Here is a 57,671-nt window from a genome sequence, read left to right as displayed (position 1 = left end):
AATTCCCATTAATTTGATTGTTACGAATTTAGCTATTCGCCTGCGGGTGGCTTGGCGCAGACCAGATCATAGGCGTAGCGTTCTTTCAGCGTCCCGAAGTGCTCGAATACGTCCTGGGTAACGCCATAGGCTTCCTCGGTGATTTCTACATGCGGTGTCCAACAGCCAAGTTGCTGATAGGTCGCGATGCAATCGGCGAGTACGCTTTCGTCAATTTTCGGAAAATATTCTTTTTCAGCCTTAGCGATTTCAGCCGCCGGGGTCTCATTGATCCAAGCCCGCGTTTTTTTGTATCCGCGCATAAAAGCCTTAGCCATGTCCGTATCCAACCATTCCCGCATTGTGCAGAGACTGGAAAATCCACACGGCCCAATTTGTGTGCCGACTTGAGCAACAACGTGGCCGACGCCATCCGCCTCTAATTGCTGCGGGAACGGTCCTTGTTGAACGACGTATTGTCCTTGGCCGTCGCGGAACGCTTTATCAATATCAGCCGCACCGCCTGGATTAATTGGATTGATCTTATCAAAGTCGATCCCGGCCTTATGGCATGCGTACATGAACATGGCCTTGGGTTGCCCCCCGCCAAACAGAACCACATCAGCCCCTTCCAACTTATCCCAGGAAAAGTCAGGGTCGGCTTCACGTCCCGTTACAAAGAAACCATCCATCTCATTGATCTGCGCAAAGTGGACGGTCTTCGGTGTTTCCCCTTTGGCGAGGGTCGTGAATCCTTGGCTGAGCGCCGACTGCACAACATGCGCCGAGCCATCCAACAAAGCCTCAATCGCCGACTTCCCCGGCGGTGCCACAGACCAATCAACCTCCAACCCCTCATCCGCCAAGAACCCGCCGGCAAAGGTGGAGATCAACGGCGTATAGAAGGCAGAGAATAATGTGAATTGGATGTTTATTTTGGTCATGGTGATTCCTCTATTTCCAAATTGGTTTGCCATTGCCTGGCAGGCCGTATTGTTCCCATTTTTTTGTCACCTCTTCAACAACATCGTCCGTCATCCGAATCTTTCGACCCCATTCGCGTTTGGTTTCGGGGTATAGCTTTGCTGTTGCGTCCAAGCCCATTTTGCTGCCGAGGCTGGGTTCGGGGGAGGCGAAGTCGAGGTAGTCGATGGGGGTGTTTTCGATGAGGGTGACATCGCGAGCGGGATCCATGTTGGTTGAGATCGCCCAGATGACGTCGTTCCAGTCACGGGCGTTAAGATCATCATCAATGACAATCACGAACTTGGTATACATGAACTGGCGCAAGTACGACCAGACGCCCAGCATGATCCGCTTGGCATGGCCAGGATAGGCCTTCTTCATGGACACCACCGCAATCCGGTACGAGCAGCCTTCCGGTGGTAACCAGAAGTCGGTGATTTCTGGGAATTGTTGTTTGAACAACGGCACGAACACATCGTTCAATGCCTCACCCAAAATCGAAGGCTCATCCGGCGGACGTCCGGTATAGGTCGAGAGATAAATCGGGTCTTTGCGCATGGTGATGGCGCTGACCGTAAACACGGGGAAAGATTCCACTGAATTATAGTAGCCTGTGTGATCGCCATACGGGCCTTCATCGGCCATGTCTTCGAGAGAAACATGTCCCTCTATCACAATTTCAGCCGTGGCTGGGACTTGCAACGGTACAGTCTTGCAATCGACCAGTTCAACCTTTTGGCCGCGCAACAGTCCGGCAAATTGATATTCGGACAACGTATCGGGCACTGGTGTAACGGCTGCTAGGATCGTCCCCGGATCAGCCCCCAAGACCGCCGCCACCGGCATTGGATCATCGCGTTTTTCTTTCCAGCGGGCGAATTGCTGTGCGCCGCCGCGGTGCTTAAGCCAGCGCATCAGGGTGGTCTTCGGGCCTGTGACCTGCATGCGGTAAATGCCGAGATTAGGGGTGTCGCGCTTATCGCCGCCTTTGGTGTTTGCATCAGGCCCCTGGCTCACTACCAATGGCCAGGTGATCAGCGGCGCCGGTTCCCCCGGCCAACAAGTCTGGATGGGTAATTTTCCGAGATCAATATCGTCGCCGGTCCAAACCACTTCTTGGCAGGGTGCCGACCCGGTGGTTTTTGGTTTCATCGCCATAACTGTTTTAAGCAATGGCAACATTTCCAGAGCCTCGCGCCAGCCGCCAGGTGGTTCTGGTTGACGCAGAAACGCCAGTGTCTCGCCAACTTCGCGGAGTTCGTCAGGCTTTCGGTTCATCCCCCAAGCGACCCGTTCGACAGTGCCGAATAAGTTCACCAGTACAGGGATATCAGAGGCACGACCGTCTTCCCGCAGGACATTTTCAAACAGCACGGCAGGCCCACCATCAACCATCAATCGCGTCTGGATTTCAGTCATTTCCAGAACCGTGGAGACAGGCTCACTCACCCGGACCAATTGTCCGTCTTTTTCCAACTTATCCAAAAAGTCACGTAGACTGGCGTATGCCATCGCTAATGTTCCCCTACTCTTGCCCCTATTGACATCCGATGAAGAGGCTAAGGTCAAGAATCTTCACACCTTTTTTAGATTTTTTATTTACCGTGACGGCCATCACCGACGGGCGCATTTAATATTAGTAAAGTTGTATTTGGTTTTAATCGGCGATACGCTTTTTCGATCACACCTGGGGATGGGCGGGATATTTTAAGATGCCGGAAAATTCTGTACAAACGGACCCCATTGGGGCCGACAGCTTTGCCCGATTGATTGAAATCGGCATTGCGCTTTCAGCGGAGCATAATCATGACCGCCTGATGGAAAACATTCTTATGGAGGCCAAGGATCTGTGTAACGCGGATGGCGGGACACTGTATCTACGGAACGAAGATAACGGCCTGAAGTTCGAAATCATGCGAACGGACTCACTAAACATCGCCATGGGTGGCACCACCGGAAAAGATATTCCTTTCCCGCCGCTCCAAATGTACGACACAAAAACCGGCGCTCCCAATGAAAAAAACATTGCCAGTTATGCTGCCGTCACTGGCGAGACCGTCAACATCAAAGACGCCTATAAAACCCGCCGATTCGACTTCACCGGCACCAAAAAATTCGATCAAGGCACCGGCTATCGTTCTAAGTCATTCCTGACAGTCCCGCTGAAAAATCATGACGGCGAAGTCATTGGTGTCATTCAACTCCTCAATGCTCAAGACCCAAAGACCGGCGAAGTCATCGCCTTCAGTGATAGTATTCAACCCTTGATCCGAGCTTTGGTTTCGCAGGCCGCCGTGGCGCTCGACAACCAATTGCTCCTGGAAGCACAGAAAAAGCTTCTGGACAGCTTTATCGAGTTGATCGCGTCTGCGATTGACGCCAAGTCGCCTTATACCGGCGGGCACTGCCAACGCGTCCCTGAACTGACCAAGATGCTGGCTGCCGCAGCCTGCGACTCTGATGCCGACCCGTTCAAAGAATTCGATATGGACGAGGATGAAACCTACGAATTGCACATCGCGGCGTGGCTACATGATTGCGGCAAGGTGACAACGCCGGAATATGTTGTCGACAAGGCGACCAAGCTTGAAACCATCTTCGACCGTATCCACGAAATCCGCATGCGCTTCGAGGTGTTAAAACGCGACGCAGAAATCGATTATTTGAAGGCGCGATTAGAGGGTAAAGAAGACGAAGCGACGCTAAAAAAATCCTACGAAGAAAAGCTTGCTCAAATTGACGATGACTTTGACTTCATCGCGACATCCAACGTCGGCGGCGAATTCATGGCACCTGAACTGGTCGACCGAGTCAAACAGATCGCCGATATAGAGTGGACGCGAACCTTGGATGATCGAAAAGGCGTCGGCTACGAAGAATTAAAGCGCATGGAACGTGCGCCTGCAAAGGCACTGCCAGTAACAGAAAGACTGCTTGCCGATAAAGAAGAACATATTTTCGACCGTGATCCTTCGACAGTCATGGGGCCTGACAATCCTTACGGCTTCAAGCTGGAAACGCCTGAGCACCTGTTCAACAAAGGTGAGATTTATAACCTGACCATTGGTCGCGGCACCCTAACCAACGAAGACCGCTTTAAGATTAACGAACACATGGTACAAACCATTGTCATGCTGGAGCATCTGCCGTTCCCGAAGAACCTCGCACGGGTGCCGGAATACGCTGGAGGCCACCACGAAACTTTGATCGGTACTGGATATCCGAAAAAACTGAGCAAGGAAGATATGACAATCCCAGCCCGCGCGATGGCTATTGCCGACATTTTCGAAGCACTAACAGCCGCCGACCGGCCCTATAAGATGCCCAAAAAGCTCAGCGATAGCATCAAGATTATGTCGTTCATGAAAAAGGATCAGCACATCGACGAAGACTTGTTCAAACTGTTCCTGACGTCAGGCGTCTACAAGGATTATGCAAAAATGTACCTGCTGCCTGAACAGTTGGACGAAGTCGATATCGAGCAATATCTTAGCTAATTATGGTCAGCCCTATTGATCACGCGCAGGCCTATCCGTTTTTTATTCCGCATTATTCGTACGTCTTAACCGGTGACGATTATACCGCCTTGGCGGGCGACGTATCCGTTGCCACTTTGACGGAAGGACTGACGCCTGTGATCGCATCGGGCTCTAATCGCTCGCCAGAACAGTTGGCTCGGAAGTATAAGAATGGGCCAACTGATCCGGTGGTTGTAACGCGCGCCGAACTCCACGAATTTGATTCCGTGTATTCAGCCCATTTTGCGGGTTATGGTTCCATCGCTGCAACCCTGCAACATGCCCCCGGTGCCGTGAGCGAACTCTCCATTACATGGTTGAACCCTGCTCAGTTGGGCCGCATGCATGAGACTGAATCGCTCGGCGTTAATTACGACTACGGATGTTTAACCGATATCCGTCTTGAAGTTGAAAACGGTCCCACCCTATCGGAGGCATACGTTTACAACAGTCTCCAGGGTTGCATGAGTTTAGATGGCGATGCTGTCGCACTGTCTGAGATAAAAACTAAAAACCGAAATGGACCGTCTTTTTCTCAACCGGAAGCCCAAATCCATGCCAGAGACCACCTGGAACCGGGCATGCCACTTGAAGAATTTATTCAGGGATGCATTGACGATCCCACCCTACGGCACCGCCGGACAGAAGCGCTGGAAGCAAGCGCGATCCCATTTTCCTATTCTGGGTTTAAGAGGGAACTATAACGTTTACACCACAACCCGACCGGCCAACACGCCGCCAACGACCAACCAGCCAACCCAGCGGTTAGATTTAAATTTATCCAGGCAATCCTTGGAATTGTTAATATCCACTTGGGATGCCTGCCAAGCCAAATGACCCGCGACGAGGGCTAATGCAACATAGAACGGCCAGGTCAGTCCCGCCGAATACCCTGCACCAAATAGGAAGAACGTCGTCAGTCCGTAGAAAAGGAACAACCAGGGCCTCGTGCCACTACCAAGTCGAAGAGCAGACGACTTAAGACCAATCATTGAATCGTCTTCTTTGTCCTGATGCGCATAAATCGTGTCGTAGCCCAAGGTCCAGAACAAGCACGCCGTATAGAGGAACAATGCCGGACGACCGACATCGCCCCAAACAACTGCCCATCCGATCAGCGCCCCCCAATTGAAGGTCAGCCCCAGCACAATCTGCGGCCAATAGGTAATCCGTTTCATAAACGGATAAATCCCGACCAACAGCAACGACGAAGCCCCAAGGACCACCGTGAACCAATTGAACTGCAGCAATACAGCAAGCCCGACAGCCAGCTGCAGCCCCAAGAATACCAAGGCTTGGAATACAGTAATATCGCCATTGGGAATAGGGCGGAGGGAAGTTCGGGCGACTTGGCCATCAAAATTGCGATCAACGATGTCGTTGATGGTACACCCTGCACCACGCATTACAAATGCTCCGATGACAAATAAGGTTGCGTACAAGGGATTGGGCCACCCTTCAGAAGCAAGGGCCAGCCCCCACCAACACGGGAACAGCAGCAACCAAGTGCCGATTGGTCGATCAACTCGAGCCAGCCGCAAATAAGGCCGGGCTGGCGCAGGCGCTAGCCGGTCGATCCAACTCTCGGTCGGAATATCACTTGCTGAACTCTTGACCGTATCCATCATGGCTATATGTAATACGACTCCAAGGTACCATCACCTGTCAACGCCTAAGGTAACTAATGATGACAATATCCAAAGGGAAGGCTCGATTATACGTAGAAAATGAATTGAGCCCAAACGTTCAGTTCGTTCTCGACAAAGATCAGGCCCATTATTTAAATCGAGTCATGCGATGTAATGCAGGTGATCCTATTGATGTCTTCAATGGCCAAGACGGCGAATGGCAGTGCCACATCAGCCAAATTAGCAAGGCCAATGCCGAATTAACCGTTAACATCCAGACCCGGAGGCAAATTTCAACCAACGGCCCCTGGCTGGCGTTTGCGCCAGTCAAAAAAACGCGCACCGATTTCATAGTTGAAAAAGCGACCGAGCTTGGCGTTTCTGCCCTGATCCCGATTTTTACGGTCAACACCGCGACCAGTCGGGTTAACGCCGAACGCTTACAAGCCATTGCGATAGAAGCCGCCGAACAATGTCGTCGCTTGGATGTACCAAAGGTTCATTCCGCCCAAACGTTACAATCGTTTCTGGACGGTCCCCTCTTGAACCGAACCCTTTTCGTGCTAAATGAAACTGGGAATGGAAGACCTCTTCCGACCATAATTAAAAGTGAGAAGAAAACACCAGATGCCTGTTTCGTGGTCGGCCCGGAAGGGGGATTCCAGACCACCGAACTTGACGCCTTGGGCAAATTACCATTTGTTACGATGGTCGGTGTCGGCCCCCGCATATTACGTGCTGAAACTGCCGCATTGGCAGCGCTTAGCTGTTGGCAAGCGTTGACCGGAGCCTGGGGAAGGGACTAACCCCGCCCCAAGTTATTACAATATAAGAGCTAATTGGAATTTTAGATGACTTCTTTGAGCCCTCAGAATGGCGAGCGTATCGGTGATAAGAAACCGCTTATTGAGTATATCGAACAGGGCTGCAAACCCCGTGAGAACTGGCGAATCGGTACCGAACATGAGAAATTCGCCTATCATTTGGATACCTTAGAACCGCTGGAATACGAAGGCGACGTCGGCGTCCGCGCGCTGTTGGATGGTCTCACGCAATTCGGTTGGGAGCCGGTCTTGGAAAATGGCAATCCGATTGCCATGAAAAAAGATGATAAAAGTTCTATCTCGCTAGAACCAGCGGGTCAGATCGAGCTTTCTGGCGCGCCGGTGGAAACCGTGCATCAGACCTGCTCCGAAGTGCATGAACATTTAAAGCAGGTCAAGCAACTGGCAGCAGGAATGGGCATCGGATTTTTAGGACTGGGCTACCACCCTAAATTAACCGCATCAGACATGCCGTGGATGCCAAAGGGCCGCTATAAAATCATGCGCGACCATATGCCCCGGCGTGGCACCCTTGGCCTGGAGATGATGCAGGCTACCTGCACGGTTCAAGTGAACCTTGATTTTAATTCCGAAGAAAACATGGTCAAAATGTTTCGCGTGGCGGTGGCCCTACAACCTATCGCAACAGCACTTTGGGCAAATTCACCCTTCAAACAAGGCAGCCCGTCCGGTTTCTTAAGCTACCGCAGCAACATTTGGACCGACACGGACCCAGACCGTTGCGGCATGTTGCCGTTTGTCTTTGAAGATGGATTCGGTTTCGAGCGATACGTAGATTACATCTTGGATGTACCGATGTATTTCGTCTATCGCGATGGGAAATACATTGATGTCGCGGGTCATTCCTTCAAAGACTTCATGGCTGGCAAGTTGGAGGCTCTTCCTGGCGAACGACCGACGATTAAAGATTTCGAAGACCACCTGAGCACCGCCTTCCCCGAAGTAAGATTAAAGCAATTCATTGAAATGCGCGGTGCCGATGGCGGGTCCTGGGACCGATTATGTGCGTTACCGGCATTCTGGGTCGGGCTCCTATACGATCAGAATTCTCTGGATGCAGCCTGGGACTTGGTTAAGGACTGGACCGTTGAGGAAATGGAAACTTTACGAACCGACGTCCCAAAACTCGCCTTGGCCGCCACGTTGCGAAACCGAACGGCGCAGGAGATTGCTGAAGCCGTGTTGGAACTCTCCCATCAAGGTCTAAGCCAACGGAACAACCTGGACAAAGTCGGCATGAACGAAACTCATTTCTTGAAACCACTTTTCCGAATTGCCGAATCAGGCCTGACACCAGCGGAAGAATTGCTGGCGGCTTATGAAGGGCGTTGGCATGGCAACGTTGAAGAAGTTTTTCGGGAATACGCCTACTAGGTCATGTCCTCACAAAAGTTCCGTTGTGCGGGGCTTTGCTGTCATCTATCATTTCACAAATATCATTATACCGTGAGGAGAGCCGTAATGGACTGGAAGAAAAAACTGGGATTTATCGTACCCTCGTGGAACACAGTGATGGAATACGAGTGCCAGCGACTTGCACCGGAAGGCGTCTCTACTCATTTCACCCGGATAAAACACACCGACGATGAGGAGGAAACCCTTCTTCACATGCTCACCGAGGTGCCAGATCTGGCTGACCTTCTTGGCCACGCGAGCCTAGATGCCATCTGCTTCGGATGCACGGGTGGCAGCTTCGTGCGCCCCGGCATGGATCAGGAGATCATTGAGGTAATCAAAGAACGGACCGGCATCCCCGCCACGACAACATCGACTGCTCTTGTCGAGGCCATGCGCGCGATGGATATCTCCCGCGTTGCCATTGCCTCACCGTATCCGAAATGGCTCAACGAGCGGCTGGTCGCCTATCTCGAAGATAAGGGAATAAAAACCGTTACCGAAAAAGGGCTCGACACGGAGTGCCCGGCGTTCCTGGGGCCCGAGAATTCGATGAAGCTTGCTCGCGAGGTGGATTCGCCCGAGGCAGACGGCATCTTCATCAGCTGCACAAATTTTCGCGCCTTAGAGGGCGTAGAGGAACTTGAGGACGAACTTGGCAAGCCTGTGCTAACAAGCAACACGACGGCGATGTGGCACACCCTGCTCACATCGGGGTACGATGTGCCCACCTCGGGTGGCGGGCGGCTCTTAGCGGGCGGCTCTTAAGCGAGCCTCTCGCCCTGCGCTTGGGTCGGCAGCAACAACGCCCCGATTACGATCATCACCGCAGAACCAGCTGTTACGGCCATTACCATCCCAAATCCACCACCCGCACCGAGAATATATCTCGCGCATAAAAGCGCCAGAGCCCCAATTATCAAATTCAGCAAAAATTTAAAGGACAGCGTCTTCGCCCGCCATTCGTCAGGTACATAGCGCGACAAGACCGCATCCGTAATCGGGACTTGTCCGAAGATGAAGGCCAATGCCAACAGTGTTGCGAAGAACAGCGCATAATCAGTTTGCAGCGCCATCAGCCCAATGAACACCGGTTGCCCCAAAGCTACCGTCATAAGTATCGGACGGACTTGATGCCGGTCGACAATCCGCCCGGTGACAAGCTGAGCGAAGGACGCAACGGCGAAAACCAGAGCCGCCAGCATTCCCGTCGTTGCGACATCGACAGTAATCTCGCTCAAGCTTACCTCGAACATGCGCGGGATGACGAAGGTTATGGTTCCAAAGATGAAGCCACCTGCGGCTGTTATCAGCGTTAGCGCACAAAGCGCCCGCTTCCAACCGGGTGCAAATCCGATCATTTCTTTTTCCCGAGCGATTGCTTCTAACTGCTCAATCTGGCTCCTTTTGACGAATTGAGCGTATCCCACACCAATCATGATCGATATGACGCCGGGCACGATAAACGCCATGCGCCAGTCAAAATCTGCAAGGATGAACCCCGTAATCAAGGGTGCCGCCGCGACACCCATGTGACCCCAAACCCCGTTAATCCCCAGCCGCCAGCCAACGTTGCCGCCGCCGTGGATAACCATGGTAACGCCGACCGGGTGATAGATTGCCGCAAAGATTCCGAGAACGGCCAACCCGAAGCCCATTTGCAGAGGTGTCTCGGCAAAACTCGTCGCGATAGAGGCGAGGCCAATACCAACAAAAAAGACGACGATCATGCCATTGCGGTCCCATTTGTCAGCCAGGTATGCGGCGACCGGGGCGCACGCGCCGTACAGCAACAGCGACGGGATGCCATACGGGATCATTTCGGCATAGGCACCGTCTTCCGCCAGCCCGAACGCCAGACCCGCGCTAAACGCGGCCTTCGCGAAGATCAGCACGAACATATGATCAACAAAGTGGCCGACGTTCAAAAACCGGTGGCGAAGTCTTTGAGGCTGCAAGATAATTTACTTTCGGAATTTGCGATCAGAAATTGATCACTAGGCCTGATAATTAACACCTTCTATTAAGCGCATGCAATCCCGCACATATTCCGCCACAACGTAAAACTATTTCTGTAACATGTGTTAATATTTTTGTCACATGGCGTTCATTTCAATGAAACAGGGCTCAATTAATATTGTCATCAATGACGTAAATTGAGAGCGGGAGTTTTACGATGGCGCGTCAAATTTTTATCAACTCTGGAAATTCCATCGATGTTGATAGAGCTTCAAACGACAATCAGGAATTCAACCTGACTGCAGAAATTGGGTTATACTCCGATAACATGAAGACCATGGCGTCTAAGTTCTCAGATCTCGCAGATACTGCGCAAAATTGTAAGGTGAAAATCCAACAATGCCGCGAAGACGGATTGGAGATGCTACAACACTCTAAGGACCTGGGAACTCGTTGTCGAAGCGCCTGGGAAAGTGAGTCTATCGCCAAAATGGTCGAACAAAGAGACGCCATTATAAGACAAAGGTTAGAAAGAAAATAGAAATAGGCGCAATCGTTAGCCCCCCCTACCCTATGTTACCCCCCCTATCCTATGTTACATCCTCGGCCGCCGTCGACCGGAAGTGCCGCGCCAGTGATGAATTTGGCTTCGTCGGACGCTAGAAAGAGTGCGGCATAGGCAACATCCCAGGCGGTTCCCATTTTACCCAACAGCGGAATTTTCGCATCCCGTTCGGCAGCGACGTCTTCCCGTGATCGACCCCAAGCCTCAGCCCGACGATCAACCGCCATGGGCGTGTCCATCAATCCTGGTAGGATCACATTGGCGCGCACCCCATATTCTGCATTCTGGATGGCAAGCTGTTCTGTCAACGCAATCATTGCCGATTTGGTCGCCTTGTAACCGACCCAGGGGTAATTCTCCCACGCTGCCATTGAAGAGATGCTGACAATCGCTCCCGACCCCTGCTCGCGCATCCCCGGCAAGGTGTGCTTGCAGGCGTAGACCATGCCGCGCAGATTGACGCTAACGATTTTATCAAAGGACTCGGTTGTGATCTCAGTCATCGGTGCATCACCAGCCTCAACACTCATTCCTACATTATAATGCAGGATATCGATCCGTCCCCACCGCGCGACGCAGTCCTGAACCGCGGCCTCGACAGCGGCCTCATCCGTCACGTCGGCTTCGACCGCCGCTGCTTCACCACCTTCGTCTTTGATCATGGCAACGGTTTCTTCTGCCGAGGCGAGATAACGATCAACGGCCAGAATACGAGCCCCTTCTCTTGCGAATAATACGGACGTTGCGCGTCCATTGCCAATTGCCGGCGATGACCCAGGGGCCTGCCCTGCGCCAATGATCATTGCTGTTTTGTCTTTTAGTCGCATCTCTTAATTTCTCCGAAATTAATACAAATCAAAATCCACCCCCGCCACCGCCACCGCCGCCGCCACCTGAAAATCCACCGCCCCCGCTACCGCTGCTGCTGGGAGCCGTAGCAGATGAGCCGAGGGCGTCAGAAAATGAATTGCTAAGATTATCACCAAGGCCCGAAAGTCCATGGCTGTTCCATGATGACCCTGAGTACCAGCCGGGTTGGTAGCCGCGTCCAGGATCATTACCAGCGCCCGAAAGCAGGCCGGCAAATCGCGTACTCCATTCGTGGCCGACATCAAGCGCCAGAGCGTAAGGCAAATAAGCCTCAAAAAGCTCCGGTGTTTCCTTCGGCGGGTGCAGAGCCTCCAGACGATGTTTCTCCGCCACCGAGAGATAAAGTTTAAAACCGTTGATCTGGTCCATCACTCGCCGACCCTTGAGAGTGGGTGCGCGAAGTAGGTTGTGGAAAAACGGAACAAACGCCGCAATCAAGACCATCAGACACGCCGTCGGCAGCGATACCGCGTCTGCTAAAAAGATGAGCCCCGCAACTTCGCCAATCAGGAAAGGGGCAGCAAATAAAGTGTTAACGATCGCGGTGATAACACCCTTGCCGCCGTTGGTAACAGCCTTCCATGTATTAATTGACCTGACGATGAGCCCATAGCAACCCGCTGTCCACCCTGAAACCCATAGCGCCATAAATAGGACCAATTCGTGGTCAGATGACAGACCGGCAATAAACAATACGGTGATTACAGAAAGCACGATGCCTGGCAATAAATAGAGGCGGTTGGTATTGAAGTGGATGGTTTCCAATTCCCGCTTTAATTTTTTCTCCAGAGCCCCCCGAGCTCCACCAATTTTCCCGTGGTTTTCATTGTCCAGCTCTACGGATTGCGCGCCAGAAAACAGTACCCTCGACAATGCCTTTTCACCCGGCGATAAATTAGCCGTGTCGCTTGAAGTTCGAGTTACATAGAAGGTTCCATTATCATCCTCGATCTTGAGTGCCCCTTTTACCGCCATGCTGACAACCGCAGCCGCAAAGACCGTGTTGTCGAATCGCATATTCGAAAGGTAGCGCGACGCCGCCGGTGAAAAACCCTTTGGGGCTTCAAACAACGGAACAATTGGCCCACCGACCAGATCACGACCAACCCGGTTCCAGGCAAATAGGTAATAGGCAAGGACCAAAAGAAGGCCTACCAGTGCAGCGATAATGCTCAGATTTTCTTCGAGCACCTGCGTCGCCTTTTGGGCACCCTTAGGTTCAACGACAAAACCCTTGGGCCACGCAACGGCAATGGTCAGACCTTCACCCCGATTAAGCCGGTTCGTGGTTGAAAAACGGAGACTGCCGTCTAGATCGGTCGTTGCAGAATACGCCTGACCTTTCGAACCCCGCCGACCAGTGTAAGCAGCACTTTGCACAACCTTGGCCCCAGCAGGCAAGTGCACCACGGCCTCTGCCTGACGGATTGGAAATGCCCACCTGTCGCCCGTCACATTCCAATAAATTTCGTCGAAGTCTTTAAAATAACCAATCTGGCGATCCGTTTTGTAGGTCAGTTGGAAAGTATGAACGCCCGGCTTTATGAATTTATCTTTGTTGCCCATGTAAACCCTGGGACCATCGGAACGCTTCTCGACCCAGAAATCAATTGTCTGGCCTTCCCGGGTGACGCCCAGCACTTTGAATCCAGCGCGAACTGTATTGCCCTGACGGTTGGTATACGCTGTCGGAAAGTCACGGTAGATGCCGCGCTTAATTTCCTGGCCTGCGCTCTGCACGGTGATGGTTTCTATGACCGTGACGGTTGAATCCCCATGCACGGATATTTGACTCTCGAAGTTGAGAATTTCTTCTTGCGCGGCGACAGCCCCGCTGGCGCATAGAACCAACGCCGCCCCAAAAAATAATAATTGCACAAAAAATATTTGGCGGAAGGTGCGCATGGCTAATCGAACGATACCGTCGGAACAGCACGAGCCGCTGGATCTTCTAATTCAAAGAATTCAGCCTTTTGAAACTGGAAATGATTGGCGACTAAGTTGGACGGAAATGAATCAATCTGGATATTAAGGTCGCGTACGGCCCCGTTGTAATAACGCCGGGACAGTTGGATTTGTTCTTCCGTCTCCTCCAGAGACCCTTGCAATTCAATAAAATTCTGGTTCGCCTTTAGGTCGGGATAATCCTCGGCAACAGCAAATAATTTTCCGAGCGCCACCCCTAATAGACCCTCAACTTGACTTCTATCCCCTGGTGCACCCGCATTCAGCGACCGGGTACGAAGCTCGGTCACGCTTTCCAGCACTTCCTTTTCGTGGCCGACGTAGCCCTTTACGGTCTCGATAAGGTTGGGAATTAAATTTGCCCGGCGTTTCAATTGGACGTCAATGCCGCTCCAACCTTCTTCGACCATGGTCTTTTTCCGGACCAAGCGATTATAGATCATAATCGCCCAGAGCAGTATCACCCCGACGATGCTCAGAATAATAACGAACGCTTCCATAGTAGGCATTCCTCCTCACTGGCAGAGTTCTGAAGGTAAGTCTGCCAAATCCCTGTTCCTGGCACAACCGCCTAACCTACCTTGCAGCAGGCCTATACCGGCGCTTATATTAGGGCCTTCAAACCGGCGAAAGTCCCTCTATGAATTCTCCGACGACCGACGCTGAAAAGCCTCCGCGCCAATCCTTCGCAGCCCTACGCCACCCTGGCGCCCGCATGTATTTAGTCGGCAGTGCGCTGGCGATGATGGCCGATAACATCGAACACGTGATTACGTATTGGGTGATCTTTCAAAAGTTTCAATCCCCCGCCTTAGCGGGCTTCGCTGTTATTTCACACTGGCTGCCATTTCTTTTATTTTCATTTCTCTCTGGTGCGTTAGCTGATCGATATGACCCCCGGCGCATTGTTCAATTCGGTATGGGCTTGTTCATGATCGCGTCGCTGTGTTGGGGGTATTTGATCTACACCGATACCCTGGAGATGTGGCATGCGGGTGTGTTGTTGATCGTTCACGGATTTGCCGGTGTGTTTTGGGGACCCGCGTCGCAAATGCTGATCCATGACATTGTCGGCGGGGCGCAACTGCAAAGTGGTGTTCGATTGCTGGCAACGTCGCGCAAGCTCGGTATCTTATTGGGACCAGCGATTGGCGGCGGCATGATGTTGTTGTTTGGGCCTGCTTTGGGGCTGCTGGTTAATGTGTTGATCTATTTGCCGCTCACCCTTTGGCTGTGGAAGGCACCCTATGGAAAACATGCCAACGGAGAGAAGTCACCAAGACGTGCACTGCGTGGTTTTGCAGATATCTTGCCTACAATTCGCAGTGTCGCCGGAAATTCGACGATCTTCTCCATGATCTTACTGGTGGGTGCGGCGTCGCTGTTCATCGGCAGCGCCCATCAGGCGCAGATGCCGGAATTCACCCGCGATCTCGGCTATGGACAATCGGGTTTGTATTATAGCGTTCTCCTCGCTGCCAATGCAGCGGGGGCTGTGATTGCTGGAATTGTCCTCGAAAGTGGCAACCTGTTGGAAGCGAAGCCTAGAACAGCCATTATTCTGGTTCTTATCTGGTGCTTCGCCATTGCAGGCTTTGCGATATCGACAAGTTATCCGCTGTCCTTGGCCTTGTTGTTTATCTCAGGATTTATGAACCTTGCCTACAGTTCCATGGCGCAAACATTGGTCCAGCTCAACGCGCCAACGGAAATTCGCGGGCGGGTTATCGGCCTCTACAACATGGCCTTTCTCGGCATGATGACGTTTAGCGGGCTTTCCATCGGCGTCGGTGGCAGCTTTATCGGCATTCACTGGTCGTTGGGTCTAAGTGCCTGCGCCTTGTCGCTCGCCACCGTGGGATTGATGGCCTACGTATCGGCGCGCCAACGGGCTGCGAGCGCCTAGACCGCTGTACCCCCAACAGTCAGGTTGTCGATCTTTGTCGTCGGTTGACCAACACCGACCGGAACCCCTTGGCCATCCTTGCCGCAAGTTCCGACCCCCGTATCCAAGGCCATGTCGTTGCCGATCATCGATACACGGGTCAGCACATCAGGGCCGTTTCCAATTAAGGTCGCGCCTTTGACAGGTACGCCGACTTTGCCGCCTTCGATCATGTAGGCTTCGGTGCAGGTGAAGACAAATTTTCCGGATGTGATATCAACCTGCCCGCCGCCGAAATTCACCGCATACAGCCCCTTATCGACCGAGCCGATAATTTCGTCCGGGTCTTTGTCACCATTGATCATGTAGGTGTTGGTCATGCGCGGAATGGGACTGTGGGCATAGCTTTGCCTTCGCCCGTTCCCGGTCGCGGGTACTCCCATCAGACGCGCATTCAAACGGTCCTGCATATAGCCTGTGAGGATACCATCCTCAATCAACACCGTGCGTTGGGTCGGCGTGCCTTCGTCATCAATGGTCAGCGAGCCGCGACGGTCTGACATTGTGCCATCATCTACCACGGTGACGCCAGGAGACGCCACCCGTTCGCCCATCAGGCCCGCGAACGCAGACGTGCCCTTGCGGTTAAAATCACCTTCCAAACCATGGCCGATGGCTTCGTGCAGCATGATCCCCGGCCAGCCAGGGCCAAGTACCACCGGCATTTCACCCGCCGGTGCGGGCACGGATTCCAAATTAATCAACGCCTGTTGCAAGGCTTTGTCGACTGCACCCTTCCAGGTTTCCGGCTTCAGATATTCATCATAGGTCACCCGACCGCCTGCGCCGAAACTGCCGGCTTCCATGCGGTCGCCTTGTCCAACCACGACGGAAACGTTCAGCCGCACCAAGGGACGGATGTCGCCAGCGCGCTCACCGCCCGGTCGAATGATCTGCACCGCCTGCCAGTTTCCGCTCAACGATGCGGTGACCTGCTGGACCCGTTCATCCTTGCCCCGCGCATAGGCATCAATGTCGGCCATCAGCTTGACCTTTGTCTCAAACGCGACGAGGCCCAAAGGATTGTCGTCAATGTAGAGGCCTTGGTTGGTGCCAACAGGCCCTGCGGCCATCGTCCCGCCATGGCCAGCACTGACTGACTTAACAGTTTCACCCGCACGCTTGATGGCGTCTTCGCTCAGGTCGGAGGCATGAGAATATCCGGTTGTCTCCCCAGCGACAGCCCGTAAGCCAAATCCCTGCGCGGTATCAAAGTTGGCGCTTTTAAGCTGGCCATCATCGAACATTACGCTTTCCGATTGACAGTATTCCAAGAACAACTCGCCATCGTCAGACCCCGCCAATGAGTCCTCAACAATCGCCTCAACGCGATTCTGATCCAACCCCGCCCGCTCAAAAAACAACCCATCCGTGGCTACAAGATTTGACATACATTTTTCCTAACTGAGCTGAGGCCCTAAAAAACTTTGTAAGGATTATAATATGGGAAGGCCCCGGACCCAATACTAGAGAGCGGCGAAATAGGCATGAACAAATAAAAACCGTCCCAGACCTTTCATAGCCCCTCAAGCACGAAAAATATTGAGGGGGATAAAATGCAAGATTTCCTGAGAAGATTTAAACAAATGCCATTCAGGCGGCATCTCGTTTACCTGAACTTGCTCCTGATATTCTGCTATTTGGCGCTAGCGTTAAAAATTTGTTCTACGCCGCCGGGTGGGTGGTAGAGTTCGGACAATGATACCCCGAACAAAAAAATGTTCCTTCAATTTACGTTTTCTATTGACCCTCAACCCTCTTCTCTAGTACATCAAAAACATCGTGGTGATTTGGTCAACCGGCTTGCGGCCACGTAAAACAACTCGCTAAAAAGGTTTCGCGCTGATGACAGCCCTAACCGTATCCCGGTGGGGCTTTTTTTGTTGGTGTTGTTTGAGACCGGGCGAATACAGATGGAGAAATACGATGAGTGACGATAAATCAAAAGAATCATGGCGTCCGGCCACCAACCTAGTTCGGGGTGGCTTAGAGCGATCTCAATTCGGCGAAACCAGCGAAGGGCTGTTCATGACGTCGGGCTATATCTACGAGTCCGCGGAACAGGCCGAACGCGCGTTTAAGCGCGAGGAAGACCGATTTATCTATTCCCGCTATTCCAACCCCACCGTTGCCATGTTCGAAAAACGCATGGCGCTGATGGAGGGCGCGGACTATTGCCAAGCATTTTCAAGTGGCATGGCTGCCATGTTTGCCGCTGTCGCAAGCCCCTTAAAAGCGGGCGACCGGGTGGTTGCATCGCGCGCACTATTTGGGTCCTGCCATTACATTATCGCCGAACAGCTTCCGCGTTTTGGCGTTGAGACGGTTCTGGTGGACGGTCGTGATTTGAATGCGTGGGAGGAAGCATTATCCAAACCCACCAAGGCTGTGTTCTTGGAAACACCTTCAAACCCAACATTGGAAATTATCGACCTGAAGGCCGTCACGGAAATGGCGCACAAAGCTGGGGCGCGAATGGTTGTCGACAATATTTTTGCATCGCCAGTGCTCCAACATCCGTTCGAGTACGGCTGCGACATCATCATTTATTCAACGACCAAGCACATCGACGGCCAGGGCCGGACGATGGGTGGTGCACTACTGACCAATGACGAAGAATTTTTCAATGATGAAATGACTCCCTTCATTCGTCATACAGGCCCGTCAATGAGCCCGTTTAATGCATGGGTGTGCTTGAAGGGATTGGAGACTCTGCCGCTTCGGGTGAAGCATCACTGCGCCAGTACCATTGACGTCGCCGAGTTCTTGGGCGAGCAGAACGGTATTAACCGGGTGATCTATCCAGGCCTGAAAAGTCATCCGCAACACGACCTCGCCATGTCGCAAATGAGCGCGGGCGGGACTGTCGTATCGTTCGAAGTCGCGGGCGGCAAGAAAGGCGCGTTCAAGTTCCTGAATGCGCTGGAACTGATCGATATCTCCAACAACTTGGGCGATGCCAAAAGCCTCGTCACCCATCCGGCAACCACGACCCATTCAAGACTGTCCGATGACGAACGGGCCGAGTTCGGGATCGGCGATGATCTTGTTCGGGTTTCAGTCGGTTTGGAAGATGTCGACGATATTAAGGAAGATCTGGTGCGAGCGCTTAAAGCCTCACAAAGCTAGAAAGATTTGAAGGGTTAGCCCTGCATCCAGGGCAGCCCTTCGACTTTCCAGCCACCAACATGGCCGCGGTGGCCGTCGCTGTCTTTATCGCCTTCAAAGCCCGTGGCAATGTTGTAGCAGGTGGCGTAGCCTTCAGCCGTCATGGTGATGGCTGCGGCTTTGGAGCGTACGCCGGAACGACATAGAAACAGCAGCGGTGCGTCTTTATCAGAAATTTTGGCCGACAGCTCGCCCACAAATTCGGGATTACTTTCCATCGCCGGAAATACTTTCCATTCCAGCAACACAGTCTCTTTGCTCAGACTGGAAATATCGGCTTGGCCGACATAGACCCATTCGGCAGTCGTGCGGACATCAATAAGCACGGCCTTTGGGTCGTCGGCTAAAATCTTCCACGCTTCGGCGGGCATAATATCGCCAGCATAGCCTTCATCTGACATGAGATTTCTCCTACCTCAGGAGGCTATTCTAATACAGCCAGCATATCGGCGACACTGGTAAATTTCTTACGCGGTGCCGGATCGATCGCATTGGCAATTTCCGCTGCGTCGATTTTTTGCCAATCGGCATAACTGACGACACGTACACTGCGCTCTGCCATTAATTTACTCAAACCATCGCGGCCTGCCTTGCCACCGTCTTCGGGAAAGTCTTCATTGATATTATTCGCCGCCATTACACCGTCAGGTCGGTTGGTGGAGATAACACCGCTTGGGCCGCGTTTGATCCAGCCTGCTACATACAGCCCGTCTGACACGCGACCGTCTTCGTTGGGGATGATATTCCAATCGTCGCGGAACAGCGCACCTGGAACAGGGGCCGAGCGATATCCGATGGCCGAAACCACCAGACCACATTCGACATCGAAGGTTTCGCCGGTACCCACGGCCCGACCATCAATGACTTCGGTTTTTTCAAGTCTCAGGCCTTCGACCTTGTCACCGCCCAGAATTTCAACGGGTGACGCAAAGAAATGCAGCCCCAATGTTTTATCCGCACCGCTGGTATCCAACTCGGCAAATTCCTTTAGGGATGTAAGGTTGCGTTCCTTCAGACGAAGTTCCCGCGCGTCCTCAATTTCACCGACATCGTCGGGCAGCTGATCGCCATCAACCACAGGCATGCATTCTTCCAAATGACCGAGCTCACGCAATTCCACGTTGGTGAACTTGGCCTCAATCGGACCGCGCCGCCCATACATGGTGATATTCTTAAGCGATGATTCATTGATCGCGTCCCGCGCATAATCAGGCAGATCAAACTGTGTTAACTCTTCGGGCGAGCGCATCAACAACCGCGCCACATCAATGGCCACGTTGCCATTACCGATCACCGCCGCATTGGTCACGTTAAGGTCTGGGTTAAGGTCGGTGTAATCTGGATGGCCATTGTACCAGCTGACAAATGCCGCCGAACCAAAAACACCTATTTTGTCCTCACCCGGAATATTGGCTGGAGTATCAAGTCCACCGCCGACGCTTAAAACGACCGCGTCATAAAGCGCGTGCATTTCTTCTAAGCTGAGATCGGTACCGAGCTCCACATTGCCAAAATATTCAACGCCGTCAGTAGCTAAAGTTTTCTCAAACTTTTTGGCAATCTTTTTGGTCGTCTGATGGTCCGGTGCAACGCCAGCTCGAATGAGACCAAACGGCGATGGCAGACGCTCGATGACATCAACCTGTACATCACGATCTAATTTTAGGAGGGCATCAGCCGTGTAAAATCCAGCCGGGCCCGCCCCGACAACAGCAATTTTAAGGGGCATATCCGAAAAATCCGTTTTAGTTAATTTTTATGACACTTCCCACGTTGCACCGCTTCGGAGTAACGCGTTGATGTCGTTTACCTCACCTGCTTGTTTCTTGGCGTCTTCCACTTGCGTGACAACGCTCTGTTCGTAACTGGGGGTAGGGTCGCAATATATGACGCCAATGGCAACCGGCATGTGTGGTGGCTCCATCGCCGCCAGCATTGTCGCCACCGTCCGATTTGTTTCGTCATGAACCAAAAGATCGGCCTCAGTTACGCCATTTTCGCCAAGGGTTACGACTTCCAATTCAAGCTCACCCGGCTTAATACGAATGCCTTTTTCACTGTCATTGCCAAAAATCAGCGGCTTGCCGTTTTCAACCAGGACTTGGTTATCTTTGGCTATCGTCTTGTCTGTAATGTGCTTATGAACATCGTCATTATAAACGATGCAGTTCTGCAAAATTTCAACGAACGAAGCACCCTTGTGCTCGTGCGAGCGCTTGAACAAATCCACCAGTTGCTTGGCCTGAGTATCAATGCCGCGCGCTACGAACCGAGCAGAAGCCCCCAATGCAAACACGCCTGCTGAAACAGGGTTTTCGACTGATCCTACAGGTGTCGATGGCGACTTCGTGCCGACGGCTGATGTCGGTGAATATTGGCCCTTTGTCAGGCCGTAAATTCGGTTGTTAAACAAAAGAATGTTTAGATCCACATTGCGGCGCAAAACGTGCAGCAGATGGTTGCCACCGATGGACAACGCATCGCCGTCACCCGTTACAACCCAAACATCAAGATCGGGATTGGCGAGCTTTAGGCCCGTAGCGACTGCAGGGGCGCGACCGTGAATGGTATGAAAGCCATAGGTTTCCATATAATAGGGGAAACGCGCGGCACATCCGATCCCAGACACGAACACCGTGTTCTCTTTGGTGACGCCCATATCCGGCAAGGCACGCTGCATTGCTTTCAAGATTGCATAATCACCACACCCCGGGCACCAGCGAACTTCCTGGTCCGTTGCGAAATCTTTTGCCGTTAGTTTCTCAGGCGATGCGACAACATTCATTTTTATGCCTCCAGCCTCTTACGAATTTCATCTTCGATCTCTGAAATGCGGAACGGTTGACCCGTTACTTTATTCAGCCCCTCTGCCGGCACCAAATATTCAGATCGAAGTAATGTAACCAATTGGCCGGTATTCATTTCCGGTACCATGACCTGTTCGAACCCTCTCAACAATTCGCCCAACCCATTGGGAAGCGGCGACAAATACCGAAGATGGATATGCGATACCTTAAAGCCCTTCGCCCGAAGCGAACTGACAGCCCGGTTAATCGGCCCATAGGTCGATCCCCAACCGACCACCGCCATTTGGCCGGTGTCGTCACCTTCCTCAACGGTCTGGGTCGGAATATCGTCCGCAACACCCGCAATCTTGGCCATGCGCACATTGGTCATGCGTTGATGGTTTTCCGGGTTGTAGGAAATATGGCCGGTATCATAGTCCCGTTCGATACCACCGATCCGATGTTCCAGTCCCGGCGTGCCTGGTATCGCCCAATTACGCGCCAACGTCTTGTCGTCGCGTAGGAAGGGATGAAAGCCTTCCGGGTCGTCCCTAAATTCGACTGGGAACGGCTCAACATCATTAACGTCTGGAAGCCGCCACGGCTCCGCCGCGTTGGCAATATAACCATCCGTTAGAACCATGACCGGTGTCATATACTTTGTCGCAATCCGCACAGCTTCAATCGCGACACCAAATGTATCCGATGGCGAATTCGCCGACAGGACAACAATTGGGCTATCGGCATTGCGTCCGAACACGGCCTGATAAAGATCTGATTGTTCGGTCTTTGTCGGCAGTCCCGTAGACGGGCCTGCACGCTGAACGTTGAGAATAATCAGCGGCAGTTCCACACCAATTGCTAAGCCGATGGCTTCGCCTTTCAAGGCAATGCCCGGGCCCGAACTGCTGGTCACACCTAGGGCACCACCATAAGAAGCCCCAATGGCCGAACATACCGCAGCAATTTCATCTTCCGCCTGAAACGTCACAACCCCATATTGTTTGAGGTTCGACAGCGTATGAAGGATTGGCGATGCTGGCGTGATTGGGTAAGAGCCCAACATAATTTTCAGCCCGGCTTTCTCCGCCCCTGCCAAAAGTCCGTAGGACAAGGCTTCGTTGCCAGTCACAGTCCGGTACGTGCCGGGGACAACTTCCGCCTTCTCGACCGTAAACCCGGTCAATTCATGGTGCAGTTCTGCTGTTTCACCAAAAGCGTGTCCGGCGTTCAACGCGGCGACGTTTGCCGCGATCACTTCTGGGCGGCGCTTGAATTTTTCCTTAAGCCAATTGACCGTCGGCGTACGCCCGCGACCATACATCCAAAAGACCAGCCCTAAGGTCCAAAAGTTCTTACATCGGGATGCTTCCTTGGAACTAAGGCCACATTCTTTAACGGCTTCACCGTTCAGGCGCGATATGTCAATTTCGACAACCCGGTAATTATCCAGACTGCCATCTTCCAGGGGGTTAGTCTCATAACCCGCTTTACGCAAATTGCGCTCGGTAAACGCGCCTGTGTCCAGGATTAAAACACCCCCCGCACGCAGATCACCCAATTCGACCTTCAGCGCTGCTGGGTTCATGGTTACTAAGGCATCAAGCGCATCGCCAGAGGTTTTGATGGTATGCGATCCGAAATTGATCTGGAACGCCGACACCCCAAAAGTGGTGCCAACGGGCGCCCTAATTTCCGCAGGAAAATCCGGGAAGGTCGCCAACTCGTTACCAGCAAGCGCCGTCGCCTGGGTAAACTGACTGCCAGTAACCTGTATTCCATCTCCAGAATCGCCTGCAAACCGAACAATTGCCGCGTCCAGTTTTGTCCGATGCCCCTTTGCAGAATCTTTTACCGCAGAATTAATCGTAGACATAATTTCCTCGTTATCTCGTGACCCCACCAGTGTGCCTGAAACCCTTGGCTTATATGAGAATTTTCTAATTTACACCGCATAATTCCATCCAATTTAAAGGGTCTTTTTCACGCATCTCATCTGGTTAGGTGGCTATATTCCTCTGATGCCGCCAAGGCAATGAAAAAAGGGTTCTTGGCTCACCGGAAGACTTCCCGTAAAAACACACTTATAGGGAAATTGGGGCTAAAATGAGCAACGAAAATTCAAAACTTGATTTGTTAAGCGACCTGTTAGAACGCGCAAAGGCGGCTGGGGCCAGTTCAGCTGACGCCCTTTTTGTCGAGTCGGTATCACTTTCGGTGGCCCGCAGACTTGGAAATCCGGAAAATTTGGAACGCTCTGAAAGTGCTGATTTGGGACTTCGGGCCTTTGTTGGCAATCGCCAAGCCATCGTCTCGTCTTCGGATACATCAGAAAACGCCTTGGATGAATTGGTGAGCCGGGTCGTGGCAATGGCCAAATCGGTGCCGGAAGACCCCTACTGTGGTCTTGCTGACCCAGGACAACTGGCCACAGAAATCCCCGATCTGGATATGTGTGATGATTTGGAACCTGACACTGGGGTCATGGAAGCCTGGGCTCAGGAAGCCGAAGATGCTGCCCGGGCTGTTGAAGGCGTCACCAATTCCGAAGGTGCAGAAGCTGGGTGGGGGAAGTATTCAGTCGCACTGGCCTCCTCAAACGGTTTTGCGCAGGCTTATGCGCGTTCCGGCTCCAGCCTCAGCGTTTCCGTCATCGCCGGTAGCGGCACAGAAATGGAGCGGGATTACGATTACACCAGCGCGGTCTACGCAACAGACATGATGGGGGCGCAAGAGATTGGTCGGTCTGCCGGTGAAAAATCCGTCCGTCGATTGAACCCGCGCAAGGTTGAAACCGGACAAGTCCCAGTTGTCTATGACCCTCGGGTATCGCGTAGCATTGTCGGTCATTTGGCAGGTGCTGTTAGTGGGACTGCTGTCGCGCGCGGCACAACATTCTTAAAAGACAGTCTGGACCAGGAAATTTTCCCCACATCAGTCAACATCATCGATAACCCCTTACGCACGCGGGGGCTGAAGTCGAAACCCTTTGATGGCGAAGGCCTGGCGACGAAGCCTGTTAACATTATCGAAAATGGCAGATTGACGACCTGGGTCATGGACCTCCGCTCGGCCCGACAATTGGGGCTTGAGAGCACAGGACACGCATCGCGTGGTACCTCTGGCCCGCCGTCGCCGTCGACGTCTAATCTTTACCTGGAGGCCGGCAGTGAAAGCCCTGCTGCGATCATCGAAAACATCAAGGCCGGCTTTTACATCACCGAACTGATCGGCTTCGGCGTCAATCAGGTCACAGGTGATTACAGCCGTGGGGCGAGTGGCTTCTGGATTGAAAATGGAGAAATCACCTATCCGGTCAGTGAAGTCACGGTTGCCGGCAAGCTAAAGGATATGTTCGCCAATATTACACCTGCCGATGACCTGGAATTCCGCTATGGTACAGACGCACCGACACTTCTGATTGAAGGCATGACGGTTGCCGGGATATAGGCGATTGATTAGGCTGAACAATTGGCTTTCTTGTGATTAGGTCGAACAATTAGCATTCGTGGCAACAAAGGGTAGCGCGCCTTGGATAACCAGACTTCCACCGTCGCACTGATGGGTCGGCTATGGCGTGAGGCCATCCGCTTCTACAAAGGACGGCTCGCGCTTGCCATGGTCTTTATGGCGGTGATGGCCGCTGCCACAGCAATGAGCGCCTGGCTGATGGAGCCGGTTGTGAATGACATCCTGATCGCCCATGACAAAGACATGCTGTGGCTTGTCGGTGGCGCAATCTTGGCGACCTTCCTGATCAAGGGTGTCGCGAATTATATCCAGGGCATCATTATGAGCCACGTCGGGCTCAGAATTATCGCTGACATGCAAAATCGTCTTTACGGCCACTTGGCTGGAATGGATCTGGCATTTTTCCACAGCGAAAAATCCGGTGCCCTCATGTCTCGGTTTACTGTCGATATTAATTCCATGCGTACTGCTGTATCCAATGCGCTGACGGCATTCGGCAAAGACACATTGACCCTGATTGGACTGATCGGCGTGATGTTCTATCAGGATTGGCAGTTGGGGCTGGTCTCGTTCATAATTTTTCCGGTTGCCATTTATCCAATTGCTCGCCTGGGCCGACGGATGCGAAAAGTCACCGCGAACACACAAGAGGAAATGGGGCTGTTCACCACCCTGCTGCAACAAACTTTCCAGGGAATTCGAGTGGTTAAATCTTACAATATGATCGACTACGAAAAAGATCGGATCGCTGATCTGGTTGATCGAATTTTCAGACTCAATATGAAATCTGCCAGCACCCGCCTGTTGTCGAGCCCGATCATGGAAACCTTGGGCGGGGTCGCGATTGCATCGATCATCGTCTTCGGTGGCAATCAGGTCATTGAAGGACAGACGGATTCAGGATCGCTGGTATCGTTCATCACTGCATTGCTATTGGCCTATGAGCCGATGAAGCGATTAGCCAACTTGAACGCCAGTGTTCAGGAAGGTCTGGCTGGCGCACAACGAACGTTTGACCTACTTGATATCCAAGCGGCAATTACCGAACCTGAGGGGGCCAAAGAACTTAAGGCAGACAATGGTCATGTTCGGCTCGAAAATGTGGAATTTTCCTACAACAGTGATTCGGCGACCCTCCACGGTGTGACCATCGAGGCATTACCCGGCAAGACCGTGGCGCTTGTTGGTCCCTCGGGGTCTGGCAAGTCCACGGTTCTTAATTTGATCCCAAGGTTCCATGACGTGAGCACGGGATCCGTAAGCATTGATGGCCAAGACGTCACCGGAGTCACCTTCGCTTCGTTACATGGTTCTGTTGCTCTGGTCAGCCAGGAAATTACTTTGTTCGACGATACAGTCCGCGCGAATATTGCCTACGGCCGGGCTGGTGCCAGCGAGCAGGAAATTATTGAGGCTGCTCGGAACGCGGCCGCTCATGATTTTATTACCGAATTGCCTGCCGGCTACGACACCGTTGTTGGGGAACAGGGCGTTAAATTATCTGGCGGCCAACGCCAACGCCTGGCCATTGCGCGCGCGATGTTGAAGAACGCGCCAATCTTGCTACTGGATGAAGCGACTTCTGCCCTGGATACAGAATCTGAACGCCAAGTCCAAGCAGCCTTGAATGAATTGATGCAAGGACGGACGACCTTGGTCATCGCTCATCGACTTTCGACTGTGGTCGATGCTGATATAATTTATGTGCTTGAACAGGGCCGTGTGGCTGAGTCTGGAACCCACCAAGAACTCATGGCAAAACATGGTGCCTACGCCCACCTATATGCGCTGCAATTTAGCGATGCTGACGCTGCATCTGAGCAAAACGCTCAAGTCGCTCAGGCTTAGGTCATGTGCTCACAAATGGTGATGAACTGTGATCGATTTAGAAGGCGTTTCGTTAGGAAAGTGGCCGAAAGCGGGGGCCACCCCCCGGTGAGACCTCTTGACGCATCGAAACGCCTTCTAAATCGACCCTTTCAGGGCGTGGCTCTTTTTGCCCCTGATCTGCGTTGTGTCGTCAGTTGTGATGCGCAAGCATCACGCCTTCCTAACGCCTTATCAGAGAACAAAAATAGACACGTCACAGTCAACACCATTTGTGAGCACATGACCTGACATGGCCAAGCCCCTAAAGCGACTCCTGCAAAGTACCGCCGTTCAAATTTTGGCGTGTTGGCTGGGGGCACAATACATTCGATTGGTCGCGGCCACGTGTCGGTGGGAAATAATTCGCGGCGAAATTCCGACCCCGTTTTGGGATAAGGGCGAACCGTTTGTACTGTGTTTCTGGCACGGTCGCTTGTTGATGATGCACAAGTGTTGGCGACAACCGCTGCCCATTCACATGCTGATTTCGCAACATCGCGACGGGCAACTGATTTCCCGCACCGCAAAATATATTGGTGTTAGCTCCATCATTGGTTCATCAAATAAAGGCGGTGCCGAAGCCATCCGCAACATGCTAAAAATTTTCCGCAGCGGGGAATGTATTGGCATTACACCGGACGGCCCCAGAGGACCCCGCATGCGGGCCATTGACGGTGTCATCAACATTGCTCGTCTGGCCGACGCGACGGTTATTCCGGCAACCTATTCTGTTAAGCATCGCAAAGTTTTAGGATCCTGGGATCGCTTCATCGTCCCCAGACCTTTCTCAAAAGGGGCGATTGTTTGGGGTCAACCGATTCGCGTTCCTCGCGACGCTGAACCTGATGATGTTGAAAAATATCGCTTGCAGATCGAAGATGAATTGAATGCCATCTGTGATGAGGCCGATGCGCTGTGTGGGCAACAACCCATCGAGCCTGCCCCCATAGAGGCGCAACCGTCATGATGCTCGGCCTTTACAATTTGACAGCGGCACTGGCATCCCCAGTCATTTGGCTTTACCTAAAACGTCGTAAGGCCCAGGGCAAGGAAGACCCCGTTCGATTTCCAGAACGCCTGGGTATTACAAAAATTCCCCGTCCAGATGGTCCGCTGATTTGGCTTCACGGGGCCAGTGTGGGCGAAGCGATCTCCCTGCTGCCCTTGATCGAACGGCTGCAACAGGCCAGAACCGATGCCACGATCTTAATGACCACGGGCACAGTCACGTCGGCACGGCTGATGGAAGATCGGATGCCCGCCGGGACGATCCACCAATTTGTGCCGGTTGATCGCCTGCCCTATGTGCGACGGTTTCTGGATCACTGGCAGCCTGATCTCGTACTTTGGGCAGAATCAGAATTCTGGCCCAATCTCGTGAGAGAGCCTGCTTGGCGTGGCATTCCCATGGTCCTCGTCAACGGGCGTATTTCGGAAAATTCCTTCAAAGGCTGGCGGCGCTTTTCTGGAACCATGAAAAAATTGTTGTCCGGTTTCTCCCTGTGTCTGGGACAAACCAATACGGATGTCGAACGCCTAACCGTATTGGGGGCACCCGTTGCCAAGTGCCGGGGAAATCTAAAATTCGCCGTCCCGCCTTTGCCTGTCGATGAAGCTAATTTAGCTGCATTGAAAAAGGAATTGGGAGACCGGCCCCTATGGTTGGCGGCGAGCACCCACCAAGGCGAAGAAGAAATTGTTTCCAAGGTTCACACCCAAATCGCAAAACACCATCCTGGACTGTTAAGCATTGTTGTTCCCCGACATGCAACGCGCGGGGAAGAAATTTCCCAAGCCCTTTCCACCTCTGAGCTAAGTATTGCAAGGCGGTCTCAATCAGATGCTGTGACCGCAGAGACAGATATTTATATCGCCGATACGATGGGCGAGTTGGGTTTGTTTTTCCGCCTTGTAAAGGTCGCCTTCATGGGGAAATCTCTGGTCCCGCTGGGCGGGCAAAATCCTTTGGAAGCGATGCGGCTTGATTGCGCTGTGGTTCATGGTCCGCACATGACCAACTTTGCTGATATCGTGCGGCGTATGGGGTCAGCAGGGGCCAGCATCGAAGTTTCTGACGCGACGGCGTTAGCTGAAACCGTTGGTCGGCTTCTGGCAAACGAAAAAGAAATTACGGGCCTCGCCGCAATAGCCAAATCTTTCGCCGAAGCGGAAGAACATGTCTTGGACGATGTCATGGTTGAGTTGAAACCATTCTTGGCCAATCTCTCTGATAAGGACAAATCCGATGCAAGCGCCTAATTTCTGGCGCGGGCCGGGTCCGTCTGTGGCATCCCTTCTGCTCAGCCCCGCAGCGCATATATATGGATTGCTTGGACGCATTCGAAATAATTTTTCCGTCCCCTGGCGCGCCTCTGTGCCCGTAATCTGTATTGGTAATTTAGTCGCGGGCGGAGCGGGCAAAACGCCCGTTGTTCTAAAACTTATCGACATGCTCAAACAGCGCGGCATTAAACCCCACGCCTTGAGCCGAGGGTATGGCGGCACGCTGACCGGCCCCATGCAAGTCGACCCCAGCCGCCACAATTACAGAGAAACCGGCGACGAACCTTTGTTGCTTGCAAAACACGCCCCGACCTGGATTGCCAAGGATCGTGTTCTAGGTGCCCAAGCGGCAACCGAGGCTGCAACAGATGCTGAAGCAATTATCATGGACGACGGCTTCCAAAATCCCGCGTTGGCCAAGGACCTATCCCTGGTCGTGGTCGATGGCAACTATGGCTTTGGCAACGGGCACCTAATTCCGGCAGGCCCTTTGCGGGAATCTATCAAGGACGGGTTAAGACGCGCCCATGCGGTGGTGTTGATCGGCGCGGACTCTGCTGGCGTAGAAGATAGCATCCGCCAGCACGGCCGCGACGACCTGCCGGTCCTGCGCGCCACCATCAAACCCGGCCCAGAAGCCGACGCTCTCAAAAGACAAACCGTCCACGCTTTCGCCGGGATTGGCGAGCCAGAAAAATTCTTCCGCACCTTGGAAGACCTCGGTTGCACAGTCGTAGCGCGAACGCCTTTTGCCGATCACCACCCTTACAGTGCTGCTGAAATAGAAGCTCTAAAGACCGACGCACGCCAACAAAATGCAGTTCTGGTGACAACAGAAAAAGACGCTGTGCGGGTGCCGGAAAATGTTCGAGACGGGATCAAAGTCTTGACAATCACCCTCGAATGGGACGACGAAGCAGGGGTGAATAAGCTTCTCGACCAATTGGAATTCGATGGCCGCTAGAACGCCTTTTGACCGCGCACTTCGTCATCGTCTGTTTTATCCTTTGCAGGCGGTGCTGGCGTTCGTCTTGTTTGGCCTCATCCGCATTATGCCGCTTGGCTTTGCCTCAGGGTTGGGGGGGTGGCTGGGCCGCAGCTTAGGCCCCTGCTTAAAGCTTTCCGAGCAAGCACGAAGAAATCTCGAAAAAGCGTTCCCAGAAAAATCGCCTGCTGAAATAAAGACAATTCTCTATGAGATGTGGGACAACTTAGGACGGACCCTCTTCGAGTTCCCCCATCTCGACCGGCTGAAATTTTATCAAACCGGCAGTCCGGTGGAAGTCATTGGCGCTGAGCATATTGAAAAACTCCGCGACGACGACAGGCCCGGACTTTTTTTTGCTGGGCACTTGGGAAATTGGGAAATTGCGGCTTTGGGCGTCATTCACCGTGACCTGCCAATCCATCTTATTTATCGCGCGCCGAATAATCCGCTGGTGGAAAAGCTCTATCATCACCGCCAACCCGGCGAAGGCGAACTGCTGCCCAAAGGGGCCGAGGGAGCGCGCCGCGCCATTAAACTGTTGAAGGACGGCGCACATCTGGGAATCCTCGCCGACCAAAAAATGAACGATGGCATCCCCGTGCCCTTCTTCGGTCGCGACGCCATGACCGCCCCCGCCTTGGCACAGTTCGCGCTAAAGTACGAATGCCCCGTCGTCCCCGTCCAAGTCGAACGCTTAAAAGGCGCAACCTTCCGCATCACCTTCTATCCCCCAGAAGAATACAAACCCACCGACGACCGCCCCCAAGACGTCGCCCGCATCATGACCAGCGTCAACGCGCGTCTAGAAAAATGGATAAGGCAAAATCCTGCGCAGTGGTTGTGGCTGCATAATCGGTGGCCGGATTAGGGTGATTTGCTGAAGAAGAAACTACTCAAGTAATTTCATTGTTGTCGCGATCGCGCCTAGTCGTTAACGCGGCTTGATAAGTCTCTGATCCTGTCGGTCAGGTAGACAATCCAATATTTTATGAATTCATGGCTCTCGTCCAATTGACGTTTGATATCTTCTGGACCGACAATAACAACTTCCGATTCTTCGATAGCGATCGCAGTGGCACTTCGCGGCGAACCGTCGATCAGCGCGAGTTCGCCAAAAAGCTGGTTGGGAAGAACTGTCGTTAATAGAACATGCTCTCCATTTTGATTCGTTGTAATTCCAACCTTCCCTGCCTTCAAAAGATACGCATTTTCTGCACCGTCACCTTCTCGGAATATAACGGTATTCTTAGAAATGATTTTCCTACTAAGAATTTTTGTATCTTTGCGCTTTTTTATCATAGATCATTCCAAATGAATTAGCCCTATAAGTTCCAGCGTGATCTTAGCCAATCTTAGGTCTTTAAGTTTGGCGGCAACCTTCGTTCTGTATAATTGATCAATACTTTATACAGACCGTTTAAGAATACATCCAGTTCCGTCAAACCTTTCTGATTGTTGAATTCGCGGACCAAATTTAAGGCGAATGAATCCATGCGTCGTGTATCCGCATCATCTGGTCGGCTCTCCATCATTTCAAAAGGCAAAAAACTCTGACAGTAAGAAATTAAGAACTGAAGAGCTTCGCGTCTAAAGTCATCAAGATCTTCGATACGTTTCAGCATTTCAATTCGGTGGCAACAAATTACATCCGTTTCTCCCACGGCGTAAGCAGATGCCATTCGGTTCATGTCCGATATCACGCCCATCTCACCAAAGATTTTCCCGGGTCCCACAATATCGATTTCTTTGTTGGCTCCCTTCACAGATTTTTCAATTCGGATTTCTCCCGTCCTTATGAGATACGCCTCGCCGGCGCGATCACCCTCGGAGAATATCTTCTCCCCATCGGTGAAGGTCCTTTGTTTATAGCTCCCTTTCATTTTAATCTCCTGACGATGCGATGTTGGCGTCTGCACTGAATAAACTGGGATATTGTAGCCTAGAAGAAAAATAGGATACCATTCGTAAGGTCGTCAACGTTTGGAAACTCTACGATGCAATTGAATATCGCGCAGAAAATATTCGGGATCGCGATTGTAATCTTGGTCTTAATGGCCACCGTAGCTATTTTTTCGATCAGATTGACCGCAGATATCAGCCGTGAACTTGACGACGTTGCGGGCAAACAATTGCCCCTTAGTGATACTATAGGCCGAATCAATGTTCGAATCCTTGAACAAGGTTTGTTATTACAGCGGTTGTTCGCATTGCCCGAGGAATCGCCGCAAGCCATTTCCCGAATTAAAATTTTGGTCAAAAATATAAATGCCGATTTTAAAATAGCCCGAAAACTATTTTTAGCCGAAGAAAAATTAGACCACGTGCCGCCATCGATCATACAGTTGCGCGGTGCTCTGGACGACGTTGCGCGTGAGTATAGCGAATTGGAACAACATAGTTTTAATCTTCTCGACCTCCATAAATCAGGTGAAATTGTAGCATTTGAAGCCTTATTGCCTCACCTTAACAAGCAGCAGAATGCCGTTGACCGAGAGATCAATGAGCTGCGTCGTCATGTGGAGATCATTGCTGATGAGGCCGTTAAACGGGCAGATGCAGACGAAAAATTTCTGCTTTTGTTTAATGCCGGATTAACAGCGCTTTCAGCTATGTTAGGCCTTGGGTTTGCCGCCTATGTTACGTTCGTGTTGGTGCGTAATATTCGAAATTTAGTCCGTGCTACGGAAGAGGTGGAAGGTGGGGATTTGGATGTTGAAGTCCCGGTCGTCACTCAGGACGAAGTCGGTAAATTGACCGCCTCATTCAATGGCATGGTAGATGGCCTCAGAATGAAAGAGAGGATCAAGGATACCTTCGGAAAATACATGGACCCTCGTATCGTGGCGGAACTTGTTGAGAGCCCCGAATTGACCCAACTGGGGGGTGACCGACGGGAAATGACCGTCATGTTCATTGATCTTCAGGGGTACACGTCGATCTCTGAAATCTTGCCGCCGGATGATCTGGTTCGCATGCTCAATATGTTCTTGGGCCGCATGACAGATGCCGTTTCTGACAACACGGGCGTGATTAACGATTTTTTAGGTGACGCCGTCATGGCCTATTGGGGCCCACCGTTTACGGCAAAGGACGAACACGCCTCCCTCGCGTGCAAAGCAGCGCTTGAAGCAGTAGAAAATTTTGAGCGATTTAAGGAAGATGTCGTGAAGGATTTTGGCGCGCAGGCCGAAGGCTTAGAACTCAACATGCGCATCGGAGTCTCGTCGGGCGAAATGGTTGCCGGCAATATTGGTTCAGTTGCATCCAGGAAATATTCGGTGATCGGAGATCCGGTTAATCTGGGTGCGCGGCTTGAGGGCGCTAATAAGAACTATGGCACCCGAATTATTTTATCCGAACGGACCCGCGACTTGGCGGGTTCGGCCGTTCATGTTCGCGAACTTGACCTTATCCGCGTCAAGGGCAAGACCGAGCCCACGCGAATATTTGAGTTGCTCCCACAGGAACCTGCAGCTGATCGCTTCTATGACGGCCTGACGGCTTATCGAGCCCAAGACTGGGAGAGCGCCTTGCGTGAATTTCAATCCTGCCTTACCTCAGCCCCCGGTGATCCCGTCCCCACCGTTTTTCTAGAACGTATTTCTCTCCTGAAGGCCCAACCCCCTGGCTCGAATTGGGACGGTGTCTGGGAATTTCAGACAAAGTAGGACGGAGGCGCACGCCGCACCAAATACGTCGTCCATATCATGACCAGCGTAAACGCGCGGCTTCTCTGGATGAGAGGTGGGCTATTTACCGCAAGAGGAATTAAACGTTAGGTCGATTGCGAAAAGCTATAAAATTTCCACATCAATCAAAACTTTGCGCGCCGTCGATGGCGGTGATTGCGATCTTGGCGACGGCGAGGTCTTCTTCGCCGGTGGCAGAGCCAATGCCGATTGCGCCGATGACGTGGCCATCGACAATAATCGGTAGCCCGCCGAACAAGTTCACGCGCTGGCCCTGACTGGCCATTTGAAGTTTGATCTCGTTCCCGACGTTCCCAAAACCGGTGGGCTTCCCGAAAGACGCTGCCGTCCGCGCCTTGGCGATAGCGGAGTCGATGGATTGGGTAAACGCGCCGTCCATGCGCGTAAAGGCCAAAAGATGGCCGCCCGGATCGACGATGGCGATGCATTCGGGCACGCCATCCAATGTCGCTTGTTCGACAGCCTTTTCAAGGACCTTGAAGGCCCCTCCATTCGTTAGCTTCAAAAACGGTTTGGTGTCCGCCATTTACGTCTCCTTCTACAAATACCCGCCACACACAAATCACACCGTCCGGTGAAAGATTTGTAGCCTTAGTCGACCGTAGTCTCTAACTTTAACCGGTCACAACAAAGTTTCGATAGAAAAATACTTGAGCATACCCACATAAGATTTAGGTATTAAATTATAAGTTAAACGAATGGGCTGGCGTTTCTCAAAACCAGCATCCCGAGAATTTTGAAGGAGCAAGCAATGTTGGCAGTAATGGGGGCATTGGACGAGGAAGTCGCGCATTTACGCGACGATATGAAAATCACCGATGAGACGGAACATGCTGGCATTCAAGTAACGCATGGGTCCTTTAAGAACGTTGATATCGTCTTGGCCAAATCTGGGATCGGCAAGGTTAACGCAACCATTTGCACACAGATGTTGATCGATCTTTATAAGCCAACGTCAATGCTGTTCAGCGGGGTTGCCGGCGGACTTCTTCCAAACATGCGGGTTGGTGATGTCGTCGTTGCCAGCCATTTAATCCAATATGATATGGACCTTACTGCCTTCGGTCGCCGCCATGGTGAATTGCCCGGCCGGGATCGATTGATCGAGTGCGACCCGGTCATGGTGCAGGAAGCAGGAAGCTCTTTTGACACGGCGTTTCCTGATCCGGGTGTCGGTCCAAATTTGATGCTTGGCACTATTGCGTCTGGTGACAGATTTATTCAGGACCAGAAAACATTGCGCTGGTTACAACGAGAATTCTCGGCCCTTGCGACAGAGATGGAGGGCGCTGCCTTCGGCTATACCTGCCATCTGAACGAGGTGCCGTTTGTTGTTATCAGGGGGCTCTCAGATACAGCGGACCAAAATGCGTCTGATGATTTTAGCGCCAACCTTCATATTGTGAGCCTCAACATGTATCCGTATCTTGAACGCCTAATTCCGGCACTTGGGGCAAACATCGACTCAAACTAGCTTATTTATCCCTCAACGCCGCATTTACGCGCGGCAAAACTTCTTCTGCCATCAATACCATGGACCGCTGCCCAAGGGCCGGGTCTACCCAATCTAGTCCCGTATAAACCAAAGTTCCGAAAGGCCCGACCTCTTCGCGGAACGCCAAAATCTGATCGACCACGCTGTCGACTGTTCCGGCGATGACTTGGGTGTCGAGGGATTGCTGGAGGGTGATTTGCTCGATGGGTTGATCCGGGTGGGTTCCGAAGAGGCCGAGCTTACCACCGCGTCCAAGCTTCTTCATCAGGTTTGAAAAATAGAAACCGTAGGGGCCGTCTTCGGTCTTGGCATATGCCTTAGCGGTCGCGTCATCGTCGGCAACAAAAATGCATTTTCCAACCCGCCAACCCGCAGGGTCCTCCGGTTTACCTGAATTTTTCAGCCCCTCTAAATATTTAGGCAGGTGAGTCTTCACCCAATGGGCCTGAACATACTGGCACGATATCGGGTTCCAACCGCGTTCTGCCGCGAGCGTGATGCCATGTGAATAAGGAGCCAGCGCCGTCACCACAATCGGCGGGTGCGGTTTATGCCAAGGTTTTGGCACCAACCCCTGGCCAATTTCAGGCAAGTGGGTTTTCGTCGTCTTAAACGAAAAAAATTCGCCCTTCACATCGAACGGCGGTTCGCCCCACCAAAGCTCCATGATCTGCTCAAACGATTCGACCATCTTGGCGTTGCGATCGACTTCCAGATTCCCGAACGCTTCCATGTCCGACGGCTGCCCGCCGGGGCCGATCCCCCAAATAAATCGGCCTTCGAGCATTTGGTCGATCATCGCCACGTGGCCCGCAATCATCACCGGATGATAGACCGGCAGATTGGTGATGCCAGACCCCAGTTTGATATTTTCTGTTTCAGCAATCAGCCGCGCGATAAACATCAAACTCGACGTGATGGGTTCCGCCAAGTCGGTGAAATGTTCACCGATCAGCGCTTCTTTGTAACCAAGCTTGTCAGCAAGAATGATCGAAGCCAAATCTTCACGCAAAACATCGGCGTAATTACGGTCAATGGGATGAAGGGGCTGAATAAAGAAGGATAAATCCATGGGGCCTCACGACGTTAAATGAGATAAAATTAAATCGTTGGAAGGTGTAAATGGCAAGGGCTCACTTCTTCCCCCGTTTATCCTTGGGCATTTCCCCCGCCACCAATTCCGGGTCCAGATGGGTTGCGAATAAGCTGATCCCCCAATGGAGATGAGGACCTGTTGCGCGACCTGTTTTGCCGACGAGGCCGATCACGGTGCCCTTTGTAACGGTCGCGCCTTCTTTTACTAGAATTTTGTCCATATGCGCATAGACAGACGCGAGGCCGTGGCCGTGGTCGATCATCAGGGTCTTGCCAGTGAAGAACATATCTTGGTGCACCAACGCGATAACGCCGTCGGCAATAGCTAAGACAGGCGTCCCTAAAGGAGCAGCGATATCGATGCCAACATGGGGTCTGCGGGGTTGGCCGTTGAGAATACGCTGGGAACCAAAGACACCTGAAATTCGGCCTGTCACGGGCCACTGAAAACCAGATAAAAAATGCGGTGCTTCTGTGCCCAAGCGTCTTACCTTTTTAATCTTGGCACCGTCGGCACGAATGCGCCGCAGGTCATCTGGCTTAGGCGTCACTTTGCGGCCTGGCAAACCATCGACCTTAGAAATTTTCCAGGTGCGGGACTTTATGTGGAGGGGCTTATTCTCCTGCACGCCACTGGGGTGGAGGATACGAAGTGAAATTTTAGCCGGCGCATCGCGACCGAACCCGAGCAAAAAAACTCCTTCGGGTGAAACACGCAATTGGCGCTTGCCGACCATGACCTTGGTGCCAGGGTCAACGCGGCCTGTCACCAACCCGCCTTGGGTCAGCTCTCCGTTGATTTCAAGCGCATGGGCGGAGACCGCGCCACCGATTAGAATGACCAAAAACAGACAGATCAAACGACCGCGCATTATAAGAGCGTCCCCTGATCGTCATCAGGGTCACCGCCTGTACGCTTCTTTGGCTTGCCTGTCGGTTTTGCGCCAGAAGCCCGAACGGCGATATCTCCATCATGAAAGCGGATTGTCATATCAGCCCCGGACGTTACTGCCCCGGCGGAGCGCACATTTTCACCAGCACTATCCCGGACCAATGCAAACCCGCGCTCCAGAACGCGTTCATAGGAAAAGCTTTCTAACAGAGCTCGCGATGAATTTAGCTTCATCCCGCGGTCTTTTAATAACCCGCGCACGGCTCGGCCCAGTGCCCGGGTCTCGCCATTTAAACGCTGATGTTCTGCAGCGATGCGGCGCTCGGGACTGATCAGACCGGCGGCCAGTTCGCGAAGCTGAAGCTTGCGGTGTTTCAAGCCGACACTAAGGCCATTTGCCAAGCGCTCCGCCCAGTCATCCAGCCGCTGTGCGGCTTCATCAACCATGTGTTTTAGGTTGGGCAGGCCACGGACAAGGCCTTCCAGTCGCACCCGTCGGTCTCCCAACAGTCGGTTCATCCCGCCGACCAGCCTACTGCCGTCATCCATAAGTTGGGCCAAGAGGTTCAGGCGCACAGGCACGGCAATTTCAGCCGCCGCGGTGGGGGTCGGCGCTCGCCTGTCGGAGGCAAAATCGATTAAGGTAACGTCGGTTTCGTGACCAACGGCGGAGATCAGCGGGATATCACTTGCCGCAGCCGCCCGGACCACGACTTCTTCGTTAAACGCCCAAAGGTCTTCCAGACTGCCGCCACCCCGCGCCACGATTAGCACATCGGGACGGGGAACAGAACCCCCAGCCGCCAGCGCATTAAAGCCTTCGATGGCAGATGCGATCTGTTCAGCGGCGGTATCTCCTTGTACTACAACAGGCCACAAGATGACCCTGCGCGGAAAACGGTCGCCGATTCGGTGCAAAATATCTCTGATAACGGCGCCGGTGGGGGATGTGACGACGCCAATGACCTCGGGGATAAAGGGCAAGGGCCGTTTCTGACTTTCCTCAAACAGCCCTTCGGCCGCGAGTTTTTTCTTACGGTCTTCGAGAAGTTTTAAAAGCGCGCCTTCTCCCGCCAGTTCCATTTGATCGACCACGATCTGATATTTTGACCGGCCCGGATAGGTCGTCAGGCGTCCTGTCGCTACGATATCAATACCGTCTTCCGGCCTGAGCCCCAGCCTGCCTGCCGTGCCTTTCCAGCATACTCCATCAAGTACTGCGTTTTCGTCTTTGAGGGTAAAGTACATGTGGCCGGAGGCGGCCCTTTTAAACCCAGAAATCTCGCCCCGCACGCGCACCCGAGCGAACGATTGTTCGACCACACCCTTCAGTGCCTGGGATATTTCGCCCACGCCAAGGATCGGAAGATTGTGTTCTATTGCGTCTGTGTCTGGACTCTTGGGCATGGACGTTTGTATTTTCATAAGGTTAGGTGGTTGCTGCAAATAGTATAAGGCAAAGGAGAGACGTCAATGAAGGTTTTGGTTGTCGGGTCTGGGGGTCGCGAACATTCGCTGTGCTGGGCCATCGCCAAATCTCCCTTATGCGACACGCTTTATTGCGCCCCGGGCAACGCCGGCATCGCTGATGTCGCCGAATGCATCGACATTGGCACAGACGATATTGACGCCTTGGTTGACTTCGCAATTGATGACGAGATCGATTTTGTCGTTGTCGGACCAGAAGTACCCTTGTGTTTAGGTCTTGTTGATCGTCTTGAGGCCGAAGACATTAAAGCCTTTGGCCCTGACGCCAAAGCAGCCGAATTGGAAGGTTCCAAGGGATTTATGAAAGATCTCTGCGGCAAGTATAACATTCCAACGGCGAATTATGGACGTTTTGATGAACCCGATGCGGCCAAGGAATACATCATTCGCCACCCTGCCCCCAACGTTGTTAAAGCAGATGGATTGGCCGCCGGTAAAGGCGTCATCTTGTGCCACAATAATAACGAAGCCTTCGCCGCCATTGATCACATGATGACTGAAGAGGCCTTTGGTGATGCCGGTGCAGAAGTGATTATCGAAGAATTTATGGAAGGTGAAGAAGCCAGCTTTTTTGCACTGGTTGATGGCGAACACGCGGTACCCTTGGTTTCGGCGCAAGACCACAAACGCGCCCACGATGGCGATGAAGGCCCCAACACGGGAGGTATGGGCGCCTACACCCCTGCCCCTGTTATGACCGCTGATTTAGCGGAAATTGTGATGACGACAATTGTTGATCCGGTGATCAAGGGTATGGCTTCGGAAGGCCGTCCCTATAAGGGCGTTCTTTATGCGGGAATTATGGTGACCGATGAAGGCCCAAAGCTGTTGGAGATTAACGTCCGTTTCGGCGACCCAGAATGCCAGCCCCTGATGATGCGTCTGAAGTCGGACCTGCTAGAAGCGCTGCTGGCTTGTGCCGAAGGAAGAATAGATGAGATCAAGATGGAATGGCATGACGAGACCGCCTTACTGGTCGTCATGGCCGCCAACGGCTATCCGGGCTACTACAAAAAGGGCACTGTTATTGGTGGGCTGGATGCAGCTAACGCTGTGAAAGATGTGGTTGTGTTTCATGCGGGGACCCAGATCAAGGATGGCGAAGTCGTGGCGACGGGAGGCCGCGTCTTAGGAGTCACCGCACTCGGCAAAACAGTTGCTGCCGCCCAGAAAAAAGCCTACCAAGCGGTCGATAAGATTGATTGGCCAGGTGGGTTCTGCCGCCGAGACATCGGTTGGCGCGCAATCAAAAGGAGCAAGTGAAAATATGGACGATAAAACACGCACCGAACTGGAAGCTGCTGCCTTTCGTGGCTTGGTGGAGCACCTGCAAAAGCGCACCGATGTTCAGAACATCGACGTTATGAATTTAGCGGGATTCTGCCGTAACTGTTTGTCGAAATGGTACATGGCTGCGGCCAAGGAACGCGACATCGAAATGGATTACGACCAAGCCCGGGAAGTTGTCTATGGCATGCCCTATGACGACTGGAAAGATCAACACCAAGGGTCTGCATCAGACGCGCAAAAACAAACTTTCCAGGACACCAAACCCCTACACGCCAAGATTAGCGGGCATAATTAATTAAATTTAGTCGGATCACGTTCCTGCCATAAAGTTTGCGCCTGTTCGGTTGCCTCGTCTTGGGCAAGGGACGCGTCCATCAAACGCAAGGCGATCGCCAAGGTTCCTATAACCGCAGCGACACCATACTCATTTTCCTCGTCGCCACGCCAAACACGTGCCAACCGATCAACGTCCATATCTTCGTCAGCCGCTTGAAACGATTGATCGAGAATTTGCGGCCACCAGTCCTGTCCGAGTTCTCCTTCGTGGAGGGTGCAGACTTCCGTTTCTTTGTTGGGGCGCCGTTCAATTTCGCCGCCTTCACCGCGAAAGACCGCGACGGCATTAAAGCCAAGAATTTTGGCAGCAACTTGGTGTGTCTCCATAAACCCACGATGAAAAATTCCCTGCAATACGTTTGTTGCGCCAAACGGGTTAAGCAATCTTGCCACCGTATGAACTGGCGAGCGCAGACCCAAAATGGGTCGCAGATCAATGATGTCTCGAAGCGGTTGGTTGAGGCATTCCAACGGCAGATAGGCGAAACCTTCTCCTTCCAATTGCGCCGCAGCTTCATCAAAAGAACCTGCAACCGGTAGCCCGAGTGCTTTCAACGTATCGCGCAAATATACTCGTCCTGGTGTATGCCCTTCGGTTCCATGCATGAATACCTTGGTGCCATTTTGTGCCAACAAAAGAGCCGAGAGCAGGAACCAGGGAAGCTGCCGCCGCTTACCGGCATAGGAAGACCAATCCAAATCGACCTGAGGTGCCGAGCTAGGCACCTTAAAAGTCGCTCGAACGGCCTTAACGAACCCGGCTATTTCGTCGGCGGTTTCTTCCTTGAGCCGCAGCAGCATAAGGAACGCCCCCAATTGTTCAGGCCGCACCTCCCCCGCTAGGATCATGGTCATTGCGCCTTCTGCTTCTTCTGCGGTCAAAGAGCGCGTTTTCGTTTTACCGCGCGCCAGAATTCTAACATAGGGCGCGAAGGGGTGTTCTTCCGTCATAAATACTGATCCGTTACACATTTCATAGAATACTAATATACGTATCGCACCGGACAACTTCCATGCCCATTTGTCTTTCATCTTGGATTCTGTCACGCGATGAGATACCCCTGAATTAATTTAAAAATTGAAAAATACGGGGTGGGGGAAAATGACAATTCTTAAAGATCAGCGCGTCATCGCCATTGAAGAGCATTATTATGATGCTGAAATCGTTTCTCATTTTAAAGACATCGATGCGAAAACAGGCGGGTCTCTCCGTGCCATATTGGAAGATGTTGGCGAAGGTCGCATCAAAAGCATGGACGAGGTCGGGGTTGATGTGCAGGTGCTGTCTCACGGTGCGCCATCGACCCAACGCATGGATGCCGAATCCGGCGTCCGTGTCGCCAAGGCAGCAAATGATCGGTTATACGATATTGTCAGAAATCACCCAGACCGATTTGCCGCCTTCGCCAACTTACCGACGGCAGACCCTCAAGCCTCGGCCGACGAACTGGAACGCACAGTAGAGAAATTAGGTTTCAAGGGGGCCATGATCCACGGACTGATCGGTGAAGAATATCTGTTTATCGACAACGAACGTTTTTGGCCAATCTTTGAACGCGCCCAGGCTCTAGATGTGCCGCTGTACATTCACCCGGCCAATCCACACCCAGCCGTGGTTGATATTTATCTAAAGGATTACTTGGATGCCTTCCCTCACCTGAGACAAGCGGGGTGGGGGTTTACCATGGAAACCGCAACGATTGGGCTTCGCATCGTGCTGTCCGGCGTATTGGACAAATACCCCGATGTTAAGATCATCCTGGGACACCTTGGGGAAGGACTGCCGTTCCTAATGTGGCGAATCGATATGGCGCTAAACCGCCCCGGCAACGATGGCGTTCGGTTCCGCGATCTCTTCACGCGGAATTTCTATATCACCACCAGCGGATTCTTTTCCGATCCGGCATTGCTGTGCTGTATCCAGGAAATGGGCGTAGACCATATTATGTTCGCCATCGATTATCCGTTCGTTCCCAATGAGCCGGGACCAAAGTGGATGGAAAGACTGATGCTGAACGCTGATGACAAGGCTAAAATTTTACATGGCAATGCGGAGCGACTTCTGCGGATGTAAGGTATTGAATTTGGTTCCAGAGGCCCCCTCAACCCTGAGCATTCCTAATCGCGTCCCAGACTTTGTTCGGTGTCGCGGGCATGTCGATAAAGTCGACCCCCAGGGGCTCGAGTGCGTCGTTGACGGCACTCATCACGGCTGATAGCGCGCCGACTGTTCCGGCCTCACCGGCCCCCTTCACACCTAATGGATTTGTCGGTGTCGGCACTTCGTTGTTGCCGATGTTAAAGCTACAGAAATCGGCTGCGCGCGGCATGCAATAGTCCATGAACGATCCAGCAACGACCTGCCCTGAGTCGGCATCCAAGCAAAAATCTTCCATCAATGCCTGCCCAGCGCCTTGAACAATACCGCCCTGAATTTGTCCTTTTAGCAGCAGCGGGTTAATGACCGTGCCAACATCATCAACCACGGTGTAGCGCACGATTTCGACAGCACCGGTTTCTTCATCAATTTCCACTTCACAGATATGACATCCATTGGGGTAATTCGGCAGCCCCGTTGGTGAGGTCCCTGTTTGGTAGAGTCCTGGTTCAATATGCGGCGGCATTTTGCCCGGCATGAACGACGTCTTGGCGACGTCCTGGATTGTCATGGATTTGTTGGTGCCTTCGATGCTGAAGATGCCATCGTCGAACGAAATATCTTTTTCATCCGCATCCATCATGTGGGCGACGATTTTTGTGCCCTTCTCAATAATTTTTTGAGCCGCAATGCTGATCGCTGTTCCGCCCAAAGTAATCGACCGCGAGGCAAACGTCCCTGTCCCTGCGGCAACGATATCTGTATCGGCGTCTTTATATCGAATGTCGTCGGTATCAAGACCCAACTCGTTTGATAAAATCTGCGTAAAGACAGTTTCATGACCCTGGCCTTGGTCAGCCGTCCCCATCAGCAACGTCGCCCGACCTGACGCATCAAACCTTATTTCCGACATTTCCAGCATCTTGTGAGCGGCTTGTTCGATGGTGTTTGAAACACCAACACCCCGAAGTTTGCCATTGGCTTTCGAGGACTCACGACGGGCTGAGAATCCGTCGTAATCCGCCATGCCGACACAATCATCCAAGTTCTTGAGAAAATCACCGCTATCGTAAGTGAAAGTCAGTCCGGTTTTGAACGGCATGGCGTCGGCAGGAATTGTATTCCTGCGGCGAATTTCCACACTATCCATTTTCAATTCACGCGCCGCCGCATCAATCATGCTCTCAATGATATAGGCCGCTTCTGGACGGCCTGCCCCCCGGTAAGGACCCGTGCTTTGGGTGTTGGTCATGACCCCCGAAGCCACGGCATAAAGGGCAGGCGTCTTATAGGTACCGGCAATTCCCCCCAAACTATCGAAGGCCCCCAAGGTCGCGCGGTCGCTTGTGTAATAAGCCCCAATGTTGGTGATGTTCCGGGTGCGTAGCCCCAAAAATGTTCCGTCGCTGTCGAGTGCCAATTCAGCTTCGTATAGATGATCGCGGGCTTGCTCATCGGCCAGCAGAGCGTCGCTGCGTTCACTCACCCACTTAACCGGGCGGCCCAACATTTCCGCCGCCCACAGGGACAATGGATATTCCGCGTAGCATCCACCCTTCATGCCGAACCCACCGCCCACATCGTCACAATAGACATGAAACTTATTGATCGGCTGCTTGAAGATCGCGTTGGCAAGAATCATTCGGATCATATGCGGGGCCTGCAAAGTGCCGCGCAGGTGATAGCGATCATCAAATTCATCGTACTCGGCGACACAGCCTCGGGTCTCCATTGAATTGGTGGTGATCCGATTAACCACCAAATTACGCTTAACGATGTGGTCCGCCGCCGCAAACGCAGCTTCGACCGCGGCCTTGTCACCGAATTCGCGATGGAAGGCCACATTATCCGGGCACTCGTCCCAGACAGGAGAGGTGCTGGAATTTACCGCATCTTCCGTCATCACATTGACCGGCAGCGGATCGAACTCAACATCAATCAGTTCAGCTGCATCTTTCGCCTGAGAAAGAGTTTCGGCGACGATAAAGGCGAGGTTGTCCCCGACAAACCGCACTCGGTCTTTCGAGATCAAAGGTTGCGGCCGAATGAAAGCGTCTGAGCCATCGGGGCGTTTCTGCGGCATCATGGGACGCGGTGTGCCAAGCCCTCGTTCGGCGACGTCTTCGCCGGTTAGAACCAAAAGCACGCCGGGAGCTTTCCGGGATTCCTCCACATTAATGGATTTAATCACCGCATGCGCCACCGGGGAGCGTAATACAAACGCCCGCGCCTGATGGGGCAGGGTCACATCATCAACGTAGCGTCCCTTGCCCTGCAACAGCTTCGGGTCTTCAAACCGTGAGACCGGCTGGCCAATTCCGAATTTTCCCATCCGTCGCTATCCCTATTATAAATCAAACATTTTGCGGGCATTGCCGCCTTTGATCGCATCGCGTTGATCACCCGGCAGACGATCAATGATGCTGTAGAGCTTATCAATGTCATAGGGCATTGGATAATCGGTCCCGAACATAATGTTCCCCGGGCCTGCCAAATCAAGACACAAGTCTAATGCCCCTGGGTCATAAAGAATTGCATCGTAATAAAGATTGCTCAGAATTTCGCTGGGATTCTCTTTAATCTTTCTGGGGATAAGCGTCTCAACGCCTAAGAAAACATCCAAACGGCCGGCGACATAGGGCAGATAGCCTCCGCCATGCGATACGATAATCTTGAGATTTGTATATCGGTCAAAGAACCCATCAACAGCCATTCGACCCACAGCCAGCGTGGTGTCGAACATAAAGCCCAACCCCGGCATCAGAATGCGCTCGCTGGTGAATTGGGCTTCCTTAGACCCAAATGGGGCTGTCGGATGCAAGAGCACCGGCAGACCCCGCCGATCAATTTCTGCCCAGATCGGTTCAAACAATGGATCGATCAAGTGTTTGTCGTTGATGTGGCCGGTCACCATGACCCCGACGGCGCCATTGGCAACTGACCGATCAAGTTCGGCCAAGGCTTTTTCTGGGTATTCCCAAGGAATCGATGCCAGCCAGCGAATACGGTCTGGATAGGCGCGTTGCCCTTCGGCCATTTCATCGTTGGTGACACGGGCGGTTTCGGCGCTCACGTCTTCGCCACCCCAGAACACATTGGGTGACGTCAGTGAGACGATTGAAACGTCGATCTTGTTCGTGTCCATGTCTTTTATGCGCGCATCGTAATCGAAGGCCCCTACTTCCAGCGCGCAAGCGGGTGCGCCATGTTCGAACAGATAATCTCGGTCATCCGATAAGACCTTGGTATCATAGACCGGCCCGCCGTGCTTTTTGAGCATCCCCAGCCAACCATTGCCGAACATATGGGTATGGATATCGATAATCGGTGCCATGGGGCTGTCTCCAAAACTTTGTTTATTTATATCTTGTTAGAGAAGAAGGTATCTCAGACGGCAAAGCGGGGGCAATCTCCGAATCTACAATTTTCAAATCTTATTCAATTTAGATTCAATGATTGACGGCGAATTGTTGAAAAGGTCATACTTCGACACGACAGGGAGAGTCCGATAGAGAATTTTATTCCGACGCAAACAGTAGAATGTCCGTGCATGGTCGCCAAGTTTCCTTAAATGGCTATGTTCGTTAACAATTTGCCCGCCGAGGAAGAATATTTTTAGCGATAAAATTTTCTACGGATTTGGCTTCAAAAATGCCGAATAGAGGAAATAAAATGAAAAATACAGGATCTCGTACATTAATTGTTGGTGCCGCCTCTGCGGTGGCACTGCTCGCTGCCGCGTCTTCTGGACATGCAGCATCACTTACATCTCAAGAAAAGGCGTTGATTGCCGGTGCCAAGAAAGAAGGCGCCGTTACCATCATCAACCCACTTTTCAGTGATCGTACCAGCCAACGCATGGCCAAAGCCTTTAAAGCGCGTTATGGCTTGGGCGACGGTTTCAAGTTTAATAACCTACGTAAGGGCACGGGCGCGACAGTGTCTCAGGTTCGCCAAGAATTTAAAGCTGGCAAATACACCGTTGATGTTGTGTTGGTCAGTGCACCAGGCTTTTTCGCAGCTGCTGCCGAGCGGGGCGCATTTGCCAAGCTCGATAGTGGTAACTGGAAAGACAGCACCAAGCTCGTCAAGTCTGCAGGGCAGTATTCTAACTACCCCTATGTCGTGACACCGCTGGCTTATACCTTCCAGCCAGTTTGGAATACAGCATGCCCCGGCATGAAAGACTTCAATGTCACGTCTTATGCCGACGTTGCCAAGATGTCGCTTAAAGGCCAAACGATTTCGTCCGATATCACCAAGAGCTTCACATACACCAACACAGCTATCGCGTTGGGCGAAGCCGGTGCGGTTGATTTCAATAAGTTCTGGCCAAAACTGAAGAAGACCGACCCCGTCATCGAATTCCGCACAGAGCCGAAAATGCAAATGCTGATTTCGTGCCAACGTGGATTTGATATGTGGAACCTATCTGGCCGGGTTTATCAGAACGTGAAGAAAAAAGCGTCGCTCGCGAAGACCTTGAAGATTGGCTACTACAAAGAAGGTCAAGTCATGCTTGGTAATCAAACAGCCGTCTTTAAGGGTGCCAAGCACCCCAACGCGGGTAAATTGCTGGTTGAATTTCTACTCACCAAAGAAGGCGCAGATGTCTTCGTCGAAGGTGAAGCGATCTATAGCTTCCGTGAGGGGTACACCCCGCCGGCGGCAGCCAAACCTTATCTTCTTGATCTCAGCAAGCATAAGCTGCTGGGTATGAAAGACTGGGTCGGCGCGCAGAGGATGTTTAAGAAGACACGCAACCTCTGGCTGGATAATTTCCGGTAGAATTACTTATCATGACGCTAATCGGGGCTCCGTTAAAAAGCGGAGCCCCGCCTAAGCACAATCGTTGCCCTGGCGCGCGGGCTGCGGTTTTGGTACGAACAGTGTGCCGCAATCATTGAACTGTTTATAATTGAATTAAAATGAATACAAAGACTGCTACCGCAAACGCCAACGGATCAGCCCTTTCGAACCGTCTCCAGGGCTTGATGACTCAAGAAAACATCATTACGGGGATCATCAGCCTTATCGTGGCTGCCGCGGTGATTTTGCCACTGTGTGTCCTTTTCGTGAGTAGCTTTTTAGTGCTCGACGACATGGGTTTTGACACCGAATGGGGGCTGGAAAATTATCGGCTTCTCTACACGGATCGGATCATCCCCAAGGCCTTCGTTAATACGCTTATTATCAGTTCGGGCTCCACCATTCTTGCGACATTCTTAGGTGTCTCGTTGGCCTGGATCAATGCTCGCACCAACTGTCCGGGGCGAGATTACCTGGAACCTTATAATTTAATTCCTTTTTTCCTGAGCCCGTTTGTTGGCGCGATCGCGTGGCACAGTCTCGGCGAGCCCAAGACGGGTCTTCTCAATGTCTGGGCTCGTGACTGGTTCGGCGTTCAGGATCATTTGATCAACGTCGATAATATTTACGGCGTCATCTGGGTGACAGGCATTTTCTTTGCGCCCTTGGTTTACCTCTTTGTTGTCGGATCGCTCCGGCGTATGGATCCTTCGCTGGAGGACAGTGCGCGAACCACGGGTGCAGGGTTATTCCGTACCACGATGACCGTGACTTTGCCCCTAGTGATGCCGGGCATCTTATCAGGCGCCATTATTGTGTTCGTGACCAGCGCCGGTGAATTCGGCGTGCCGTTTAAGCTCAGTGCGCCCTACGGCTGGGAAACTCTGACCACGCAAATCTTCTCAAAGGCCGTCGGCGATGACGCAAACCATTACTTGGGTGCCGCAATGAGCATGGCCTTGGGTATCATCACCGTGTTCTTGATCTGGATTCAACAGCGCTACATTGCACCGCGTTCGTTTACCACGGTCACCGGCAAGGGGTTCAGGCCCAACGTCCTTGATTTGGGCAACTGGAAATGGGTCGCCTTTGGCTACAATATAGTATTTATCATGGTCGCCGTCGTGCTGCCGATCTTTTGTTTATTCGTTGTCAGCCTTCATCCGGTGTGGGAAGGGCATATCATTTTCAGCGATATGAGCTTCAACAATTATGTGAAGACTCTTTTCTTCTGGCGTGAGGATTCCATCAAGGCCGCCACCAACGGAATTTTTAATAGTTTCATCTTGGCCTTTGTTGGCGCCACCCTGGCGATGATAATGGCACTGGTGATCAGCTACATGATCCACCGCACCAAGGGATTTGGCTCTAAGCTGCTCGACTTCCTGTGCGTCGTTCCCATCGGATTTCCGGGCATTGTGCTCGCCATGGGCGTTCTCGTGACTTATATCAAGACGCCAATCTATGCGACATTATGGATTTTATTGTTGGCCTATATCACGCGGTTCTTCCCCTATGGCCAACGCAATATTGCGGCCGTCATGATGGCCATTTCCGAAGAACTTGATCAGAGCTCACGCATGGCTGGCGCGTCCTGGATGACGACGATGAAGCGGATCACAATCCCGCTGTTGAAACCGGGGATTTTTGCCGGATGGATTTTACTGTTCATTATTTTCCTCCGCGAACTTTCAATTTCAATTATTTTGTACACGACAGGAACCGAGACCTTATCTGTCGGTGTCTACTACCTGACCAATTTTGAGAACGAACCACTAACAGCCGCCCTATCGATGGTTCAGACGTTGGTCCTGTTGTTCTGTATTTACGCATTCCGCCGCCTTGCCGGTCGTGAAGCATTATCGGCGTGATTGGCGAAGCAAATGGCGAATGAGAATAATTCAGACGAATATCTAAAGGTTACGAACCTGGTTAAATGGTTTGGTGATGACCCGGCTGTGGACAATATTTCCTTCAGCATTCCGGAGGGAAGTTTCCTCACGCTGTTGGGACCGTCTGGCTGCGGCAAGACCACGACGCTGATGAGCATCGCCGGTCTGCATGCCATTGACAGCGGCCATATTCAGGTCGGTGACTTGGTCTATACCTCGCCTGAGGACAGTATTTTCCTGCCGCCAGAACAGCGCGACATTGGCATGGTGTTCCAAAGTTACGCCATCTGGCCGCATATGACAGTCACGCAAAACGTCGCTTATCCTTTGGACATTCGGAAAGTTCATCAAGACGAGATTGACAGCCGCGTTGCCGATGTTTTGGAACTGGTCGGGCTGACCGACATGGCTGATAAAATGGCGACCCAACTATCTGGTGGTCAGCAGCAGCGTGCTTCGCTGGCGCGCGCCATTGTGTCGAAGCCACGCCTGCTGCTATTCGATGAGCCGCTTTCTAACCTGGACCTCAAGCTCCGCGAACAAATGCGGGTTGAGCTAAAGCGCATTCAGCACGAAGTCGGCATTACCTCCGTTTTTGTCACCCACGACCAAGCCGAAGCGCTGGTCATGAGCGACGAAATTATCGTCATGAGCAAGGGCCATATCGAGCAACGCGGCGGCCCGCTCAATATTTATTCTCAACCGTTAAACAGGTACGTCAGTAACTTCATCGGTGTCGCGAATTTGCTTAAAGGTCGGGTTGCGAAAGTAACAGAGCCCGGTCGCGGTGAAGTTGAAGTTGAAGAGGGTGGTAAGAAGGTTCTAGTCCCCTGCCTGCTCGGTGATGGAATTTCAGATGGCGCAGAAGCCGTGCTTTCGGTTCGCCCGGAGAACGTACATGCATTGCGCGAAGACCCCGGCGATGGCAGTCTTGAGGGCGAAGTGATCCAAGTAATCTTCCTTGGTAATTACGTCGACTGCCGCGTTAGCTGGGGCGAATTTGAATGGAAAGTTATAGCCCACCCCAGGGACAAATTGCGCGAAGGGGAAAAAGTTTATTTGCGTTTAGATGCTGATCACACACTGGCGGTACGACCATGACACAAAATCAAAAAATCATGGTTCACATTGATGGCCTTCATAAAAATTTTGGGGCCGAAGTCGCCGTCAAAGATGTCTCCCTTTCAATTGCAGAAGGGGAGTTCGTAACGCTGCTGGGCCCGTCCGGTTGCGGCAAGACGACGACGCTTCGGTGCGTTGCCGGACTGGAGCGACCGAACGCTGGAGAAATCAGCATTGAAGGGGATGTTGTTGTCTCCGCAGAGCGCGACATTTTTCTCTATCCTGAATTTCGCAATATTGGCATGGTCTTCCAAAGCTATGCGGTTTGGCCACACATGACGGTGTTTGAAAATGTTGCTTACGGACTTCGGGTTCGAAAAGCCCCCGCCGATGTCGTCAAGACCAAAACGATGCGGGCGCTTGAGCTTGTGGGGCTTGATACTCTTGCCGACCGCTTTGCTACCAAACTTTCCGGCGGGCAACGCCAGCGTGTCGCCCTGGCTCGAGCAATTGTTTATGAGCCCAAGGTGATCTTGTTTGATGAGCCGCTGTCTAACCTGGATGCCAAGCTGCGCGAACAAATGCGGATCGAACTTGTTCGGTTGCAGAAGGAAGTCGGCATCACCTCTATTTATGTGACCCATGATCAAGGCGAAGCCCTTGTGATGAGCGACCGTGTCGTCGTCATGGACAAGGCCGTCATTCAGCAAATAGGCGACCCTCAGAACATTTATGCAGACCCGGTTAATACCTTCGTTGCCAAATTCATCGGCACGACCACTATTATGGAGGGGACCTCGTTGGGTCGCACCGGGGACTACTGTGATATGGAAATCCCACTTGGCAATGGTCATGCTCCGCTTAGAATTCAAGCCCTTGGCGGCGCAGGTGCGACCGCGGGAGACCAATTATTCATAAGCTTGCGGCCAGAAGACATAACGTTGCATCTCGAAAAACCAAGCGGCACCTCTCACGGCAACATTTTCGAAGGCAGCGTCATTGATACGATTTATCTTGGCAGCTTTTTAGAATGCCGGATTGATGTTGGCGGTCACGAGGTCGGAATTCAAATCGATCACTTCGAGCAATTAGAACCGGGGCAGAAGATATTTCTCTCCTTCCTGCCCGATCACGGTCTCTGCCTGACTGAATAATTCCCTCGCTTTAAAACGTCTTCTCCTTAAAACGTCTTTTTCCGGCGGATTTTCTTCGGATGATCGACAGGGAAAGTCAGGCCGCTTGCGTCGACGCCTAAGTTGACCATGGCCTTGGCCAATTCAATGGCACAGCTATAACCTTCAAGTACGGGAATTTCCCATCCCAATTCGGTCAAGCGTTTTTGCAGGAACGGCTGCAGCCAAAACAGGGCCGAACAGCCAAACGTAATGACTTCGGCACCGTCTTCCTCAATCGCCGCAACGGCTTCTGTCACGGCGGTCTCCACCATGTCCGAATGCTCGCCCGCCAACGCCTTTTTCTTTTCCTTAGGGATGGACCGGCTTTCATCACCGCCCGGTCGCGGCAAGGGGTAATTGATGTTGCGGATGGACGCGCAGCGGTGATCCATTCGATGCTGAATAATAAGATTGTAGTAGTACATGTTGTGAGATTCAGCCATGTCGATGACGCTGAACTTATTCCCCAGCATGGTTGCAAAATGCATTTGCGAATGACCGCATGCCGTCACAGGTATGTTGAATTTGCGACCTATTTCACGGGACTCGTTGAACCCGGGCTCACCGCCACCTAGTAAAACGATCGCATTATATTTACCGCTTTCGCAGCCTTCTCGAACAAGGGGAATACGCGCCGCAGCCGCCAGGCCAAATTCTTCCCGGTTCTCCACCGGCCAATCGCCATAGCTCGCAATGGCACCGTTATGTAAATCCCATTCGACGTCGGCAAGCAGGTGCTTAACGTTGTCATAGTTCATCAAAACTTCTTCCTTGGGCCCCTTTAGCGAGCGATGTGCATAGCGCGACCCTTCTGGCAACCCAAAGGCATTAACTAAGTAAAAGCGGTATTTCTTTTCCAATTTAGAACTCCTTATCCTCAAATCAATCGCCCCGCACGGCTTTCACCGTGCGGGGCATGATCGACATAACGGGAACGACCAAAATCGTTTCCGAAATTTATGCGTCTTAGCTACCCGTCAAACCTTTAACGAGTTTCAGGTACTTCTTGCTCTGCGTTACCCGCAACTTATCGTACGCAGGGCCCATGACCATGTTACGGTTTTCGCCAAGGCTTTTCATCAGCTTCTTATAGGTCTTATCATTTTGAAGCTTGCCAAAAGCGTCCTGTAGCGTTTTGAGGCGATCCGCAGGGATGCCCTTTTGAGCCAAAAGGATACGCTGCATGATGTTTCCGCTTCCGCCATAACCCATGTCGTTAAGGACAGGAACACCCGGCAGAATTTTCATCGGCTTGGTACCACCGACGGCAAGAACACGTACTTTACCGGCTCTCGCTTGACCCATGACCGTACTCGGACGACCAAATGTGAAATCAGCATCACCCGCAAGCACAGCGCGCTTGGAAGGTCCGCCACCTTTATACGGCATGAACTTCGCTTGAACGCCAGCTTTGGTGAAGATCATTGCACCGGCTGTGAAGGATGCGCCCCATTTTCCAGAGTTTGAAAACTTCAGCTTGCCTGGGTTTGCCCGGCCATAATCCAACATTTCTTTCAATGTCTTCCACGGCTTGTCCGCTCTGACCCAAAGAAGAGGGGCCGAGTCATTGAGTTGTACAACGCTAACCAAGTCTTTAAGCGGCTGATAAGACAGGTTCTCCGTATGCGGCTGAAGCTGATCAACAAAGTTGTGTGTAAACAGCAATGTATAGCCATCAGCCTTAGCCTTGGTGGCATACGCCGTTGCTTTTTGTCCACTGGCGCCCGGCATCAGCTTCACGATCATCGCTTGGCCAAGATACTGCGGGATAATACTGGTGAACACACGGGCATTCATATCGTGGGAACCACCGGCTCCGAACGGAATGATAATCGTGATTGGCTTGCTCGGATAATTATCTGCCTGAGCAACGCCAACAAAAGTCGCTGCCCCCAAAAGCAGTGCGCCCATAAATGACGCGGTACGTTTAATACTTAGCTTGAACATCTAGTTCCTCCTGTTTTCGATCTATCGACAAGCGATCAAATCGTTCGTCGATCTGTTATCACGCCATATGTTAACTCTATTGGCGCATATGCATTCCGGGAAATTCATATTATGTGACGAGCTTCCCGCAATCTCGTCCATCACGGTTCCCCGTGAAATTCTTTTAGGCCGAAATCATACATCATATTTTCGGCTTAACCCAAATTTATTGTACGATTTTGCCTGCGATCGCATCTCCCATTTCTCGTGTGCCGACGGTGCCGCCTAGGTCCCCCGTCAAGTGAGTGGCCTCCGCAATCACATCATCGACTGCTTTATCAATCAAATTCGCAGCCTCAATCGCCTTGGGTTCGTCATGCTTCCGACCCAGCCAGTCGAGCAGCATTTTCCCTGAGATAATCATAGCATATGGATTGGCAATGTTTTGCCCGGCGATGTCTGGCGCGGAACCGTGCGTCGCCTGCGCCATCGCCTGGGTATCACCAACACAAAGGCCAGGAGCTAATCCCAAACCTCCAACAAGCCCTGCGCCCAAGTCGGTCAATATATCGCCAAACTGATTGGTGGTGACAACGACGTCATAAATCTGTGGCTCCATCACCAACTTCATGGCAATCGTATCAACGTGAATATCATCGAATTCCACATCGGGATACTCGACAGCTAATTTCCTAGCTTCTTCCATAAACATCCCACAGGCTAATTTAAAGACGGCGTCTTTATGAACGACGGTAACCTTTTTACGCTCCCGCGTCCGGGCGATTTCGAAGGCTTCGCGGATAACGCGCCGTGAACCAGTTCGGGTAATGATCCGTGTCGCAATGGTGATTTCATCGTTAGGACGGTATTCCCCTGTTTCTGCCACGGTTACGGTATGTGACTGCAATCCTTCCGTCACTTCTCGCAAAAATACGATATCAATACCTTCATGAATAGACGGCAGGTTTGAATAGGATTTGACCGGTTTTACACTGGCGAATAGTTGATGAATCTTTCGCAATCTCGGGGTAACCCAAGTTGGATCATTCTTTGGGTACGCCGCGTGGCCGATGGGCCCCTGAATGAATCCGTGTACATCCTTCAGGGCGTTGAGTAAAAACTCAGGCATGGTGTGCCCGTGGGTTTCGTGCCCCTTCGCCCCAATCGGCAAGTCTTGCCAGTCAATTTCAAGACCGGTCCGCGCAGCAGCAGCCTTCATCACCTTCACGCATTCGGGAACGACCTCCAACCCAATGTCGTCACCTTCTAAAATCCCAATTGCGAACTTCATTAGGAGATATCTTCACCAACCAAGACAGCATCCTGCCGTTTGGTTGACTGAGACTTATAATGTTTGTATCCAAAATACCCCAGCGTAGCGAACAGCATAAGATAAAGAACACCGGCAGAAAGCCTTTCGGTGAACAGATAAACAATCAAGTTGCCGTCGGCCATATTAACGGTCTGACCAATGGTGTATTCCAGGATTGGTGCCAAAATAAAAGCCATCACCATAGGCACGACATCAAAATCCAGCTTTCGCGCGAAGTACCCGAAGACACCGAAGTAGACCAAGAACTGCAAATCAACAGGATCTGACCGGAACACGTATGATCCCGCAAACGCCGTCAGCACAATAATGGGAACCAAGTAAAACCGCTTCAAAGTTACAATGCGGGCAAAGATAGGGATTGAGACATAGCCAATAACCAAGAACATGACGTTGGCGATAATCATCGCAAGTAACAGAGCGAACACCAGGGGGCCGTGCTCCGACAACAATTGTGGTCCGGGTCTTAAACCATGGGCAACGAAAGCCCCCAATAAAATTGCCGTTACTTTATCACCCGGTATACCAAGGGTTAAAAGCGGCACCAACGTTGGCCCGTTGACCGCATTGTTCGCAGCTTCAGCTGCTGCAACACCTTCCAGTTCCCCTTTGCCAAAAGTTTCTGGATGGGTGGACTTTTTCTTGGCTGCGGCATACCCGGCAAAAGCAGCGACCGATTGTCCAGCCCCTGGCAAAGCGCCAATTACAGTTCCAATGGCAGTCGAACGACAGATGCTCCTGAAGCATCTCTTAAATTCGTGGAAATGCAGACGTTCCCCGGCCGTAGATAAATCGACCGGGTCCTTATTGGTTTTGTTCGATACCGCGAGCCGTTCCAACACAGCGAGAATTTCAGGAATGGCAAAGACACCAATCATCATCGGCAACAGCGGAATACCTGATTTTAGTTCCATGCTACCGAACGTAAATCGGGTCATGAACCCAAGCGGGTCTTGGCCGACCATCGACAGCATGATTCCAAAGAACGCCATGGCCAGCCCTTTGATCAGCGCGCCCGTACTTGCTGCTGCGATAATGACCAAGGCGATCAAAATAATGACGGACAATTCCGGTGGACCAACCAACAGTGCGATCATTGCAATCGGCGTTATCATGAATAGCGTAATAATATCGCTAACCAGATCACCGAAAACAGATGCATATAATGCCATTTCAAGGGCTTTCCGCCCCTTCCCTTTTTGGGCCAACTGTGGCCCATCCATGGTCGTCGCAATTGCAGCCCCTGTCCCTGGTACCGAAATTAAGATGGCGGGAATGCTGCCACCATAAATACCGCCCTTATAAACCCCGATCAGAAAAGGAATTCCGACCAACGGATGAAGAAAGAACGAGATTGGCAAGATAAGCGCCATCGCCATAACCGTTGTGAAGCCCGGCAATGCACCGACAAACATTCCTAAAAACAGGCCTAAGCTGATCACGCCGAAGGTGTCCCAACGGGCTAACAGAAAGAACCCCTCAATTAAACTCTCATACATATCGGGTTCCCCGTTAGAAAATGATGCCTTCTGGCAACGACACCAGAAGCAGCTTCGTAAATACGAAATAAATGAAGGACGGCACGCCGACGCTCAGGATCAGCAGCGTCCAAATATTACGATTGCCCAAGAAGAGCGATAACGTCAGAGACACCAATATGCCAGAAAGCCAATAGCCAAACGGCTCAAAAGTAATCGCGAAACCGTACAGAATAACGATGATGATCGTCAGTTGGACGGCGATCTGGCGGTCCAGCCCTTTGAACGGGTCTTTCAGGGGGGCGCGGAGACTTTGCACTAAAGCAACCCCACTCAATACAAACATCCCAATCGCTGCTAGGGCCGGAAACAAGGTTGGCTTCATATCCATGAAAGCCCGGCCAAACAACATCTTCGGCTTTTCAATTTGGTATGGAATAAGCAAATAGAACACCGCTGCCAGGACCATCATGCCAATGAGAACATAGGCCTCAATGTTCCCACGCAGTGTGTATTTTTGATCCCTACCTTCATCGTTCGTCATTAAAAATCGCCCCTGTTCGTTCCGCTAACCCAAATATCTGGCTGCATCATAAAGATTAAATACAGCATGCTAAATCATTTTCCCGCACTCAATATCCCTCACTGAGAAGGGGGAAGACGCTATCGATGCCCCGCCGGCCCAAGGGCGACGCAGGCTCTATGTAGTCCCGGCTCAGTTCGGAAAATGACGTTACGCCCAAGAGCCCCAGGCAATTATGGATTTCAACTTCCAAAATTTCCAGCATGCGTACGATCCCAGCATGCCCCCCGGCGGCACCAGATAAGCCCTGCAAGCGGCCAACTCCAACCGCATCCGCACCCAACGCAATCGCCTTAACCACATCGGTTCCACGCATGATGCTGCCATCGACCATGATCGTCGCGCGGCCTTTAACCGCATCAACAATCCGCGGGAGCAGCTCGACCGAGCCCTTGCCATGATCCAATTGGCGACCGCCGTGATTCGAGATGTAAATCCCATCGACTCCATAATCCAACGCCATCAAGGCGTCATCCGTCGTTGCGATCCCCTTTAGGATCAAGGGCACATCAATGTTGCTGCGAATTCGTTCCACATCGGACCAGTTAAAACGCGCTTGAAATACTTCTTCGGCGGCGCCTACTCGTGCGGTCGGCCTAAAAGATTTGGACAAATTTCGGTCCCGTCGTCCGTAGTACGCACGATCAACTGTTAAGCAAATGGCGGCAAACCCGTTATCCACGGCACGCGCGATGACTTCGTCCACCCACGTTGCATCGCCCCGCACATAAAGCTGAAATAATTTAGGGTAATCAACGCACCCTGCTACTTTTTCCAGTCCCGGCTTGGCGACCGAACTCAGCATATGCATG

At 52.1% G+C, this 57,671-nt stretch carries 50 protein-coding genes and 1 riboswitch; of the genes, 23 read left to right on the top strand and 27 right to left on the bottom strand.

Annotation, left to right across the window (positions count from 1 at the left end; genetic code table 11):
• Window positions 1-32: 32 nt before the first annotated feature.
• Together HOM51_14070 and HOM51_14065 are read right to left on the bottom strand one after the other, a co-directional pair.
• Window positions 33-923 (bottom strand): ABC transporter substrate-binding protein, encoded by an 891-nt coding sequence (locus HOM51_14070; GenBank protein ID MBT5035635.1) that lies wholly within the window; start codon window positions 921-923, stop codon window positions 33-35.
• 10 nt (window positions 924-933) lie between these two features.
• A complete protein-coding gene (locus HOM51_14065; protein ID MBT5035634.1) occupies window positions 934-2,457 on the bottom strand; it encodes a UbiD family decarboxylase in 1,524 nt (507 codons plus the stop codon).
• Window positions 2,458-2,657: 200 nt separating this feature from the next.
• Here HOM51_14065 and HOM51_14060 point away from each other — a divergent pair, with 200 nt between their 5' ends.
• Window positions 2,658-4,442, top strand: coding sequence for a GAF domain-containing protein (locus HOM51_14060; GenBank protein MBT5035633.1), 1,785 nt, complete (start codon window positions 2,658-2,660; stop codon window positions 4,440-4,442).
• Window positions 4,443-4,444: 2 nt separating this feature from the next.
• Window positions 4,445-5,167, top strand: a complete 723-nt coding sequence (locus HOM51_14055; protein ID MBT5035632.1) for a hypothetical protein — start codon at window positions 4,445-4,447, stop codon at window positions 5,165-5,167.
• 3 nt (window positions 5,168-5,170) lie between these two features.
• Here HOM51_14055 and HOM51_14050 read toward each other — a convergent pair whose 3' ends face one another.
• Window positions 5,171-6,088, bottom strand: coding sequence for a 4-hydroxybenzoate octaprenyltransferase (locus HOM51_14050; GenBank protein ID MBT5035631.1), 918 nt, complete (start codon window positions 6,086-6,088; stop codon window positions 5,171-5,173).
• 62 nt (window positions 6,089-6,150) lie between these two features.
• Between HOM51_14050 and HOM51_14045 the strand changes: the two genes are divergently transcribed.
• The 3 genes from HOM51_14045 (at window position 6,151) to HOM51_14035 (ending at window position 9,099) form a co-directional block, all read left to right on the top strand.
• Window positions 6,151-6,897, top strand: coding sequence for a 16S rRNA (uracil(1498)-N(3))-methyltransferase (locus HOM51_14045; GenBank protein MBT5035630.1), 747 nt, complete (start codon window positions 6,151-6,153; stop codon window positions 6,895-6,897).
• Window positions 6,898-6,942: 45 nt separating this feature from the next.
• Complete coding sequence (locus HOM51_14040) at window positions 6,943-8,310, top strand: glutamate--cysteine ligase (GenBank protein ID MBT5035629.1); 1,368 nt, start codon at window positions 6,943-6,945, stop codon at window positions 8,308-8,310.
• 87 nt (window positions 8,311-8,397) lie between these two features.
• Window positions 8,398-9,099, top strand: coding sequence for a maleate cis-trans isomerase (locus tag HOM51_14035; protein ID MBT5035628.1), 702 nt, complete (start codon window positions 8,398-8,400; stop codon window positions 9,097-9,099).
• Here the strand turns inward: HOM51_14035 and HOM51_14030 are convergent.
• Entirely contained in the window at window positions 9,096-10,232 is a 1,137-nt protein-coding gene (locus HOM51_14030) for an MFS transporter (protein MBT5035627.1), read from the bottom strand. The two genes, HOM51_14035 and HOM51_14030, sit on opposite strands and share 4 nt — an antisense overlap.
• 275 nt (window positions 10,233-10,507) lie before the next feature.
• On the opposite strand from HOM51_14030, the gene HOM51_14025 reads away from it, so the two are divergent.
• The gene (locus HOM51_14025; GenBank protein ID MBT5035626.1) at window positions 10,508-10,831 is read left to right on the top strand and encodes a hypothetical protein; all 324 of its coding nucleotides are present in this window, start codon (window positions 10,508-10,510) and stop codon (window positions 10,829-10,831) included.
• 44 nt (window positions 10,832-10,875) lie between these two features.
• Here HOM51_14025 and HOM51_14020 read toward each other — a convergent pair whose 3' ends face one another.
• From HOM51_14020 to HOM51_14010, 3 genes are read right to left on the bottom strand one after another with little or no spacing between them, the layout of a single operon-like run.
• A complete protein-coding gene (locus tag HOM51_14020; GenBank protein ID MBT5035625.1) occupies window positions 10,876-11,682 on the bottom strand; it encodes an SDR family oxidoreductase in 807 nt (268 codons plus the stop codon).
• Between the two features lie 28 nt (window positions 11,683-11,710).
• Window positions 11,711-13,603, bottom strand: coding sequence for a DUF2207 domain-containing protein (locus HOM51_14015; GenBank protein MBT5035624.1), 1,893 nt, complete (start codon window positions 13,601-13,603; stop codon window positions 11,711-11,713).
• Between the two features lie 29 nt (window positions 13,604-13,632).
• Window positions 13,633-14,190: a LemA family protein gene (locus HOM51_14010; GenBank protein ID MBT5035623.1), complete on the bottom strand. Its 558-nt coding sequence runs from the start codon at window positions 14,188-14,190 to the stop codon at window positions 13,633-13,635.
• Window positions 14,191-14,330: 140 nt separating this feature from the next.
• Between HOM51_14010 and HOM51_14005 the strand changes: the two genes are divergently transcribed.
• A complete protein-coding gene (locus HOM51_14005; GenBank protein MBT5035622.1) occupies window positions 14,331-15,596 on the top strand; it encodes an MFS transporter in 1,266 nt (421 codons plus the stop codon).
• Here HOM51_14005 and tldD read toward each other — a convergent pair.
• A complete protein-coding gene (tldD, locus tag HOM51_14000) occupies window positions 15,593-17,026 on the bottom strand; it encodes a metalloprotease TldD (protein MBT5035621.1) in 1,434 nt (477 codons plus the stop codon). The genes HOM51_14005 and tldD overlap by 4 nt on opposite strands.
• Before the next feature lie 381 nt (window positions 17,027-17,407).
• Window positions 17,408-17,486, top strand: a riboswitch (SAM riboswitch).
• Between the two features lie 75 nt (window positions 17,487-17,561).
• Between tldD and metZ the strand changes: the two genes are divergently transcribed.
• A complete protein-coding gene (metZ, locus tag HOM51_13995) occupies window positions 17,562-18,764 on the top strand; it encodes an O-succinylhomoserine sulfhydrylase (protein MBT5035620.1) in 1,203 nt (400 codons plus the stop codon).
• Between the two features lie 14 nt (window positions 18,765-18,778).
• On the opposite strand, the gene HOM51_13990 is transcribed toward metZ, so the two are convergent.
• From HOM51_13990 to HOM51_13975, 4 genes are read right to left on the bottom strand one after another with little or no spacing between them, the layout of a single operon-like run.
• A complete protein-coding gene (locus HOM51_13990) occupies window positions 18,779-19,204 on the bottom strand; it encodes a rhodanese-like domain-containing protein (protein ID MBT5035619.1) in 426 nt (141 codons plus the stop codon).
• A gap of 23 nt (window positions 19,205-19,227) precedes the next feature.
• Window positions 19,228-20,532, bottom strand: a complete 1,305-nt coding sequence (locus tag HOM51_13985) for an FAD-dependent oxidoreductase (GenBank protein ID MBT5035618.1) — start codon at window positions 20,530-20,532, stop codon at window positions 19,228-19,230.
• A 27-nt stretch (window positions 20,533-20,559) separates the two neighbouring features.
• Window positions 20,560-21,588: a 2-oxoacid:ferredoxin oxidoreductase subunit beta gene (locus tag HOM51_13980; GenBank protein MBT5035617.1), complete on the bottom strand. Its 1,029-nt coding sequence runs from the start codon at window positions 21,586-21,588 to the stop codon at window positions 20,560-20,562.
• Window positions 21,589-21,590: 2 nt separating this feature from the next.
• The gene (locus tag HOM51_13975; protein ID MBT5035616.1) at window positions 21,591-23,465 is read right to left on the bottom strand and encodes a 2-oxoacid:acceptor oxidoreductase subunit alpha; all 1,875 of its coding nucleotides are present in this window, start codon (window positions 23,463-23,465) and stop codon (window positions 21,591-21,593) included.
• A 230-nt stretch (window positions 23,466-23,695) separates the two neighbouring features.
• Between HOM51_13975 and HOM51_13970 the strand changes: the two genes are divergently transcribed.
• The 6 genes from HOM51_13970 (at window position 23,696) to HOM51_13945 (ending at window position 31,068) form a co-directional block, all read left to right on the top strand.
• Entirely contained in the window at window positions 23,696-25,039 is a 1,344-nt protein-coding gene (locus HOM51_13970; GenBank protein MBT5035615.1) for a TldD/PmbA family protein, read from the top strand.
• Window positions 25,040-25,150: 111 nt separating this feature from the next.
• Complete coding sequence (locus HOM51_13965; protein MBT5035614.1) at window positions 25,151-26,908, top strand: ATP-binding cassette domain-containing protein; 1,758 nt, start codon at window positions 25,151-25,153, stop codon at window positions 26,906-26,908.
• Between the two features lie 271 nt (window positions 26,909-27,179).
• The gene (locus HOM51_13960) at window positions 27,180-27,896 is read left to right on the top strand and encodes a lysophospholipid acyltransferase family protein (GenBank protein MBT5035613.1); all 717 of its coding nucleotides are present in this window, start codon (window positions 27,180-27,182) and stop codon (window positions 27,894-27,896) included.
• Window positions 27,893-29,188, top strand: a complete 1,296-nt coding sequence (locus HOM51_13955) for a 3-deoxy-D-manno-octulosonic acid transferase (protein MBT5035612.1) — start codon at window positions 27,893-27,895, stop codon at window positions 29,186-29,188. Before HOM51_13960 ends, HOM51_13955 begins: the two co-directional genes overlap by 4 nt.
• A complete protein-coding gene (locus HOM51_13950) occupies window positions 29,175-30,176 on the top strand; it encodes a tetraacyldisaccharide 4'-kinase (protein ID MBT5035611.1) in 1,002 nt (333 codons plus the stop codon). The genes HOM51_13955 and HOM51_13950 overlap by 14 nt, the downstream gene beginning before the upstream one ends.
• Entirely contained in the window at window positions 30,166-31,068 is a 903-nt protein-coding gene (locus HOM51_13945) for a lauroyl acyltransferase (GenBank protein ID MBT5035610.1), read from the top strand. Before HOM51_13950 ends, HOM51_13945 begins: the two co-directional genes overlap by 11 nt.
• Before the next feature lie 56 nt (window positions 31,069-31,124).
• Here HOM51_13945 and HOM51_13940 read toward each other — a convergent pair whose 3' ends face one another.
• Window positions 31,125-31,499 carry a cyclic nucleotide-binding domain-containing protein gene (locus HOM51_13940; GenBank protein MBT5035609.1) on the bottom strand — a complete coding sequence of 125 codons (375 nt, stop codon included), beginning with the start codon at window positions 31,497-31,499 and terminating at the stop codon, window positions 31,125-31,127.
• A gap of 53 nt (window positions 31,500-31,552) precedes the next feature.
• A complete protein-coding gene (locus HOM51_13935; GenBank protein MBT5035608.1) occupies window positions 31,553-32,080 on the bottom strand; it encodes a cyclic nucleotide-binding domain-containing protein in 528 nt (175 codons plus the stop codon).
• Window positions 32,081-32,194: 114 nt separating this feature from the next.
• Here HOM51_13935 and HOM51_13930 point away from each other — a divergent pair, with 114 nt between their 5' ends.
• On the top strand, window positions 32,195-33,868 hold the full coding sequence (locus tag HOM51_13930) for a HAMP domain-containing protein (protein ID MBT5035607.1): 1,674 nt from the start codon (window positions 32,195-32,197) through the stop codon (window positions 33,866-33,868).
• Between the two features lie 142 nt (window positions 33,869-34,010).
• Here HOM51_13930 and HOM51_13925 read toward each other — a convergent pair whose 3' ends face one another.
• A complete protein-coding gene (locus tag HOM51_13925; protein ID MBT5035606.1) occupies window positions 34,011-34,436 on the bottom strand; it encodes a heme-binding protein in 426 nt (141 codons plus the stop codon).
• A 225-nt stretch (window positions 34,437-34,661) separates the two neighbouring features.
• On the opposite strand from HOM51_13925, the gene HOM51_13920 reads away from it, so the two are divergent.
• Window positions 34,662-35,384, top strand: a complete 723-nt coding sequence (locus tag HOM51_13920; GenBank protein MBT5035605.1) for a 5'-methylthioadenosine/adenosylhomocysteine nucleosidase — start codon at window positions 34,662-34,664, stop codon at window positions 35,382-35,384.
• A 1-nt stretch (window position 35,385) separates the two neighbouring features.
• Here the strand turns inward: HOM51_13920 and HOM51_13915 are convergent, their stop codons facing one another.
• The 3 genes from HOM51_13915 to HOM51_13905 all read right to left on the bottom strand — a co-directional run bounded on the left by HOM51_13915 (window position 35,386) and on the right by HOM51_13905 (window position 38,799).
• Window positions 35,386-36,477 carry an LLM class flavin-dependent oxidoreductase gene (locus tag HOM51_13915; protein ID MBT5035604.1) on the bottom strand — a complete coding sequence of 364 codons (1,092 nt, stop codon included), beginning with the start codon at window positions 36,475-36,477 and terminating at the stop codon, window positions 35,386-35,388.
• 61 nt (window positions 36,478-36,538) lie between these two features.
• Window positions 36,539-37,372: a M23 family metallopeptidase gene (locus HOM51_13910; GenBank protein MBT5035603.1), complete on the bottom strand. Its 834-nt coding sequence runs from the start codon at window positions 37,370-37,372 to the stop codon at window positions 36,539-36,541.
• Window positions 37,372-38,799, bottom strand: coding sequence for an exodeoxyribonuclease VII large subunit (locus HOM51_13905; protein MBT5035602.1), 1,428 nt, complete (start codon window positions 38,797-38,799; stop codon window positions 37,372-37,374). Before HOM51_13905 ends, HOM51_13910 begins: the two co-directional genes overlap by 1 nt.
• Before the next feature lie 66 nt (window positions 38,800-38,865).
• Between HOM51_13905 and purD the strand changes: the two genes are divergently transcribed.
• Together purD and HOM51_13895 are read left to right on the top strand one after the other, a co-directional pair.
• Window positions 38,866-40,143 carry a phosphoribosylamine--glycine ligase gene (purD, locus tag HOM51_13900; protein ID MBT5035601.1) on the top strand — a complete coding sequence of 426 codons (1,278 nt, stop codon included), beginning with the start codon at window positions 38,866-38,868 and terminating at the stop codon, window positions 40,141-40,143.
• 4 nt (window positions 40,144-40,147) lie between these two features.
• Window positions 40,148-40,465: a DUF1244 domain-containing protein gene (locus HOM51_13895; GenBank protein MBT5035600.1), complete on the top strand. Its 318-nt coding sequence runs from the start codon at window positions 40,148-40,150 to the stop codon at window positions 40,463-40,465.
• On the opposite strand, the gene HOM51_13890 is transcribed toward HOM51_13895, so the two are convergent.
• Window positions 40,462-41,457, bottom strand: coding sequence for a glycosyl transferase family protein (locus tag HOM51_13890; GenBank protein ID MBT5035599.1), 996 nt, complete (start codon window positions 41,455-41,457; stop codon window positions 40,462-40,464). The two genes, HOM51_13895 and HOM51_13890, sit on opposite strands and share 4 nt — an antisense overlap.
• 151 nt (window positions 41,458-41,608) lie before the next feature.
• On the opposite strand from HOM51_13890, the gene HOM51_13885 reads away from it, so the two are divergent.
• Entirely contained in the window at window positions 41,609-42,580 is a 972-nt protein-coding gene (locus tag HOM51_13885; protein ID MBT5035598.1) for an amidohydrolase, read from the top strand.
• 28 nt (window positions 42,581-42,608) lie between these two features.
• Here the strand turns inward: HOM51_13885 and HOM51_13880 are convergent, their stop codons facing one another.
• Entirely contained in the window at window positions 42,609-44,936 is a 2,328-nt protein-coding gene (locus tag HOM51_13880) for a xanthine dehydrogenase family protein molybdopterin-binding subunit (protein ID MBT5035597.1), read from the bottom strand.
• A 15-nt stretch (window positions 44,937-44,951) separates the two neighbouring features.
• Window positions 44,952-45,938, bottom strand: a complete 987-nt coding sequence (locus HOM51_13875) for an amidohydrolase (protein ID MBT5035596.1) — start codon at window positions 45,936-45,938, stop codon at window positions 44,952-44,954.
• Window positions 45,939-46,276: 338 nt separating this feature from the next.
• On the opposite strand from HOM51_13875, the gene HOM51_13870 reads away from it, so the two are divergent.
• The 4 genes from HOM51_13870 to HOM51_13855 all read left to right on the top strand — a co-directional run bounded on the left by HOM51_13870 (window position 46,277) and on the right by HOM51_13855 (window position 51,521).
• Window positions 46,277-47,392: an ABC transporter substrate-binding protein gene (locus HOM51_13870; GenBank protein ID MBT5035595.1), complete on the top strand. Its 1,116-nt coding sequence runs from the start codon at window positions 46,277-46,279 to the stop codon at window positions 47,390-47,392.
• 140 nt (window positions 47,393-47,532) lie between these two features.
• The gene (locus tag HOM51_13865; GenBank protein MBT5035594.1) at window positions 47,533-49,284 is read left to right on the top strand and encodes an iron ABC transporter permease; all 1,752 of its coding nucleotides are present in this window, start codon (window positions 47,533-47,535) and stop codon (window positions 49,282-49,284) included.
• Between the two features lie 12 nt (window positions 49,285-49,296).
• Window positions 49,297-50,406: an ABC transporter ATP-binding protein gene (locus HOM51_13860; GenBank protein MBT5035593.1), complete on the top strand. Its 1,110-nt coding sequence runs from the start codon at window positions 49,297-49,299 to the stop codon at window positions 50,404-50,406.
• The gene (locus HOM51_13855; protein MBT5035592.1) at window positions 50,403-51,521 is read left to right on the top strand and encodes an ABC transporter ATP-binding protein; all 1,119 of its coding nucleotides are present in this window, start codon (window positions 50,403-50,405) and stop codon (window positions 51,519-51,521) included. The genes HOM51_13860 and HOM51_13855 overlap by 4 nt, the downstream gene beginning before the upstream one ends.
• Before the next feature lie 26 nt (window positions 51,522-51,547).
• Here the strand turns inward: HOM51_13855 and HOM51_13850 are convergent, their stop codons facing one another.
• The 6 genes from HOM51_13850 to HOM51_13825 form a co-directional block, all read right to left on the bottom strand.
• Window positions 51,548-52,402 carry a hypothetical protein gene (locus tag HOM51_13850; GenBank protein ID MBT5035591.1) on the bottom strand — a complete coding sequence of 285 codons (855 nt, stop codon included), beginning with the start codon at window positions 52,400-52,402 and terminating at the stop codon, window positions 51,548-51,550.
• A gap of 106 nt (window positions 52,403-52,508) precedes the next feature.
• Window positions 52,509-53,489, bottom strand: coding sequence for a tripartite tricarboxylate transporter substrate binding protein (locus HOM51_13845; GenBank protein MBT5035590.1), 981 nt, complete (start codon window positions 53,487-53,489; stop codon window positions 52,509-52,511).
• A gap of 205 nt (window positions 53,490-53,694) precedes the next feature.
• A complete protein-coding gene (locus HOM51_13840; protein MBT5035589.1) occupies window positions 53,695-54,759 on the bottom strand; it encodes an isocitrate/isopropylmalate dehydrogenase family protein in 1,065 nt (354 codons plus the stop codon).
• On the bottom strand, window positions 54,759-56,297 hold the full coding sequence (locus tag HOM51_13835; protein MBT5035588.1) for a C4-dicarboxylate ABC transporter permease: 1,539 nt from the start codon (window positions 56,295-56,297) through the stop codon (window positions 54,759-54,761). Before HOM51_13835 ends, HOM51_13840 begins: the two co-directional genes overlap by 1 nt.
• A gap of 13 nt (window positions 56,298-56,310) precedes the next feature.
• A complete protein-coding gene (locus HOM51_13830) occupies window positions 56,311-56,820 on the bottom strand; it encodes a tripartite tricarboxylate transporter TctB family protein (protein MBT5035587.1) in 510 nt (169 codons plus the stop codon).
• A gap of 88 nt (window positions 56,821-56,908) precedes the next feature.
• The coding region (locus tag HOM51_13825) for an alpha-hydroxy-acid oxidizing protein (protein MBT5035586.1) at window positions 56,909-57,671 on the bottom strand (763 nt) is incomplete at its 5' end.

It is taken from the genome of Rhodospirillaceae bacterium, from assembly GCA_018660465.1.
GTDB lineage: Bacteria > Pseudomonadota > Alphaproteobacteria > Rhodospirillales > JABJKH01 > JABJKH01.
This window is presented reverse-complemented; position numbering and strand designations above follow the sequence as displayed.

What these genes read in the sequence shown, in the direction of transcription:
- HOM51_14070 (MBT5035635.1), bottom strand. Translation starts at nt 923, where the DNA reads ATGACCAAAATAAACATCCAATTCACATTATTCTCTGCCTTCTATACG.
- HOM51_14065 (MBT5035634.1), bottom strand. Translation starts at nt 2,457, where the DNA reads ATGGCATACGCCAGTCTACGTGACTTTTTGGATAAGTTGGAAAAAGAC.
- HOM51_14060 (MBT5035633.1), top strand. Translation starts at nt 2,658, where the DNA reads ATGCCGGAAAATTCTGTACAAACGGACCCCATTGGGGCCGACAGCTTT.
- HOM51_14055 (MBT5035632.1), top strand. Translation starts at nt 4,445, where the DNA reads ATGGTCAGCCCTATTGATCACGCGCAGGCCTATCCGTTTTTTATTCCG.
- HOM51_14050 (MBT5035631.1), bottom strand. Translation starts at nt 6,088, where the DNA reads ATGGATACGGTCAAGAGTTCAGCAAGTGATATTCCGACCGAGAGTTGG.
- HOM51_14045 (MBT5035630.1), top strand. Translation starts at nt 6,151, where the DNA reads ATGACAATATCCAAAGGGAAGGCTCGATTATACGTAGAAAATGAATTG.
- HOM51_14040 (MBT5035629.1), top strand. Translation starts at nt 6,943, where the DNA reads ATGACTTCTTTGAGCCCTCAGAATGGCGAGCGTATCGGTGATAAGAAA.
- HOM51_14035 (MBT5035628.1), top strand. Translation starts at nt 8,398, where the DNA reads ATGGACTGGAAGAAAAAACTGGGATTTATCGTACCCTCGTGGAACACA.
- HOM51_14030 (MBT5035627.1), bottom strand. Translation starts at nt 10,232, where the DNA reads ATGTTCGTGCTGATCTTCGCGAAGGCCGCGTTTAGCGCGGGTCTGGCG.
- HOM51_14025 (MBT5035626.1), top strand. Translation starts at nt 10,508, where the DNA reads ATGGCGCGTCAAATTTTTATCAACTCTGGAAATTCCATCGATGTTGAT.
- HOM51_14020 (MBT5035625.1), bottom strand. Translation starts at nt 11,682, where the DNA reads ATGCGACTAAAAGACAAAACAGCAATGATCATTGGCGCAGGGCAGGCC.
- HOM51_14010 (MBT5035623.1), bottom strand. Translation starts at nt 14,190, where the DNA reads ATGGAAGCGTTCGTTATTATTCTGAGCATCGTCGGGGTGATACTGCTC.
- HOM51_14005 (MBT5035622.1), top strand. Translation starts at nt 14,331, where the DNA reads ATGAATTCTCCGACGACCGACGCTGAAAAGCCTCCGCGCCAATCCTTC.
- tldD (MBT5035621.1), bottom strand. Translation starts at nt 17,026, where the DNA reads ATGTCAAATCTTGTAGCCACGGATGGGTTGTTTTTTGAGCGGGCGGGG.
- metZ (MBT5035620.1), top strand. Translation starts at nt 17,562, where the DNA reads ATGAGTGACGATAAATCAAAAGAATCATGGCGTCCGGCCACCAACCTA.
- HOM51_13990 (MBT5035619.1), bottom strand. Translation starts at nt 19,204, where the DNA reads ATGTCAGATGAAGGCTATGCTGGCGATATTATGCCCGCCGAAGCGTGG.
- HOM51_13985 (MBT5035618.1), bottom strand. Translation starts at nt 20,532, where the DNA reads ATGCCCCTTAAAATTGCTGTTGTCGGGGCGGGCCCGGCTGGATTTTAC.
- HOM51_13980 (MBT5035617.1), bottom strand. Translation starts at nt 21,588, where the DNA reads ATGAATGTTGTCGCATCGCCTGAGAAACTAACGGCAAAAGATTTCGCA.
- HOM51_13975 (MBT5035616.1), bottom strand. Translation starts at nt 23,465, where the DNA reads ATGTCTACGATTAATTCTGCGGTAAAAGATTCTGCAAAGGGGCATCGG.
- HOM51_13970 (MBT5035615.1), top strand. Translation starts at nt 23,696, where the DNA reads ATGAGCAACGAAAATTCAAAACTTGATTTGTTAAGCGACCTGTTAGAA.
- HOM51_13965 (MBT5035614.1), top strand. Translation starts at nt 25,151, where the DNA reads ATGGGTCGGCTATGGCGTGAGGCCATCCGCTTCTACAAAGGACGGCTC.
- HOM51_13960 (MBT5035613.1), top strand. Translation starts at nt 27,180, where the DNA reads ATGGCCAAGCCCCTAAAGCGACTCCTGCAAAGTACCGCCGTTCAAATT.
- HOM51_13955 (MBT5035612.1), top strand. Translation starts at nt 27,893, where the DNA reads ATGATGCTCGGCCTTTACAATTTGACAGCGGCACTGGCATCCCCAGTC.
- HOM51_13950 (MBT5035611.1), top strand. Translation starts at nt 29,175, where the DNA reads ATGCAAGCGCCTAATTTCTGGCGCGGGCCGGGTCCGTCTGTGGCATCC.
- HOM51_13945 (MBT5035610.1), top strand. Translation starts at nt 30,166, where the DNA reads ATGGCCGCTAGAACGCCTTTTGACCGCGCACTTCGTCATCGTCTGTTT.
- HOM51_13940 (MBT5035609.1), bottom strand. Translation starts at nt 31,499, where the DNA reads ATGATAAAAAAGCGCAAAGATACAAAAATTCTTAGTAGGAAAATCATT.
- HOM51_13935 (MBT5035608.1), bottom strand. Translation starts at nt 32,080, where the DNA reads ATGAAAGGGAGCTATAAACAAAGGACCTTCACCGATGGGGAGAAGATA.
- HOM51_13930 (MBT5035607.1), top strand. Translation starts at nt 32,195, where the DNA reads ATGCAATTGAATATCGCGCAGAAAATATTCGGGATCGCGATTGTAATC.
- HOM51_13925 (MBT5035606.1), bottom strand. Translation starts at nt 34,436, where the DNA reads ATGGCGGACACCAAACCGTTTTTGAAGCTAACGAATGGAGGGGCCTTC.
- HOM51_13920 (MBT5035605.1), top strand. Translation starts at nt 34,662, where the DNA reads ATGTTGGCAGTAATGGGGGCATTGGACGAGGAAGTCGCGCATTTACGC.
- HOM51_13915 (MBT5035604.1), bottom strand. Translation starts at nt 36,477, where the DNA reads ATGGATTTATCCTTCTTTATTCAGCCCCTTCATCCCATTGACCGTAAT.
- HOM51_13910 (MBT5035603.1), bottom strand. Translation starts at nt 37,372, where the DNA reads ATGCGCGGTCGTTTGATCTGTCTGTTTTTGGTCATTCTAATCGGTGGC.
- HOM51_13905 (MBT5035602.1), bottom strand. Translation starts at nt 38,799, where the DNA reads ATGCCCAAGAGTCCAGACACAGACGCAATAGAACACAATCTTCCGATC.
- purD (MBT5035601.1), top strand. Translation starts at nt 38,866, where the DNA reads ATGAAGGTTTTGGTTGTCGGGTCTGGGGGTCGCGAACATTCGCTGTGC.
- HOM51_13895 (MBT5035600.1), top strand. Translation starts at nt 40,148, where the DNA reads ATGGACGATAAAACACGCACCGAACTGGAAGCTGCTGCCTTTCGTGGC.
- HOM51_13890 (MBT5035599.1), bottom strand. Translation starts at nt 41,457, where the DNA reads ATGACGGAAGAACACCCCTTCGCGCCCTATGTTAGAATTCTGGCGCGC.
- HOM51_13885 (MBT5035598.1), top strand. Translation starts at nt 41,609, where the DNA reads ATGACAATTCTTAAAGATCAGCGCGTCATCGCCATTGAAGAGCATTAT.
- HOM51_13880 (MBT5035597.1), bottom strand. Translation starts at nt 44,936, where the DNA reads ATGGGAAAATTCGGAATTGGCCAGCCGGTCTCACGGTTTGAAGACCCG.
- HOM51_13875 (MBT5035596.1), bottom strand. Translation starts at nt 45,938, where the DNA reads ATGGCACCGATTATCGATATCCATACCCATATGTTCGGCAATGGTTGG.
- HOM51_13870 (MBT5035595.1), top strand. Translation starts at nt 46,277, where the DNA reads ATGAAAAATACAGGATCTCGTACATTAATTGTTGGTGCCGCCTCTGCG.
- HOM51_13865 (MBT5035594.1), top strand. Translation starts at nt 47,533, where the DNA reads ATGAATACAAAGACTGCTACCGCAAACGCCAACGGATCAGCCCTTTCG.
- HOM51_13860 (MBT5035593.1), top strand. Translation starts at nt 49,297, where the DNA reads ATGGCGAATGAGAATAATTCAGACGAATATCTAAAGGTTACGAACCTG.
- HOM51_13855 (MBT5035592.1), top strand. Translation starts at nt 50,403, where the DNA reads ATGACACAAAATCAAAAAATCATGGTTCACATTGATGGCCTTCATAAA.
- HOM51_13845 (MBT5035590.1), bottom strand. Translation starts at nt 53,489, where the DNA reads ATGTTCAAGCTAAGTATTAAACGTACCGCGTCATTTATGGGCGCACTG.
- HOM51_13840 (MBT5035589.1), bottom strand. Translation starts at nt 54,759, where the DNA reads ATGAAGTTCGCAATTGGGATTTTAGAAGGTGACGACATTGGGTTGGAG.
- HOM51_13835 (MBT5035588.1), bottom strand. Translation starts at nt 56,297, where the DNA reads ATGTATGAGAGTTTAATTGAGGGGTTCTTTCTGTTAGCCCGTTGGGAC.
- HOM51_13830 (MBT5035587.1), bottom strand. Translation starts at nt 56,820, where the DNA reads ATGACGAACGATGAAGGTAGGGATCAAAAATACACACTGCGTGGGAAC.